Source organism: Xanthomonas sp. NCPPB 1132 (assembly GCF_056629235.1).
This window is the reverse complement of sequence record NZ_CM152819.1, coordinates 4,555,001-4,610,501: the sequence shown is the minus strand read 5'-3', so window position 1 is coordinate 4,610,501 and position 55,501 is coordinate 4,555,001. Positions and strand designations below refer to the sequence as shown.

Genomic DNA, 55,501 nt, shown 5'->3' with positions numbered 1-55,501 from the left:
TGCCGCCAGCAACGACGACGGCGTCTCCCAGGTCAGCACCAGCGACACCTTGCAGGTCGGGCTCAGTAGCTGGCAGCTGGACCTGTTCGGGCAACTGCGCAGCCTCAAGCAGGAAGCGCTGCAGAACTGGCTGTCCAGTGCGGAAAACCAGCGCAACGTGCGCCTGACCCTTGTCGCCCAGGTCGCCGCGGCGTGGCTGACCGTTGGCGCCGACCAGGCACAACTGGCGCTGGCGCAGCAGACCCTGGACAGCCAGGCGCAGACCCTGCAGCTGACCGAACGCCGCCACAGCATCGGCAGCGCGTCCGGGCTGGACCTGGCGCAGCAGCAGACCAGCGTGGAGTCGGCGCGCGTGGCCGTCGCCAGCGCCGCCACCCAACTGGCGCAGGCGCGCGATGCGCTGCAACTGCTGGTCGGCGCGCCGGTGGACGCAGCGCTGCTGCCCACCGCGCAGACGATGCAGGACAGCGTGGCGCTGGCGCCGCTGCCGGCGCACCTGTCCTCGACGGTGTTGCTGCAGCGGCCGGACGTGCTCGCCGCCGAGCACAGCCTGCAGGCGGCCAACGCCGACATCGGCGCCGCGCGCGCGGCGTTCTTCCCGTCGCTGAGCCTCACCGCATCCACCGGGCGCAGCAGCGATGCGTTGTCCACGCTGTTCTCCGCCGGCAGCCGCACCTGGTCGTTCGTGCCCAGCATCACCGCGCCGATCTTCCACGCCGGCGCGCTGAAGGCCTCGCTGGACGCCTCCAAGCTCGGCAAGGACATCGCCGTGGCGCAGTACGAGAAGGCGATCCAGTCGGCCTTCGCCGAAGTGGCCGACGCCCTGGCCACGCGCGACCACCTGCAGGCGCAGCTGACCGCGCAGCAGGCTCTGGTCGACGCCAGCCAGCGCAGCTACACCCTGGCCGACGCGCGCTACCGCGCCGGCCTGGACGGCCACCTGCCGGTGCTGGATGCGCAGCGTTCGCTGTTCGCAGCGCAACAGGCGCTGATCGCACTGCGCCTGCAGGACGCCAGCAACCGCGTCACCCTGTACCAGGTGCTCGGCGGCGGCGCCGACGCCCAGGCCCCGGCTCAGGCCGCTACCGCGCCCTGAACCGTGATCGAGGCCTGCCTGAGGCGAGCCCAGGCAGGCCCGAGCGGCCAGAAGCCCCGCCACGTGCGACGCGCTCCTGTGGGAGGGACTTCAGTCCCGACGCGACGGGCAATCGAACGCCTACCCAACCATCCACCCAGGCAACGCCTCGCGCGCGCCCTCGCCGCACACGACACGACAGCCCTGCGCCACCGTCTCGATAGCTGAACGCGGCGATGCATCTCGGCGGACGTCGTAGACAAATGCCGGACGCCGCCGCGCCGCCGATCGTTCGTCGCACACGCCGCAGGCCGCGCCGGACGCCGCTTCAGCGCGTTGGCGCCACCCTCGACGCCGCGGCGGCGTGCCCGGCACCGCACCAGGCTTGCGCCATAATCGCGGCGACTCACTCCAGGTATGCCGCACCCGATGAAGATTCCCCCGAGCCTGCAGCCGCTGATCGACGATGGCGTCATCGACGGCGTGCTGCGCCCGCTCAAGAGCGGCAAGGAGGCCGCGGTCTACGTGGTCCAGGCCGGCGACGACGTGCTCTGCGCCAAGGTCTACAAGGACATGGCGCAGCGCAGCTTCCAGGCGCGCGTGCAGTACCAGGAAGGGCGCAAGGTGCGCGGCAGCCGCCAGGCGCGGGCGATCGGCAAGGCCAGCAAGTTCGGCCGCCGCGAGCAGGAAGCGGCGTGGAAGGACACCGAGGCCAACACCCTGTACCAGCTGGTGGACGCCGGCGTGCACGTGCCGCAACCGCGCGGCTACTTTCACGGCGTGCTGCTGATGGACCTGGTCACCGACGCCGATGGGCAGAGCGCGCCGCGGCTCAGCGAAGTCGAACTGGAGCCGGCGCAGGCGCAGGCCTTCCACGCGCAACTGGTCGGCGACGTGGTCAGAATGCTGTGCCTGGGCCTGGTGCATGGCGACCTGTCCGAATACAACGTGCTGGTCGGTGCCGACGGCCCGGTGGTGATCGACTTCCCGCAGGTGGTGAGCGCCGCCGGCAACAACGCCGCCCGCAGCATGCTGCTGCGCGACGTGCACAACCTGCGCGACTGCCTGGGCCGCTTCGCGCCCGAACTCAACGCCACCCACTACGGCGAGGAGATGTGGGCGCTGTACGAGAAGGGCACGCTGCGCCCGGACAGCGTGCTCAGCGGCCGCTTCACCTTCGACACCCGTCGCGCCGACGTGCGCGCCGTGCGCGCCTCGATCGAGGACGCGCGGCAGGAGGCCATCATCCGCCAGCAGGGCCGCGAAGCCGACGCGCAGGACGACTGAGCCGCCTTCCGCCACGCAGCGCGCAAGTCCATGCTGCGCCGCAATGTGGCGGCACCGCGTGTGCGCCCGCCGCTAGCGCGTGGCCCAAGCCGTGCAATGCCTCGCCACGCCTGCGTTGCACGCGCATCCGCGCCGCGACGATCGGCCGCCTGTCGCTGATCCGTCGCTAGCGCGCACGGGCGTCCAGGTTCGCTTATTTGCGAAAATGGTTATCGAACATAACAATTTGCCCGACGCCGCTTGCGCAGCCGCCCCGGGAGGGCCACCCATGTATTTCGATCCAGACGTCGTGCGTTTCTTCGCCCAGGCCCAGCAGTCCGGGCAGCCGCCGATGGAGGAACTGCCCTTGCCCCAGGCGCGGGCGATGATGCGTGGCGTCGCCGCGCAGTTCGGCTTCCCGCGCGTGGAGATGGCCGAGGTCCGCGACCTGCAGGCACCGGGCCCGGTCGCCCCGATTCCGCTGCGCCTGTACCGCCCGCACGGCCTCGACACGGGGCCGGCGCCGACCTGCCTCTACGCGCACGGCGGCGGTGGCGTGGTCGGCGACCTCGATTCGCACGACGACGTGTGCCGACAACTGGCCGCACGCGCCGGTTGCCAGGTGCTGGCGGTGGACTACCGGCTGGCGCCCGAACATCCGGCGCCGGCCGGCATCGAGGACGTGATCGCGGTGGTGCACTGGGTGGCCGCGCACCCGGGCGAGGTCGGCGCCGATCCGCAGCGCCTGGCCATCGCCGGCGACAGCATGGGCGGCGCCCTGGCGGCGAGCGCCGCGCTGGCCGCACGCGATGCCGGCATCGCCCTGCGCTGCCAGATCCTGATCTATCCGCTGACCAACCTGCGTGCGGACAATCCCTTCCCCTCGCGCGTGCACAACGCCGGCATCCCGCCGCTGACCGAAGCGGCGATGCGCTTCTTCGACCGTCAGTACCTGCCCGACCCGTCGCTGGGGTCGGACTGGCGCATCTCGCCGGTGGTCGCGCCGGACGTTGCCGGCGTCGCCCCGGCGCTGGTGGTGCTCGCCGACCGCGACGCGCTGCACGACGAAGGCCTGCACTACGCGCAGCGCCTGCGCGAAGCCGGCGTGGAAACCCTGGTGCGCGTCCACCCCGGCATGATCCACGGCTTCATCAACATGGGCAGCGTGATGCGCGTGGCCGGCGAAACCCTGGACCTGGCCGCGCTGCTGCTGCGGCAGCGGCTGCTGCCGGTGGCCGCATAGGACTGAGCCCTACCGCAGCGTGTACCACCTCCCGGCAATCGCCGCCGGTGCTGGCACGCGCTGCCTCGCCTGGAACCATGTGCCAGTCGCGCGGATGCGTCGGCTTCCGTAGCCAAAGCCCCTCTCCCGCCGGGAGAGGGGTTGGGGTGAGGGTCCGGGAGCGCAGCGCCGCCTCCGGACCTTAGTGCACCATCCGTACCCTCATCCGCCCCTTCGAGGCACCTTCTCCCGAGGGGAGAAGGGAAAAACAAAGGAGCGGCTTCAGCCGCGACGGGGCATTGCCGACACGCCCAGGTCGCGGCTGAAGCCGCTCCTACGCGGGCTGGCCACTGGGTGACATCGGCAGCCCGCAGCGCGGATGCCGCTGATTTGCACGGTGACGCGCGGCCGGTCTGCCGCGCCGCACTCAGCGCGGAGTGATGCCCAGCAGTTGCCGGAACGCCTCGTCCAGCTCGCGCTGATCGCCGCTGCCTGCCGGCAGCGGCGGTGCGCTGGCCTCCATCCGCTGCAACTCCGCGTCCAGGAAATCGCTGATCGCCGGAATCCGCGGGCCGTCTTCGACCTCGGCCGATGCCCGCTTCTTGTCCAGCAGGGCGTCGATGGCCTCGCGCGGGGCGCCGGAAGGCACCAGCGCATCCAGCAGCGACGCAAACGCCATCGGCGGCATGCCGTGCCCGCGTTCGATCCATTGGCAGGCCAGCACCGGCCGCAACACGTACAGGTACTTCTTGGTGCGGATGCGCTCGCCGCGCAGATAGCCGCGGTAATTGCCCTTGGCCATGCTGAAGTAATGCCACCAGGTCGCCAGCGGCGAGTAGAAGCGCTCGGCCATCTCCCGCAGCGTCGCCACGGCCGCGGCGTCCTGCCGGTACACCACCGGCGATTGCAGCCACTCCAGCAAAGTCGGGTTGGATTTGGACACCAGGCGCAAGGCCTTGCGCAGATCCCAGCCGCTGACGTCCAGGTCGCTGTCGATCGGCAACTCGATCACGTCGCGCTGCGGTTCGCCCGGCCCGGTCCGTTCGTTGACGGTGAGGTACCAGTCCGGCCGATGCACATAGACGAAGCGCGCGTCGTAGTCGCTGTCGGGCGAGGAAAAGCCCCAGCCGCGGCTGCCGGATTCGCAGGCCAGCAGGATGCGGACGTCGTGGCGCTGTTCGATGTCCTGCAGCGCGGCGAGCACGGCAGCGCGCTTGTCGGCGGCGATCGGATGGATCGCCATGTCGGGCGAGGCGGAGGGCGCGGGCGCTGCAACGTCGATCGAAGGCGCCATCACGCCACCCGACTGCGCCGCGCCCGTTCCAGGTGCACCAGCAGCAGCGAGATCGCCGCCGGGGTCATGCCGGGGATGCGCTGCGCCTGGCCCACGGTCTGCGGGCGTACGCGCTCGAGCTTCTGCTGCACTTCGGCCGACAGCCCGCGCACCTGCGCGTAGTCGAAGGCGGCCGGGATCGGGGTGTCCTCGTGGCGCTGCTGGCGCGCGATCTCCTCGCGCTGGCGGTCCAGGTAGCCGGCGTACTTGATGCCGATCTCCACCTGTTCGGCCACCTGCGCGTCGGCCACGCCCGGACCCAGCGACGGCACCCGCATCAGCGCGGCGTAATCCAGCTCCGGGCGCTTGATCAGGTCCAGCACGGTGGTCTCGCGGCTCACCGCCACGCCCAGCGTCGCCGCGACCTCGCGGCCCAGCGCGTTGCCCGGTGTGGCCCACAGACCGCGCAGGCGCTCGTTCTCGCGCGCCACCGCGTCCTGCTTGGCCTGGAACCGCGCCCAACGCGTTTCGTCGACGATGCCCAGCTCGCGGCCGATGCCGGTCAGGCGCGCGTCGGCGTTGTCCTCGCGCAGCTGCAGCCGGTACTCGGCGCGGCTGGTGAACATGCGGTACGGCTCGCTGGTGCCATGGGTGATCAGGTCGTCGATCAGCACGCCGATGTAGGCCTGGTCGCGGCGCGGCGACCACGGCTCCAGCCCGCGCACCTGACGCGCGGCGTTGAGGCCGGCGATCAGGCCCTGCGCGGCGGCTTCCTCGTAGCCGGTGGTGCCGTTGATCTGCCCGGCGAAGAACAGCCCTGGCATGGCCTTGGTCTCCAGCGAGGCCTTGAGCCCGCGCGGGTCGAAGAAGTCGTATTCGATGGCGTAGCCGGGGCGGGTGATGTGGGCGCGCTCGAAGCCGCGGATCGAGCGCACCAGTTCCAGCTGCACGTCGAACGGCAGCGAGGTGGAGATGCCGTTGGGGTAGATCTCGACCACGTCCAGGCCTTCCGGCTCGACGAAGATCTGGTGGCTGGCCTTCTCGGCGAAGCGCACCACCTTGTCCTCGATCGAGGGGCAGTAGCGCGGGCCGATGCCTTCGATCTGGCCGGTGTACAGCGGCGAGCGGTCCAGCGCGCCGCGGATGATGGCGTGGGTGCGCTCGGTGGTGTGGGTGATCCAGCACGACACCTGGCGCGGATGCTGCGCCACCTCGCCCAGGAACGACATCACCGGCAGCGGATCGTCGCCGGGCTGTTCCTCCATCGCCGCGTAGTCCAGGCTGCGCCCGTCGATGCGCGGCGGGGTGCCGGTCTTGAGCCGGTCCACGCCGAAGCGGCCGTCGCGCAGCGCCTGCGCCAGCGCGGTGGCCGGCGGATCGCCGGCGCGGCCGCCGGCGTACTGGGTCTGGCCGATGTGGATCTTGCCGGCCAGGAAGGTGCCGGCGGTCAGCACCACCGCCGCCGCCTCGAAGCGCAGGCCGGTCTGGGTCAGCACGCCGCGCACGCGCTCGCCGTCCATCACCAGGTCGTCCACCGCGGCCTGGAACACGGTCAGGTTCGGCTGCGCCTCGACCAGGCGCCGGATCGCGCTGCGGTACAGGCTGCGGTCGGCCTGGCAGCGGGTCGCGCGCACTGCCGGGCCCTTGGACGCGTTGAGGGTCCGCCACTGGATGCCGGCCAGGTCCGCGGCGTGGGCCATCGCCCCGCCCAGCGCGTCGATCTCCTTGACCAGGTGGCCCTTGCCGATGCCGCCGATGGCCGGGTTGCAGCTCATCGCCCCCACCGTCTCCACGTTGTGGGTCAGCAGCAGGGTGCGGGCGCCGGCGCGCGCGGACGCCAGTGCCGCCTCGGTGCCGGCATGGCCGCCGCCGATCACGATCACGTCATGGCGGTAGAAAGAGTCGCTCATCGGGGTCTCGTCGGCCGGCGCGGGGCCGGCGGCAGGGGGCGGCACGGCGGGTCGCCCAGGATGTGAACAGGAATTTTAGCGGTTGCATCACAAATTGCAGATCCGGGCCTCAAGTTGGCACGCAATCTGCAGATATTCCCACTGCACCCAACGTGGCAATGCGTCAGGGGCGTACGACTGGAATTGGAACAGGGGCCAGTCACGCGCACGTTGGGGGAGCTGGGGGCCGGTAGTCGGGGGACTACCGGCCCTTTTTTATGCCCGTTTTTCGCCGGTTGCCGGCGCCGCGCCAGCAACGGCAAGGCCCCAACGCGAAAAGCCCCGGCGGACCGGGGCTTTTCGTTGTGAGGCGCCGACGCCCGACAGGGCCGGAACAGGGGGGATCCAGATTTCCCTGTCGGACATCGACATAGACGGTGGGGCCAACCCCTTCGGGTCATAAAGCGACGCAGGCGGTCACCCCGTAGGACGTAGATTGCGTGCTGGGACAGGCGAACGCAAGCCCTTTCTCAGGGTTCGAGTGTGCGACGTGTCCCATTGCTGCGTCCCATATTGCCGGGGCGCGGTGCGGGCGGCCGCTGAACCCCCTCGGGACGCTGCATCGCCGGGCGCGGCGGCTGCATCGACTGCGGCCGCGGCGTCGAATTGAGTGCGTCCGGACGGCGCAGGCGATCCAGGTTGCGCCAGGGCGACGGCACCCGGCCGCCGACACTGGGTGGCGGCGGCGGCGGTGTCGAACCGCCGTCGTCCGGCCGCGGACGCGGCGGCGGGCGGTGGCGCGGGCCGTCGTAGCCGCGATAGTAATAGTACGGCACGCCGTACCCGTAGTAGCCGTAGTAGGCCGGGCCGTAACCGTAGTAGGGCACGGCGCCATACGGCGAGTAATACTCGGAGTAACCGGGCGGATAGCGGTATTCGACCGAGGGCGCGCCACGGTAGTAGCCACCCTCGCCGCCTCCGGCGTAGTCGTAGGTGGCGCAGCCGCCCAGTGCGGCCAGCAGTCCAGCGGCGCAGATCAGGCGCAGTTTCATGGCATTTGCCCTCCAGCAGGCTGGCTGACAGGTTCGGTCCGTTGCATTGAATCCCCCCTTAACTTCCCGCGATGCACTTGAACGCTTAAGTCGCGCGCAACGGCGGCGAACCTGCGCCGGTCGCGGACGCTGCAGTTTGGCGACGATACGCTACCCTTTCGCGCATGGTCTCACGTTTTCTGCCCGAGTTCGGCGACGTCCTGGCGGCCGCCGCACGCATTGCCGCGCACGCGCGGCCGACCCCGGTGCTGCGTTCGCGGGCGCTGGATGCCGCCACCGGCGCGCAGATGTACTTCAAGGCCGAACACCTGCAGCGCGGCGGCGCGTTCAAGTTCCGCGGCGCCTGCAACGCGGTGTGGGCGCTGGACCCGGCCCAGGCGGCCTGTGGGGTGGTCACCCACTCCTCGGGCAACCACGGCGCGGCCCTGGCCCTGGCCGCGCGCACCCGCGGCATCGGCTGCCATGTGGTGGTGCCGGAAGGCGCGGTCGCCGCCAAGCTCGCCAACATCGCCCGCCATGGCGCCACCCTGTGGCGCTGCGCGCCGAGCATCGCCGCACGCGAGGCGCTGTGCGCGCAGGTGCAGCACGACACCGGCGCGACCCTGGTGCATCCCTATGCCGATCCGGCGGTGATCGCCGGGCAGGGCACCGCCGCGCTGGAATTGCTGGACGCCAGCGGCGGGCTGGACCTGCTGGTGGTGCCGGTGGGCGGCGGTGGCCTGGCCGCGGGCAGCCGCCTGGCGCTGTCGGCGATGGCGCCGCAGGCGCAGCTGCTGCTGGCCGAGCCGGCCGGCGCCGCCGACACCGCGCGCTCGCTGGCCGCCGGCGAGCGCCGCGTGGACATGGTCCCGGACACCGTCTGCGACGGCCTGCGCGGCAGCCTGGGCGAGCCGAACTTCGCCCTGCTGCACGGCCAGGCCGAGGTGCTGGTGATCGAGGACGCGGCCACCGTGGCGGCGATGCGGCTGCTGTGGCAGGTGCTCAAGCAGGTGGTGGAGCCGTCCTCGGCGATCGCCCTGGCGGCGGTGCTGGCGCAGCCGGCGCGTTTCGCCGGTCGCCGGGTGGGGGTGATCCTGTCCGGCGGCAACGTCGACCTGGACGCCCTGCCGTGGGGCGCGGCATGAGCGCGCGGCGCGGCTTCCGCTGGCTGCGCTGGCTGGTGCGCCTGGCGGCGCTGCTGGGGCTGTGGTTGCTGGGCGTGGCGATCTACATCGTCTGGGTCGGCGACCGCGACCAGGCGGCGCCGGCGGACGCGATCATCGTGCTCGGCGCGGCGGCCTACGACGCCAAGCCCTCGCCGGTGTTCGAGGAGCGCATCCGCCACGGCCTGGACCTGTACCAGCGCGGCTACGCGCCGACCCTGATCTTCACCGGCGGCTTCGGCAACGGCGCGCGCTTCGCCGAGTCGCAGGTCGCCCGGCGCTATGCGCTGCGCCACGACGTGCCGGCCGACGCGATCCTGATCGAGACGGTGTCGCGCACCACCCGGCAGAACCTGATCGAGGCGCGGCGGCTGATGCGCGAACATGGCCTGCACCGGGTCATCGTGGTCAGCGATCCGCTGCACATGGCGCGGGCGCTGCGGCTGTGCGAAGAGCTGCAGATCGACGCGCTGGCCTCGTCGACGCCGAGCAGCCGCTTCCGCAGCTTCCAGACCCGCTGGCGCTTCCTGCTGCAGGAGCTGTACTTCTTCCATCGCGACCTGCTGGAGCGGGGCGTCGAGCACGGCGGCGAGACCGTATGATGGGCCTTTCCACGGCCGGAGGGCGGCAGCCATGAGCAACCACGAAGTTCCTGCGCAGGACCAGGCCATCGCCCTGGTCCAGGCCTATTACGCCGCGTTCAACCGCGGCGACTGGGACGGCATGCTGGGCATGCTCAGCGACGACGTCGCCCACGATCTCAACCAGGGCGCGCGCGAGACCGGCAAGGACGCGTTCGCCGCCTTCCTGCAGCGCATGAACGCCAGCTACCGCGAGCAGCTGCACGACATCGTGGTGCTGGCCGCGCAGGACGGCCGCCGCGCCGCCGCCGAGTACGTGGTGCATGGCGAATACCACCATACCGATACCGGCCTGCCGGAGGCGCGCGGCCAGCGCTACGTGCTGCCGGGCGGGGCGTTCTTCGACATCCGCGACGGCAGGATCGCCCGGGTCAGCAACTACTACAACCTGGAAGACTGGATCGCGCAGGTCTCCGCCTGAGCCGCGCGCCGGCCTGAGGCCGGCGCGTTCGCGCTGTCGCAAAACTGTCCGCCGGCCGTCATCTGCGGCCGCAGGCGCGGTGACTATGGTCGCCGCGTCGACCGAGAGGATTGCCGATGCGCGCGCTGCTTCGTTCCCCGGCCGTCGCGGTGGCGCTGCTGGCCTGCACGCTCGCGCTGGCCCTGCTCGGCGCCCGCGGCATCTGGGATGCCGACGAGGGCCGTTACTCCAATGTCGCGCTGAACATGCTGCACAGCGGCGACTGGCTCACGCCGCGCCGCAGCGAGGACGTTGCGCACTGGACCAAGCCGCCGCTGACCTACTGGGCGATCGCCGCCAGCGTCGCCGTGTTCGGGCCGTCGCCCTGGGCGGCGCGGTTGCCGTCGGCGCTGTCCTACCTGCTGTGCGTGTTGCTGGTGTGGCGCCTGGCCGCGCGGCTGTTTCCCGAACGGCCCGAGCTGCCGGCGCAGGCGGCGCTGCTGTACGCGACCATGCTGGCGCCGTTCGGCGCGGCGCAATGGATTTCCACCGATTTCCTGCTCGCCGCCTGCGAGACCCTGGCGGTGTGGGCCTTCGTCGAAGCGCGTGCGCATCCGCCCGGCCAGGGTAAGCGCTGGATCGCGGCGATGTGGGCCGGTTTCGCCCTGGCGTTCATGACCAAGGGGCCGCCGGGCCTGCTGCCGCTGCCGGCGCTGCTGCTGTTCAACGCGGTGACGCCGGGGCCGCCGCGACGCGCGCTGCAGCTCTCCGGCATCGCGCTGTTCACGGTGCTGGCGTTGCCCTGGTACCTGGCGGTGATCCACGGCCATCCGGGATTGCTGCAGTACTTCGTCGGCGACGAAGTGGTCAAGCGCGTGGCCAGCGACGCGTTCGGGCGCAACGCGCAGTGGTACGGCTGGGCGGTGGCGTATGCGCCGATCCTGGTCCTGGGCACGCTGCCGTGGACGCCGGCGCTGGCGCGCTGGGCCTGGCAGTTGCCGCGGCAGTTGCGGCAGTGGTGGCTCACGCCGGCGATGCGCCTGCAGCAGGCTGCGCCGCTGCTGCTGACGCTGTGGCTGCTGCTGCCGCTGCTGGTGCTGTGCCTGTCGCGCTCGCGGTTGCCGCTGTACGTGCTGCCGCTGTTCGTGCCGCTGGCGTTGCTGGCGGCGTGGCAGCGCGCGCAGGAGGGGCGCGCGCCGTGGCGCTGGCCGTGGCTGCTGGGCTGGTGCGGCTTGCTGCTGGCGCTCGAACTGGCCGTGGCGCTGCTGCCCACGCACAAGGATGCGGGCGCCTGGGCGCAGGCGATCGCGCAGCGTGTCGGCGCGCCGGTGCGCGAGGTGGTGTTCGTCGAGGACATGGCGCGCTATGGCCTGCGCCTGGAACTGGGCGCGCAGGTGCGCAAGATTCGCCTGGACCCGTTGTCCGACACGCCGCGCTTCGGTCCCGAATACGACGCCGATCTGCTCACGGTGCTGCGGCAACCGCGCGCCGGGCGCGTGTGGGTGTGCAAGCAGGAGGCCTGGCCGCTGGTCGCTGCGCGCATCGCCGCGCAGGGGGCGCAGGCGCAGGCGCTGGGTGCGCCCTACCAGGGCCGGGTGCTGTTCCGGGTGCGGCCCGGCTCAGTCGCCGCGGCGGCGGATCGGGATCGCTGACAGCGGCACCGCGGCGATCTCGCCGCCACCCTCGCGGATCGGTGCGCCCGGCGGTGGCGCCCAGGCGTGCGCGTAGATCACTTCCCAGGTGCTGGGCAGGGTGCCGTCGGCGCCACGCAGCGGCTCGTAGGCGGCAGTGGCGGCGGCGAACCGGCCGCGGCCGGTGAGGGTGTGGCGGCGCGCCTGCAGCGCGTTGGTGGCGCCGATCGCGCGCAGTTCGCGCATCAGCGCGGCAAGGTCCGGATAGGTCAGGTTGAACACGTCGCGGTCCAGCACCGGATCGCGGAAGCCGGACAGCATCAGCGCATCGCCGAACTGCGCGATCGGCGCGAAGCGGCTTACGTGCGGCGTGGTCCGGTCGGCCTGGGCAAAAGCCTCGCGCAGCTCGATCAGGGTGTCCGGGCCGAAGCTGGAGCACAGCAACAGGCCGCCGGGGCGCAGCACACGGCGGAAGCCGGCGAACACCGCCGGCAGGTCCTCGACCCACTGCAGGCAGAGATTGCTGAAGATCACATCCACGCTGTGCTCGGCCAGCGGCAGCGCGCGCGCGTCGGCGCAGACGCGGCCGAACGGCTTCCACCAGCCGGCCTGGCGCTTGGCCTGCTGCAGCATCGGCAGGGCCTGGTCGAGCGCGATCACCTGCGCGCGCGGCCAGCGCTTCTTCATCGCCGCGGCGGCATGCGCCGGACCGCTGCCCACGTCCAGCACCACTTGCGGCACGCGGTCGCCGAGGTAGTCCAGCGATTCCAGCAAGCGCCCCTGCACCTCGCGTTGCAGCGCCGCGGCGGCGTCGTAACTGGCGGCCGCACGCGCGAAGGCGCGGCGGATGTGCTGAGAGTCGAACGCGGAAGGATCCATCCGCGCATTATCGCCGCCGGCGTCGCGCCGCGGCCAGCGGTGGCGCGGATCACCGCGTTGCGCACTTCGCGCCGATCCAGCGGCGCGACCGCCGCTACGTACTCCCGATGCCGAATCCAGCCGGTTCCTGATCGCCGCCTTTCCTTCGCGGCCAGCGTGGTCCGCAGATCATCATGTTCAGCGCCTCGCGCCGACCCAAGCGGCGCGACCGCGGCTTTGCATCCCCACTCCCGAATCCCCAATCCCGGCTCTTCAGAATGTCCCCGGATAGCTGCCGCCATCCAGCAACAGATTCTGCCCGCTCAGGTAGCCGGCCTGCGCGCTGCACAGGAAGGCGCAGGCCGCGCCGAACTCTTCCGCGGTGCCGAAGCGCCCGGCCGGGATCTGCCGACGCTTGCGTTCGGCCAGGTCGGCGGGGTCGATGCCCTCGCGCTGCGCGGCGTGGGCGATGTTGCCGCGCAGGCGGTCGGTGTCGAACTGCCCCGGCAGCAGGTTGTTGATGGTGACGTTGTGCGCCACCGTGCGCCGCGCCAGCCCGGCGACGAAACCCGTGAGGCCCGCCCGCGCACCGTTGGACAGGCCGAGGCTCTCGATCGGCGCCTTCACCGCGGCGGAGGTGATGTTGACGATGCGGCCGAAGCCGCGCGCCTGCATCGCATCGACCGTGGCGCGGATCAATGCGATCGGCGCCAGCATGTTGGCGTCGAGCGCGCGCAGCCAGTCCTCGCGCTCCCATTCGCGGAAATCGCCGGGCGGCGGCCCGCCGGCGTTGTTGATCAGGATGTCGACCTGCGGGCAGGCGGCCAGTGCAGCGGCGCGTCCGGCCTGGGTGGCGATGTCCGCGGCCACGGCGACCACCTCGCCACCGCCGTCGAGCGCGCGCAGCTGCGTCACGGCCGCATCGAGCCCGGCCTGGCCGCGCGCCACGATTGCCACGTGCACGCCTTCGCGGGCCAAGGCCTGCGCGCAACCCAGTCCCAGCCCCTTGCTCGCGGCGCACACCAGCGCCCATTTGCCGGCGATTCCCAGGTCCATGCTTGCACTCCGGTTCGATGGAACCGCGATGATCGAACATCGCCGCGGTGGCGGCCAGCGTCGCATCGCGACGTTGAGGACACGGAGCACGCAAGGCAGGTGCAGGAACGGCTTCGCTGCGCAGCGTTTTGCTGCCATGCGTCGCGACTGAAGTCGCTCCCACAGGGGTGGCCGGCATCCTTGTGGGAGGGACTTCAGTCCCGACGCCGGAGGCTGTCAGTCGGCTTTCGGCGTCGCTTGTCGCGGCGGCACGACAGTTCAGTCCCACGGCGGAGCCGCTTGCGTCTTTCTGACGTTGGTGCGGGTTGCGTGATGCAGTGTGGCAGTCAACTGTCTGCAGCGCGCGACGCGCGAGGTGGTGTGCGCTTTCCGATGGCGCAATGCGTCGGGACTGAAGTCCCTCCCACAATGCACCCGGCGGGCTCGCCGCAAGCGCCTGTAGGAGTCAACTGTCATGCACCTGCGATGACAGGAGGAGCGTACGGGGCCTGATCGCGCGCGATGGCGTTGAGCCAGCGCAGGAACTTGTGCATGCAGGCGACGATGGCGACCTTGGCCGGCTTGCCCGCTGCGCGCAGACGTGCGTAGGTGTTGGCCAAGGGGGATTTGGCGCGGATGCTGGCCCAGGTGGCCATGTACAGCACGCGCCGCACGTCGGCACGTCCGCCTTTGATGCGGCGCTGGCCTTTCCAGCAACCGCTGTCGTGATTGAACGGGGCCAGCCCGACCAGGGCAGCGAGCTTGCGTGGCGGCAGCGTGCCCAGCTCTGGCAGCCGCGCGGCCAGAACCGCGCGCAGGATCGTCCCGAGCCCAGGCACCTTGGGTAGGCTCGAGCAGGTCTTGCCCTGCTGCTCGATCTCCTGCGTCAACGTCTGGATCTGCTGGTTCAGCAGGGCGATCACCTCTCGGCAGCGGTGTTGCACCTTGGCGCTGGTGATGTGCTCCAGGCGCCGCCGATGGGCATCACGCTGGCCCACCAGGGTGGCACGCAGGTCCAGCAGTTCGCGAAGAGACTGCTGGTGCCCGGGCACCACGGGCGTGGGGGTGGTCGGGATGTGCTGGGCGGCGATGGCCAGCAGGCGCGCGTCCAGGGCATCGGTCTTGGCATGCAGGCCCAAGGCCTGGGCGAGCTTGCGCGGACGATCGGCGGGCATCCGCACTGCCGGCAGGTCCGCCTCTCGGAGCACCTGCAGCACGGCATGTTCGTAGCCGCCACTGGCTTCCAGCACGATCCGCTCGCAGCCCAGCTCGGCCAGGCGTTGGGCCAGCGCACGCTGCCCCTGTGGCGTATTGGGTTGGGTCCAGGCCTGCTCGTCCGGCAGGACATGAATGACCAGTTCGGCCTTGGATACATCGATCCCGACATGGCGTCGCATAGACGTTCTCCGCAGTAGACTCATGGACGAGAGCGCTCCTGCCGATGCCCATGCTTGTGGAGTTCGAGCTCGTCACTCGGGCAACTGTTCGGGCTTGTCAGGCAGGAGAACCGGAGTGCGGCGGCGCTGACTCCTACTCGTGCTTGCTGGCACTGCGGCTAAACGGCCTGCCGCACTCCGCTCTCACCTACAACGATAAACCCTTATTTGACACAAGCGGCTTTAGCCGCGACCAGATGCAGCAGGCGTGTCGCGGCTGAAGCCGCTCCTACGACAGCATCGTGGAACGCGCGGCGCGACGCCGCTAGTCCAGCGTTGCCAGGAATCCGCGCAGTGCTTCGGCCACGGTGTCGGCATGACCCAGGAACGGCGCGTGGCCGCCGCCGGCGACGATCAATGCGCGCGCGTTCGGCGCCAGCGCGGCGGCGGCCTCCATGCCCGCGGGCGGAACCAGGCGGTCGCGCTGGCCGCCGATCCACAGGCTGGGCACGCGCAGGCCGGGCAGGGCGCGGCGCAGGTCGGTGCGTTCCAGCAGGGTCAGCCCGTCCTGCAGCACGTGTGGATCAGGCGCGCCACGCGCGTCGAGCGCTTCGCGCAGGGTGCGCAGTTCGGCGCGCGCGTGCGCCGAACCGAGCGTGTCCAGCGCCAGGAAGCGGTCGAGGGTGCCGCGGTAGTCCTCGGCCAGATCGCGGCCGAACTGGGCGAACACCTGCGGCTCCACCGCGTGCGGCCAATCGCTGCCGCGCACGAAGCGCGGCGTCGCCGCGAGCATCGCCAGCCCGCGCACCTGCGGTTGCGTGGCGGCGGCATGCAGCGCGAACAGACCGCCCAGCGACCAGCCCAGCCACACCGCCGGCGGCGTGGCCGCAGCGATCGCGCTGACCACGTGCGGCAGCGCCAGCGGCGTGTCGTCGCCGCGGCTGTGGCCGTGCCCGGGCAGGTCCACCAGATGCAGGCGGTACTGCGCCGAGAGGCGCTCGACCAATGGCGCGAAGATGCCGCCGTTCAACGCCCAGCCGTGCAGCAGGACCAGATCGGGGCCCTGCCCCAGGGTGTCGATATGCATCGTCGTCTATCGTCGCGAAGGAACAGGAAAGGCCGCGTCGGCCATCGCGTCAGTGCGCCGCGCGCTGCGCCAGCACCTGCGGCAGCAGCAGGCGCCACTGTCGGCGCGGATAGTCGCGGGTGCACCAGGCGGATACGCGATGCGCACCGCGACGCTGCTCGATCGCCGCGCTCAGCCAGTCGCCGTCGATGCCCTGCCAGGCGCCGGCCGGCGTCAGCAGGTTCGGCGCCAGCCGCGGATGCACGTCCTCGCGCAGCATTTGCCACAGCGTGTCGGTGGCGAACGGCGAGGCGGCGAGTACCGCGGCGATCTGCGCATGCCGCGCGTCGACCGCATCGTCCAGGTACAGCTCGGCCAGCGCATCCCACACCGCGCGTCGCGCGGCGAGGTCGGTTGCGCTCACGCCGGCACGCCGGGCGGATGCGCGGCCACGCGATCGCGGGCCAGCGCCAGCGCGTCCAGCAGCGCCTGCACCTGCGCCGGGGTGTGCAGCGCCGACAGGGTCACGCGCAGCCGCGACTTGCCTTCCGGCACGGTCGGTGGGCGGATCGCCGAGACCAGGTAGCCGGCCTGTTCCAGCGCCGCCGACCACGCCAGCGCGGTGCGCTCCTCGCCGCACAGCAGCGGCTGGATCGGCGTGTCCGAGGCCATCAGCTCCAGGCCGTGACGGCGGGCGCCGCCGCGGAACAGGGCGATCAGCTCGACCAGCCGCTCGCGCCGCCACTGGTCGCGCCGCGCCAGCTTGACCGCCGCCAGCGACGCCGCGGCCTGCGCCGGCGGCAGCGCGGTGGTGTACAGATACGGCCGCGCGGTTTCGGCCAGGTGCCGGATCAGCGTGGCATCGCCGACCACCGCGGCGCCGTAGCCGCCCAGTGCCTTGCCCAGTGTCACCAGTTGCAGCGGAACGTCGTCGACACCCAGGCCGGCCTCGGCGACGCTGCCGCGCCCCTGTGGGCCGACCACGCCGACGCCGTGCGCGTCGTCCACGTACAGCAGCGCCTGTTGCGTGCGCGCCACCAGCGCCAGCGAGCGCAGCGGGGCGACGTCGCCGTCCATGCTGAACACGCCATCGGTGGCCAGCATCGCCGCACCGTCGGCGGCGTGCTTGAGCTGGCGCATCGCGCCTTCGGCATCCAGGTGCGGATAGCGGCGCAGGCGGCAGCCAGCCAAGCGGCTGGCGTCGAGCAGGCTGGCGTGGTTGAGCCGGTCCTGCACGCACACGTCCTCTTCCTCGCTCAGCAGCGCCTGCTGCACCGCCAGGTTGGCGATGAAGCCGCTGCCGAACAGCAGCGCCTGCGGGTAGCCGAGCCAGTCGGCGATCTCGCGTTCCAGCGCCTCGTGCAGCGCATGGTGGCCGCACACCAAGTGCGAGGCGGTGGCGCCGGCGCCTTCGCGCGCGGCCGCGTCCTGCAGGGCCGCGACCACTTCGAACTGCTGCGCCAGGCCCAGGTAGTCGTTGCTGCAGAAGCCGGTCAGCCAGCGGCCGTCGACTTCCAGGCGCACGCCGTCGCGGCGGCCGACGCTGCGGCGTACGCGCAGGCGCCCCTGCGCTTCGCGCAAGGCGCGCGCGGACTGGATGCGGTCGTGCAGGGCGGGACGGGCCATGGGCGCGGGACGGGCATCTGGCGGGCTAGCGTAGCGCGTCCCCGGCCGCGCCGGACGCCGCCGGCGATGGACGGCCGGATCAGCGGACGGACGCGCGGCGTCAGACCAGGGCGGCGGCGATCGCCGGCGGGGTGGTGATGTCGGCGTGCACGGTGCCGGGATGGTCGTGTGCATCGGCATCGACCATCACCTGCATCGGCCGCAGCCCCAGGCGCGCGAACAGCGCCTGGTCGCGCTCGGTGTCCGGGTTGCCGGTGGTCAGCAGTTTCTCGCCGTAGAAGATCGAGTTGGCGCCGGCGCAGAAGCACAGCGCCTGCAGCTCGTCGCTCATGCTCTCGCGCCCGGCCGACAGCCGCACCATCGCCCGCGGCATCGCGATGCGCGCAACGGCGATCGTGCGCACGAACTCGAACGGATCCAGCTCGACCGTGCCGTGCAGCGGGGTGCCGGCGACCTGCACCAGGCGGTTGATCGGCACCGAATCCGGATGCACCGGCAGGTTGGCCAGCGCCTGCAGCAGGCCGGCGCGCTGGTCGCGCGACTCGCCCATGCCGACGATGCCGCCGCAGCAGGTCTTCAGGCCGGCGTCGCGCACGTGGGTGAGCGTGTCCAGGCGGTCCTGGTACTGGCGGGTGTGGATGATCGAATCGTAGAAATCCGGCGCGGTGTCCAGATTGTGGTTGTAGTAGTCCAGCCCGGCCGCCTTCAGCGCCTGTGCCTGGTTGCCGTCGAGCATGCCCAGGGTGGCGCAGGTCTCCAGGCCCAGCGCCTTCACCTCGCGGATCATCTCCGCCACCTTCGGGATGTCGCGGTCCTTGGGCGAGCGCCAGGCCGCGCCCATGCAGAACCGCGAGGCGCCGGCGGCCTTGGCCTGGCGCGCCTTGTCCAGCACCGCCTCGGTGCTCATCAGCTTCTGCGCCTCCACGCCGGTGGCGTAGCGCTGCGCCTGCGGGCAGTAAGCGCAGTCTTCCGGGCAACCGCCGGTCTTCACCGACAGCAGCGTGGACACCTGCACCTGCGCCGGATCGAAGTGTTCGCGGTGCACGGCGGCGGCGCGGTGCAGCAGTTCCGGGAACGGCAGATCGAACAGGGCGAGCAATTCCTGGCGTTGCCAGTCGTGTCGGACGACAGCGGACATGGGGGTTTCCTGACGGTCAGCGGCTGGGAAAGCGGGCAGTCTGGTGAGCATGCAAAGTCCTGTCAACTTCGTGAGTGGCGGTTTGGTTGACGGCGGCTGGCGCTGGCTGCAGCGCCGCCTGCTGCCGGAACGCTGCCTGGTGTGCGGCGAGCCCGGCGTGCCGGGCCTGGACCTGTGCGCGGCCTGTCGCGATGGCGTGCCCTGGAACGCGGCGGCCTGTTGCCGCTGTGCGCTGCCGCTGCCGGCGCTGGATGCCGAGCAGGTCTGCGGTGCGTGCCAGCGCAGGCCGCCGTTGCTGGAACGGGTCGCCAGCGCCTGCGTATACGCCGCGCCGGTCGATGGTCTGTTGCGCCGCTTCAAGTTCCACCAGGACCTGGCGGCCGGACGCCTGCTCACCGCGCTGCTGCAGACTCGCTGCGCGGCCTTGCCGCGGCCGCAGGCGCTGTTGCCGGTGCCGCTGCATCCGGCCCGGCTGCGCCAGCGCGGCTACGACCAGGCGCTGGAACTGGCGCGGCCACTGGCGCACGCGCTGGCACTGCCGCTGTGCCTGGAATTGCAGCGGGTGCGGGCGACCGCGGCGCAATCCGAACTGGATGCCCGCGCACGCCGGCGCAACCTGCGCGGCGCGTTCGCGGTGCCGGCCACGGCGGCATTGCCTGCACATGTGGCGCTGATCGACGACGTGATGACCACCGGCGCGACCCTGCACGCCGCGGCAACGGCGCTGCGCCGCGCCGGTGTGGAACGGGTCGATGCCTGGGTGGTGGCGCGGGTGCCGTGAGCGTTCGCGCGCGCCCGTCGTCCGCGGACGTGTGCGGATACCCGCCGTCAGGCAATCCGTTTCGACATACGGTAGTTGTGCAGCATCACGCCATTGAAAAAGAACGCGTTGCGGGAGTCGAGCGCGAAGCCGCGGCGTGCGAAGAGACGGCGCGCGCCCTCGCTTGCTTCGACAGACAGTACGGCGATGCCGGTCTTCTGAGCCACCGCCTCCAGTTCGGCGCAGATCGCCGAGCCTATGCCGGTTCCCACCCGCTCCGGGTGACAGTAGAGATGATCGATGTGGCCGTCCGGCTCCAAATCACCATAGCCGACGACCACGCCCTTTGCGTCCACTGCCACCAGGATCGTCCGGTGTGCGGCTCGCCTTAGATAGGTGCCGGGGTCGGGGCGCGACGGACTCCAGGCCGCGACCTGCTCGGCCGAATAATCGCCGATGCCGGCCTGGCGCACGGACGCATGGAACAACGTGGCAAGCGCGTCCGCGTCGGCAGGCGCAAACGCACGGACACGGATCGGCATCGACATCTACGGAGCATAAGGCCGCATGCGATAGCGGGAAAGCGGCGGCAGGCCGGGTTTCGCGCCAGGGCGTTCCACGGAGGACCTGTGCAGGCACAAGGCGTGGAACGGATCGAAATGGCAATGCCGCCGGGTCTGCGCGGCAAGCGGGGATGGCCCAGCTGCGTTATCGGCGGCGCTCGCGCCAACCGCGAGCAGCGACCTGCGATGTCCCCACGCTGTGGGCGCTAGTCGGTGGCCTCAGGGGGATGCCGCGCGCAACGCCAGCGCCGTAGCGATGCCGGCGAAGATCGCCAGGCCGACCCAGTTGTTGTGCAGGAAGGCGCGGAAGCAGGCTGCGCGTTCGCGGTGCCGGGCCATGCGGAACTCGGCGGCGACCAGCAGCGCCGCCGCGCCCAGCCCGGCCCAGTACCACACGCCCAGGTTCGCGCGGTGGCCGACGAAGGCGAGGGCGACGAACATCAGCGCGTACAGCACGCCCTGGATGACCAGGTCCAGTTCGCCGAACAGGATCGCGGTGGACTTGGAGCCGGCGCGCAGGTCGTCCTCGCGATCGACCATCGCATACCAGGTGTCGTAGGCGGTGGCCCACAGAATATTGACCGCGTACAGCAGCCAGCCCAGCGCCGGCACATCGCCGCGCACCGCGGCGAAGGCCATCGGAATGCCCCAGCCGAAGGCCATGCCCAGGTAGACCTGCGGCAGGTAGGTGTAGCGCTTGAGGTACGGATAGCTGGCGGCCAGGAACAGCCCGACCACGCTCAGGCCGATGGTCAGCGCGTTCATCGTCAGCACCAGTGCGAACGCCAGCAGCATCAGCACCGCGAACACCGCCAGCGCTTCGCGGCCGCTGACCGCACCGGTGGCCAGCGGCCGGCTGCGGGTACGCTCGACCTGCGGGTCCAGCCAGCGGTCGGCGTAGTCGTTGATCACGCAGCCGGCCGAGCGGGTCAGCCAGACCCCGGCGGTGAACACGAACAGGGTCCACAGCGGCGGTATCCCGTCGGCAGCCAGCCACAGCGCCCACCAGGTCGGCCACAGCAGCAGCAGCACGCCGATCGGCCGGTCGCCGCGCAGCAGTTTCCAGTACTGGCCCAGGCGCGCGCGCGGCGGCAGCGCGGCAGGCGTTTCGTAGCGTTCGTAACCCATCGCGCAAGGGTAGCAGCCGGGTGGTGTGGGCGGCAGCACGCGGTGTCGTGGGCTTGGCCCGCGCTCCGCGCGCTGGCGGCGGCAGCGCGAGGCGTCGGCGGTGTGCGGACGGCGTTGGTGGCCTGTCAGCGCAAGGCGGACGACGCGCCAGCGCGCCTGCGACGCCCGGCGTTCGATCGGCCCCTGCGTCATCCGCGCACCGCTTGCCCGGACAGCGGCGCAGCCGGATCGGACTGGCCGTGGCGCCGCTGCCGCAGCGAGTTGCGGCCGAGGGAGACGCGGCCGACGAATGTCGTTAGAATGCGCGTCCGTTGCGCCCGTAGCTCAGCCGGATAGAGTAGTGGCTTCCGAAGCCATTGGTCGGGGGTTCGAATCCCTCCGGGCGCGCCATCCCGTTCTGCCCCTGCGTCCTTCGCATCGTCTTTTCCGACGAGCGCGTGCTTGGTCAACAGGCCTGCAGGCGCCGCAGCGCGCATGCCGGCGACGCGGCTATCGTATGCGCATGCCAGCGCCCATCGTCCCCATTCCTGCTCTTGTGCCTACCCATCCTGCCGCCTGTTGCGCCGCAGATGCCGGCATCGTCGGCCCGTGCCTGCGCATCCGGCGCACCGCGCAGACTTGCGCCCGGACATGACCATTCCGCGTACGGTCAGTCCACGCACCGCGTTGCCCAAGCCGGCCGTCCGCCGGCTCGGCGCGGACGACGCGCTGGCCTATCTGCGGCTTGGCGAGGGTGCGCCGGTGCTGCTGGTGCACGGCGCCCTGTGCGACTACCGCTACTGGGCGCCGCAGCTGCGCGGCCTGGCCGACCGCTTCCAGCTCAGCGCGCTGAGCCTGGGCCAGTACTACCCGCGGCTGCCGTCGGCGTCGCGGCATGCGTTCGGTTGGCGCTGGCATGCGCGGCAGCTGGCCGCCTTCATCGCCGAGGAAGCGCGGTCGGTGCATCTGGTCGGCCATTCCCGCGGCGCCGCCGTCGCCTGGCAGGCGGCGCTGCTGCGGCCGGACGCGATTGCCAGCCTGACGTTGTTCGATCCGGGCGGCCCGCAACCGCAGGGCCTGCCGGCCGAGGTGCAGGCGGTCCGCGCGCAGGCGATCGCGTTGCTCCAGGACGGTCAGGTCGAGGCCGGCCTGGAATGCTTCGTCGATTCGGTCAGCCAGCCCGGCGCCTGGGCGCGCAGCAGCGCGAGCTTCCGGCAGATGGTCCGCGACAACGCGCAGACCCTGGTGCCGCAGATCGCCGACTTGCTGCCGGCGTACCGGCCCGAGCAGGCCGCTGCTCTGGCGATGCCGGTGTTGCTGGTCGCCGGCGAACGCAGCCCGGCGCAGTACCGCGACAACGCCGCCGCGCTGGCGACCTGGCTGCCGCAGGCGCGCCATGAGGTGCTGGCCGGCGCGTCGCACGGCATGACCTTCACCCATGCCAGGCGGTGCAATGCCTTGCTTGCCGAGTGGGTGGACGCTGTCAGCGGGTAGGCGTGTATGGCAGGAGATGCGCTCGTCCATCGCGGCCCGGTGCCGAAGAGCGGGACACACTGGCCCGCTGCGGCTTCTTCAACCGACCAGGCGGCGAGCCCCGGGTGACGTCGGACCCACGGCGCTCGCCGTCGGCTCGCCGCGATCCAGTTGCCGATACGCGATGGCCTCGGTCAGGTGCGCGGTGGCAATGGCGTCGCTGGCGTCCAGATCGGCGATGGTGCGGGCCACGCGCAGGATCCGGTGCAGCGAGCGTGCCGACAGCCGCAGGCGCTCGATGGCCTGTTCCAGCAGCGCCTCGTCGCGCGGTCGCAGGCGGCAATCGCGCAGGGTTTCGCTGTGGCCGAGTTGGCCGTTGGGCCGGCCGGCGCGGGCCTGCTGGCGTTGCCGTGCTTGCTCCACGCGTTCGCGCACGGCGGCACTGGACTCGCCTGGCGGCGCATCGGCGCGCAACGCCTGCGGCGGCAGCCGCGGTACGTCCACGTGCAGGTCGATGCGGTCCAGCAGTGGGCCGGAGATGCGTGCGCGATAGCGCCGCACCGCGTCCTCGCTGCAGCGGCAGCGGCCGCTGGGGTCGCCGGTCCAGCCGCAGGGGCAGGGATTCATCGCCGCGACCAACTGGAAGCGCGCAGGGAACTCGGCGCTGCGTGCCGCGCGTGACACGGTCACCTGGCCCGACTCCAGTGGCTCGCGCAGCACTTCCAGCGCATGCCGGTTCCACTCGGGCAGCTCGTCCAGGAACAACACGCCATGGTGCGCGAGCGAGATCTCGCCAGGACGCGGATGGCTGCCGCCACCGACCAGGGACACCGCGCTGGCGGTGTGGTGCGGTGCGCGGTACGGGCGTTGCCGCCAGCGCGCCGGATCCACACCGCGGCCGCTGACCGAGGCGATGGCCGCGCTCTCCAGCGCCTCGGCTTCGCTGGCTTCGGGCAGGATCCCGGGCAGGCGCGAGGCCAGCAGGGTCTTGCCGCAGCCGGGACTGCCGATCAGCAAGAGGTGGTGATGCCCGGCCGCGGCGATCTCCAGGGCGCGACGGGCCTGCGCCTGGCCGCGGACGTCGCTCAGGTCGGGAAAGGGGGCGGCGACCACGGGCGGGGCCGTTGCCGCAGGCAGGGTCTTGCTGCCGTTGAGCAATCCGCAGACCTCCAGCAGGGTACGCGCGGTGAAAGCCTGCACGTGTTGCGCCAGTGCCGCCTCGGCGCCGTTGTCGGCCGGGACGATCAGGGTGCGCCCGGCCTCGGCGGCGGCCAGCGCGGCCGGCAGGACGCCGTCGACCGGGCGCAATTCGCCGGTCAGCGCCAGTTCGCCGAGGAATTCGTACTGGCCGAGCACCTGCGGGTCGAGCTGGCCGGCGGCGGCGAGGATGCCCAGCGCGATCGGCAGATCGAAGCGGCCGCCCTCCTTGGGCAGATCGGCCGGTGCCAGGTTGACGGTGATCCGCCGTGCCGGGAATTCGTATTGCGCGCAGAGCAGGGCGGCGCGGACGCGATCGCGCGATTCGCGTACCGCCGCCTCGGGCAGGCCGACGATCTGGGTGGACGGCAGGCCGCCGGAGAGATGGACTTCGACCCGAACCGGAGGCGCAAGCACCCCCGCGCGGGCACGGCTGTGCACCAGCGCCAGGCTCATGGTGGCGGGTGGATCAGGCGGTGGGGCTGGGCGTGGCCCCGCTGCGCGCCGCTTCCAGCGCGGCGACGCTGCGCTCCAGCGCCTCGAGCTTCTCGCGCGTGCGCAGCAGCACCGCGCGCTGCACTTCGAATTCCTCGCGGGTGACCAGGTCGAGCTTGCCCAGCCCGGCCTGCAGCGCGCTCTTGAAGGTGCTCTGCAGTTCGTCGCGGGATTGGCGCAGGCCCGGCGGCACCAGGTCGCTGAGGCGGCGGGCGAGGTCGTCGAGATGGTTGAGGTCGATCATGGCTGTGCTCCGGCAGGTGGCGTCAGAGTGCGGCACCCGGCAGGTCGGGACCATCGGGATCGGACGCGGCGCGCTGTCGGAAAATTCCGGCGTTGGGGGCGCGCGGCCATTGAACCCGACGGCCGGGAATCGCGCAACCGCGCTATCCTGACGCCATTGTGATTGGAGAACGCCGCATGAAGATGATCATGGCCGTGATCAAGCCGTTCAAGCTCGACGACGTGCGCGAAGCGCTCGCCGCGCAGGGCGTGGCCGGCATCACCGTCACCGAGGTCAAGGGCTTCGGCCGGCAGAAGGGCCACACCGAGCTGTACCGCGGCGCCGAGTACGTGGTCGATTTCCTGCCCAAGGTGAAGCTGGAAGTGGCGGTCAGCGAGGACCAGGTGGAGCGCGTGGTCGAAGCCATCGTCAAGGCTGCCGCCACCGGCAAGATCGGCGACGGCAAGGTCTTCGTCTACGACCTCGGCACGGTGGTGCGGATCCGCACCGGCGAACTGGACGCAGACGCGCTGTAACGCAGTCACGGCGCGCGCATTGGCCTGGCATGGATGGTGGCGTGTAGGAGCGGCTTCAGCCGCGATGGGCGTTCCCGATAGAACCTGTCGCGGCTGAAGCCGCCCCTACAGGCGTGGCGGGCCCGTTGGATAGGCCAGGCACGTTTACGCCAGACACAGGCTCAGACGCCGCCGTAGCCGCGGCCGAGGGTCAGCCAGAACGTCGCCACCACCAGCACCGCCACGATGACCGTGGCGCGGCTGGACGGTAGCGGCAGCGGCGCGCGCGACCGGCGCGACAGCGCAACGACCACCAGGCCGATCGGTGCCAACAGGCCTTCCTGTGCCGCCTCGCGCAATGCCGGCAGCACCGGCCCGGCATGAAACAGCACGCTCACGCAGGCCACCGCGCCGGCAGTGGCGTAGGCCGCCAGCATTGGCCTGCCTTTCGGCAGCCACGGGGCGATGGCGCGCAGCACCTGCACATACAGCCATGCACCGGCCAGTCCCATCCCCAGCCGCCAGGCCCAGACCGGCTGCAGGCCGAGATCGCGCAGGACGAAGGCGAGGTCGCCGTCATCGGTGACCGCGGAGAACAGCAGGTAGCCGGCGCCCCACAGTCCGTTGAAGGCGGCGATCAGCGCGAGCGCCAGGCGCGGCATGTCCGCGCGACGGCGGCGTGCCGCCAGGATGCAGAGTGCGGCCACGCACAGATTCGCCAGCGGCCCGGCAGCATCGACGATCGGTTGGCCGGGCTGGCAGCGGAAGTACACCGACGTGAGCCAGCGGACGGTGCCGCCGCTGCCCAGGCAGGCCAGGCCATGGCCCACCGCTTCGTGGGCGACGCAGGCGACGACGAAGCCGATCGCGGCCAGCGCGCACAGGGTCCACGGCGACGTCGTCTGGGAGCGCATGAGGGCTCGCGGTTTGTGCGATGGAGGCCGGCGCATCGTCGCACGCGCGGGCCATGGCGTGCGGCATCGTTCGGCGTTGGCGGCCGTGCAGCGCGCGCTCGCGGCAACCGGCGAGGCGATGCCATGCGCGATGCAGCGCGCCCATCTATGCGGATGCGCACGCGTTGGGGGCCGGCCTTACCGAGGGCCCCGACAGTGCTCCGCGGCATCGGCGCACGTCATGCGCCGATGCCGAAGGAGGTCTGGGTCTTAGCCGCCCAGCGCCTCGGCCACGAACGGCGGCAGCACCTGGGTGCCGGTGTGCAGGTGCGCGCTGTAGTAACGCGTGGCGAACGGCTTGGCCGCGGCGTCGTCCTGGCGGAAGTCGAAGCCGCCCTGCTTGCGCGCCATGGTCACGCTCCACCAGCCGGTCGGGTAGCACGGCTGCGGGAACGGTACGGTGTGGAAGCTGGCGAAGCCGGCCTTGCCCATTTCCGCGCGCATTTCCTTGATCAGGTCCAGCAGCGCCAGCGGCGATTCGGACTGCTGCACCAGGATGCCGTCGTCCTTCAGCGCCTTGAAGCAGCTCTCGTAGAAGGCCTTGTTGAACAGGCCTTCGGCCGGGCCGACCGGGTCGGTGGAGTCGACGATGACGATGTCCACGCTGCCGGCCGGGCAGTTGGCCATGTAGGCCACGCCGTCGTCGAACAGCAGTTCGGCGCGCGGGTCGTTGTTGGAGTCGCACAGCTCCGGGAAGTACTTCTCGGCCATGCGCGTGACCTGCTCGTCGATGTCGCACTGGGTAGCGCTTTCCACGCCCGGGTGCTTGAGCACTTCGCGCAGGGTGCCGCAGTCGCCGCCGCCGATGATCACCACGCGCTTGGGCGCGGCGTGGGTGAACAGCGCCGGGTGGCTGATCATCTCGTGGTAGAAGAAGTTGTCGCGCGTGGTCAGCATCACCGCGCCGTCGATCACCATCAACTTGCCCCAGTCGGTGGTGTCGTAGATCTCGATCTTCTGGAACGGCGACTGCACCTCGTCCAGCTTGCCGGTGATGCGGTAGCCGATGGCCGAGCCGGTGGGCTGGAAGTGTTCGATGTACCAGTTGTCGTTGGCGCTCATGCAGATGTCCTAGGAAAGCAAAAAGAATGCAGCATTTCCTTCTCCCCCCGGGAGAAGGTGGCGCGAAGCGCCGGATGAGGGTCGGGCGCAGCCTCGTGCAGCCAGGCCGCGCGACGCTGTTACCACACCTCCCCGGATGAGGGTCGGGCGCAGCCTCGTGCAGCCAGGCCACACGACGCTGTTACCACACCTCTCCGGATGAGGGTTGGGCGCAGCCTCGTGCAGCCAGGCCACGCGACGCTGTTACCGTACCTCCCCGGATGAGGGTCGGGCGCAGCCTCGTGCAGCCAGGCCACACGACGCTGTTACCACGTCTCTCCGGATGAGGGTCGAGCGCAGCCTCGCGCATCCAGCCCGCACCACGCGCCCGCGAACCCGGCCCGGCTCCGCCAGGAGCCGAGGGCGTCGGAACGGCGCGGATTGTAACGGACCCCACGCGTAGCAGGGGTTACAATCCACGCCCTTTTTCCGTCAGCCGAGCCGCCACGATGAGCGATTGGTCCCTCGACCAAGCCCGCAAGACCTACTCGATCCCGCACTGGGCCGACGGGTACTTCGACGTGGACGCGGCCGGCCGGGTGGTGGTGCGGCCGCAGGGCGCCGACGGCGTGGCGATCGCGCTGCCGGAGGTGGTGGACGCCGCGCGCGCGGCCGGCGCCAAACTGCCGATGCTGGTGCGCTTCCCCGACATCCTCGGCGAGCGCCTGGGCAAGCTGCAGGCCGCCTTCGCCCAGGCCCAGGCCGATTGGGACTACGCCGGCGGCTACACCGCGGTGTACCCGATCAAGGTCAACCAGCACCGCGGCGTGGCCGGCACCCTGGCCAGCCACCAGGGTGAGGGCTTCGGCCTGGAGGCGGGCAGCAAGCCGGAACTGATGGCGGTGCTGGCGCTGTCGCGGCCGGGCGGGCTGATCGTGTGCAACGGCTACAAGGACCGCGAGTACATCCGCCTGGCGCTGATCGGGCGCAAGCTCGGCCTGCAGACCTTCATCGTCATCGAGAAGCCGTCGGAGCTGAAGCTGGTGCTGGAGGAGGCGCGCGCGCTGGACGTGAAGCCGGGCCTGGGCGTGCGCATGCGCCTGGCCTCGCTGGGCGCGGGCAAGTGGCAGAACAGCGGCGGCGACAAGGCCAAGTTCGGGCTGTCGCCGCGGCAGGTGCTGGACCTGTGGAAGACACTGCGCGACACCGAGTACGCCGACGCGCTGAACCTGCTGCACTTCCACATGGGCTCGCAGATCTCCAACGTGCGCGACATCGCCAACGGCATGCGCGAGGCCACGCGCTACTTCGTCGAGCTGTCCAAGCTGGGCGCGAAGATCAGCCACGTCGACGTCGGCGGCGGCCTGGGCATCGACTACGAAGGTACCCGCTCGCGCAGCTACTGCTCGATCAACTACGGCTTGCACTCCTACGCCAGCAACATCGTGCAGCCGCTGGCCAGCGCCTGCGAGGAGCACGGCCTGCCGCCGCCGCGCATCGTCACCGAGTGCGGGCGCGCGATGACCGCGCACCACGCGGTGCTGATCGCCAACGTGTCCGAGGTGGAGCAGGCGCCGGAGGGCCGCGTGCCCGACGCGCACGACGACGAACCGGCGGCGATCCGCCACCTGCGCGAGATCCATGCCGAACTGGACCAGCGCCCGGCGGTGGAACTGTTCCAGGAGGCGCAGCATTTCCATGCCGAAGGCCTCAGCGGCTACGCCCTGGGCCAGATCGACCTGACCCACCGTGCGCGCATCGACGACCTGTTCTACGCCATCGCCCACGGCGTGCGGGCGCGGCTGAGCCACGAGGAAAAGAGCCACCGCCCGGTGCTGGACGAGCTCAACGAGCGCCTGGTCGACAAGTACTTCGTCAACTTCAGCGTGTTCGAATCGATCCCCGACGTGTGGGCGATCGACCAGGTGTTCCCGATCGTGCCGATCGAACGCCTCAACGAGGCGCCGGCGCGGCGCGGCGTGGTCTGCGACATGACCTGCGATTCGGACGGCATGGTCAAGACCTACGTCGAGAACGAAAGCCTGGATAGCTCGCTGCCGCTGCACGCGCTGCGTCCGGGCGAGAGCTACCGCATCGGCTTCTTCCTGGTCGGCGCCTACCAGGAAATCCTCGGCGACATCCACAACCTGTTCGGCGATACCGACGCGGTGGAAGTGGCGGTGGACGGCGACGGCTATCGCATCGCCCAGCAGCGCCGTGGCGACACCACCGACGTGATGCTGGACTACGTCGGCTACCGCCTGGACGACCTGCGCGCCGCCTACGCCGAACGCGTGGCCGCCGCGCAGTTGCCGGCCGCGCAGGCGACGGAACTGGCCGACGCGCTCGAGGCCGGCCTGACCGGCTACACCTACCTGTCGGACGAACCGCTGGGCTGACAGCGGCGATCCACGCAAGCCCCTCTCCCCCCGGGAGAGGGGTTGGGGTGAGGGTACGCCCGTGCAGACAGCATGGAGGTTAGGCTTAGCCGCCTGGCGCCGCGGCTGCATCTTCCAGGCGCGATCGCTTGGGCGTCGGTAGACGGCCACTGTCGCAACCGGCGATGCAGCCAGTAAGCTGCTCGCTCCTCACCGCCAACCCCTGCGATGCGCTATCCCGGCCTCGACCTGCTGCGCGCCACCGCCATCGTCTGGGTGATGTTGTTCCACTCCTTCGTGGTCGGTGGGCTGGGTCCGGATTGGGAGTGGCTGTCGCGTTATGGCTGGATGGGCGTGGACCTGTTCTTCGTGCTCAGCGGCTTTTTGATCGGCGGCCAGGTACTGGCGCCGCTGGCCCGTGGCGAGCGGCTGCGCTACGGCGAGTTCTACCGCCGCCGCGCCTATCGCATCCTGCCGGCGTACGTGGTGGTGCTGGCGTTGTACCTGGCCTGGCCCGGTTTTCGCGAGGCGCCCGGGATCGCGCCGTGGTGGCTGTTCGCCAGTTTTACCCTCAACCTTGGTATCGACTACGCCAACCAGCAGGCGTTCTCGCATGCCTGGTCGCTGTGCGTGGAAGAGCACTTCTACCTGGTATTTCCGCTGCTGGCGGCGTGGCTGCTGCGGCGGCCGTCCGCGCCGCGCTTCGTGGCGCTGTGCGTGACCGTGGTGCTGGCCGGCATCGCCCTGCGCAGCGCCATCTGGCTGCACGACAGCGCGCTGGATCGCATCGGTGCCGGGCTACAGCGCAACTGGTTCATCGAGGATCTCTACTACCCCACCTGGAACCGCCTGGACGGCCTGCTGGCCGGCGTGGCGCTGGCGGTGCTGAAGACATTCCGGCCGCAGCAGTGGCAGCGCATGCAGCGCCATGCCAGCACCGTCGCGCTTGCCGGGATCGCGGTTTGTGCGCTGGCGATGTGGCTGTTCCGCGACCGCACCGGCCTGCTCGGCAATGCGGTCGGTTGGCCGGTGCTGTCGTTGGGGCTGGCGTTGCTGGTCGGCGCTGGCGCCTCCACGCAGGGATGGCTGGGGCGTTGCCGGGTGCCGGGTGCGGCCTGGCTGGCCGCGGTGTCCTACAGCCTGTACCTCAGCCACAAGGCCGCGTTCCATCTGACCCAGGTGTGGTTCGGCGCGCAACTGGACGGCCGCGGCGTGCTCGCCTTCGCCGCCTATGCCGGCACGGCACTGCTGTTCGCGGCCGTCCTGCACTACGCGGTGGAGCGGCCGTTCCTGCGCCTGCGCGAGAGGCGCAGCGCGCCGGTCGCAGCGGCAGCGCGTGGCTAAGGGGGCTGGCCCGCCCGGGCGGGACACCCCTATGGCGCCGCAACGGATCGTGCTAGCGTGCGCGCCTTCAGGGACGAATAGGGGGAATGAAATGCCGACGATTACACGCCGTGGCTGGGTCCTGTTGCTGAGCTGCGGACTGGCCGCTGCCGGCCAGGGCGCCGCGCAGGTGCGCACCTCGCCGACCGTGGACAACACGCCGAAGATCCGTGAGGTCATGCCGAGCCAGCCGTTTGACAAGCAAGCCGCAGAGGCTGCTCTGGCCAAGGGTCATGCGACCATCACCGGCGTGGCCTGCGCCTATCACGACAACCGCGTGTTTCTGGCCAACAATCGCAAGGTCATGCTGTTTCCGGCGACGCCCTACTACGAGCAGTGGGTTGCCATGCGCAAGAAGGCCGACCCCAGTAAGGAAGCGGTAAAGATGTCCGACCAGGCTTACAACGCGCGCGTGGAGACGGAGACCGACGCCAAGGGTGCGTTTCAGTTCACCGACATGCTGCCCGGCCGTTACATTCTGGCCCTGCAGTTCCAGTTCGATCAGGCCAAGTCACGCGATGTGTATGCGGGCAGCAGCTACGGCGATTCCATGCAGGTGGATCATTACGAGCGTCAGGATTACACGGTCGCGCGCGCCGACGAGCTTTTCAAGGAAGTGGAAATCAAGACCGATGGCGGCACGGTAAAGACCGCGCTTTCCGGAGGCGCCGGCATGCTCAACGGCGGTGGGGGGCTGTGGAGCAAAATGCTGCCGTGCAAGACCAACCTCTGATCGGCATGCGCAGCGCCGGTTCCGGTACGTGATCGGTGTTTCGCTTTGGCGGCGCCCGTGTCGCCGGGTGCGGGCTGGCAGGAGTGGGCGTCAGGTCTCGGCGTTGTCCAGTGGGAAATGACCATCCGCAGGTTTTCGCCGGCAGCCTCGGTTCGATGCCTTGATGGGCTAAACGACCCGGGGCGGCGGAGCAGCGTTCGGTCCTTGTCGCCCGACGGTTTTTCCTGCGTCTGTGCAAACCGTCTGCAGCGCTCGCTGGCGTGTCGCTGGTGGTCTGGATCGCCCTGTCGGAACGCGTTTGGCGTGTGGGCCGGCCGTATGTGGCGCCGCACGTAGCGATCTCATTCCGGATTGCCATACGCTACGCGCGCCTCGTGCAAACGCTGTTGCACGATCTCCGCCAGCCGCGTCACCGCCGGCGGTGGCGTGGCGACCGCGCGGTGCAGGGTCAGTCCCAGTGCCGGCAGCGTCGGCAGGCCGCCGGCGCCGGGCGCCAGCAGGGTCAGTCCGGCCGGCACGCCGGCCGGGGTGCGCAGGGTGATGCCCAATCCGGCGCGGACCGCTGCCCACACCCCGCCAAGGCTGGCGCTGGTGAAGGCGATGCGCCACGGGATGCCGGCGCGGTCCAGGGCGGTGGTCGCGGCGGTGCGCAGCAAACACGGTGCTTCCAGCATCACCAGCGGCAGCGGCGCGTCGCCGCTCCAGGTGGCCGTCGTGGACAGGCTGCTGCGGTCGTCTGCGGCGATCCAGCGCAGCGGCCACGCCGCTTGCGCCTGCCGATACGGCGAGGTGGCGCCGGACTCCCAGGCCAGGGCCAGGTCCAGGTGCCCCGCCTCCACCCGTGCCAGCAGTTCCTGGTGGCGGGCGATGCGCGCTTCGATCCGCACCTGCGGGTGGGCGCGGGCGAAGCGCCCCAGCACGTCCGGCAACATGTGCTCGCCGAAGTCCTCCTGTAGCCCCAGCCGCACCCAGCCCTGCAGCGCCGTGTCCTGCAGGGCCACGACGGCCTCGTCGTTGAGCTCGAGCAGCCGCCGCGCATAGCCCAGCAAGGCTTCGCCGGCCTCGGTCAGGGCCAGGCCGCGGCCCTGGCGGCGCAGCACCGGCTGCCCGGCCTGCTCCTCCAGCTTCTTCAACTGCGCGCTGATCGCCGAGGTGGAGCGCCCGCGGCGGTCGGCTGCCTTGGCGAAGCTGCCCAGTTCCACGCCGGCGACGAAGCTGCGCAGCGCGTCGAGGTCGAAGGTGATCGGGCGCATCGGTCGATCCTGATTTTCCAGATGGTCGTTTCGATATTTTCCGATTTTTCGGAAGGTTGTGCGCGACTAGGCTGTTCCCGTTCCCCCATGCGAGGCCTGCCCGATGTCCGACCCAGCCACCCCGTTTCCTTCTCCCCAGGCCGCGTTCGGCGACATCGCGCCGGCCTTCGCCCGCCTGACCGACGAGGTGCTGTTCGCCGAGGTGTGGCAGCGCCCGGGACTGTCGCCGCGCGAACGCAGCCTGGTCACGGTGGCGGCGCTGGTGGCGCTGTCTCGCCTGGAGCAGCTGCCGTTTCACCTGGCGCGCGCGCTGGACAACGGCCTGGACCGCGACACCCTGGCCGAAGCCATCACCCACCTGGCGTTCTACGCCGGCTGGCCGTGCGCGGCATCGGCGCTGCCGTTGCTGCGCGCCGCCGACGCGGCGAAGCCGGCCACGATGGAGGCGCGCTGATGCCGTACGCCCGCATCTCGCTACTGCGCGGTCATCCGCCTGCCTACCTGCGCGCGCTGTCGGCCAGCCTCTACCAGGCCATGCACGAGGCCTTCGACGTGCCGGCTGGCGACTGCTTCCAGGTCATCCACCAGCACGACCCGGACGAACTGGTGTTCGACCGCCACTACCTGGGCGGGCCGCGCTCGGAGGGCTTCGTGCTGATCGCCATCACCGCCGGCCGCGAACGCAGCGACGCCTGCAAGCAGGCGTTCTACCGGCGGCTGGTCGAATTGCTGGCGATCGCGCCGGGGATCGCCCCGGAGGACGTGATGGTCACCATCGTCACCACCGCGGCGCAGGACTGGTCCTTCGGCGGCGGCCGTGCGGGCATCGTGGCCAGCGGAGCGCCGGCATGATCGCCATGCAGTACAGCATCGCGCTGCCGGCGGACTACGACATGGCGATCATCCGCCGCCGCATCGCCGACAAGGGGCCGTTGCTCGATACGCTGCCGGGGCTGTGGTTCAAGGCTTACCTGGTCGCAGATCGTGGCGATCCGCTCCTGCACGCCCGGCAGAACCTGTATGCGCCGTTCTATCTGTGGCGCGATGCGGCAGCGATGCATGCGTTTCTCGCCGGTCCCGCGTTCGCCGCACTGTGCGAGGCCTTCGGCCGCCCGCCAGTGCAGTCGTGGATGGTCGGCACGGCATGGACGTCCGCGGCGCTGCGCACGGCGCGCTACGCCACCCGCGTACTTCAAGCTCCATCAGCGGACTTGGAGAACGACGCCGACGCTATGCGTGCGCCCGACGAACGCATGCTGGCCACGGTGCACGGTTACGAACCGCAGGGATGGACGCGGCTGCGGTTTCATCTGTGGCGCGACCTGCCGCCGGCGGACGACGATGCGCACTGCTATGCGGTGCATCACCTCAGCGCGCCCGGCGCGATCGACGCAGATGGGTGAACCGGCGGCATTGCGCGCTCAGTACATGTTCTTCTTGTAGTCGGCCTGCAGTCCTTTGCGGACCATGCCGGGCACCGAGACCGCCGCGCGCAGCAGCGTGGCCTGGGCGCCGCGCGCGCCGCTGCGCCTGACGTGGTCGCGGAAGATCGTCGGCGGGTTCAGGTCGTGTGCGATGGCAGTGGGCGGCCAGTGGTCGAAGCGGCGCAGCGCAGGACTGTGGATGTCTTCGAGCACTGCCGGCAGCACCCGCACCGCCAGATGCGGAACGCGTCCATCGACCGCGAGCGCGCTGCGGATCGCTGCATCGGTGCTGGGACGGGCGAGCCCTTCGATGCGCACGCAGCGCGCGCTGCCGGGGCGCAGCGCCAGCAGCGCGATCTGCGGCCGCGCCAGCAGATTGCCCAGGCTGTCGACGCGGCGATTGCCTGGGCGGTCGGCGAACCACCAGGCGTCGCGGTGGGATTGCAGCAAGGCGCCGGCGCGATCGCCGCGCGGGCTGACATCGACGCGGCCTTCGGCATCGGCGGTGGCCAGCACCAGCAGCCGGCAACTTCCCAGAAATCCAGCCGGGGTCTGCGGCGGCGCTTCGTCGGTGGATTCCGCGGCCTGCCACCAGTCGGCGCGGAGCAGGGCCTTGGCGCAGTGCAGATAGCATTCCTCGACGGCAACGAACACGCGCGTGCCATCGTCGCCGGCGATGCGGCCATTGATGCGCAGGGTCTCGCCCAGGCCGCGCACCAGGAACAGCGCGCCGAAGCCGGCGCCGACAGGCGTGTGGGCCGTATCCAGCGCCTGCAGCGGGATCGACAGCAGGTGCGGGGTGTCGCCGCGCGCAAAGCCGGGCGCACCGCTGCCCACGCTCAGCGCCAGGCGCTGAGCCGCGACGCCGGCGAACAGCAGCGGGCTGGCGGCCAGCCAGCGCAGCGCGTGCGCGTCCAGATGGTCGATCACCTTCATGTCGCGTGGACCAGGCAGACGGCCCACGCAATCCTGCAGCTGTGCCGCGTCGGTAATGAAGTCGGTCATCGCCGCGGCCCCCGCGAGGAAAGGCCGGCGCGGTCGAACGGAGAGGGAGAGAGCATCGCAAAGCACTCCGGTGAACGGGCGGGAGGCTTGCGCGAAGGCTGGCGACGCCTGGAAACGTACCACATGCGGCGAGGACGTCGCATCCGACGACTGCGCGGCGATCCTTGCCCAGGCAAACGCCGCTGCCGGGCACTTCTCACCCCGGGACGTGTCCCATCGGCGCGGTTTCTTCAGACGCGATGGTGGCGTTCGCGGTGAAGCCCGTCGCGGCTGAAGCCGCTCCTGCGCAGCACGCTGTGGCGGATGCAGGTGATGCGAGGTGCCCTACAGCCGCAGTTCGAAACCGAGATAGGCGGAACGTCCGGGCGCTGGCGAAAACATCGGCTGGTCGTTGCCGCCCCAGAAGAAGTTGTCGTACCAGACGTAGGCATAGCGCGCGTCGGTGAGGTTCTTCATCTGCAGGTCGAGGCTTGCGCGCGGGCTGAGCTGGTAGCGCACGCTGGCATCGACCACGCGGAAGCCGCCGTACTTGCCCTGCGTGTTGCGTTCGTCGATGTAGTAGTCGCCCTGCGCGCGCGCCTGCACGCCGAACTTCCAGCGCGCGCCGCGTCGGTAGTCGAGGCCGACGTTGCTGATGTAGCGCGGCGTGGAGAACACCTCGCGTCCGCGCAGCGACTCGCCGGTGGCGGTGTAGGCGCTGACCACCTTGGCTTCCTGCAGCGCGTGCGAGATCCACGCCGTCCAGCGTTCGCCCAGTTGTGTGCTCAGTTGCAGGTCCACGCCTTGCCGGCGGGTCTGGCCGAGGCCGACCGTGGTGCCGGTGCTGGGCATGTTCGCCACTTCGTCGGTGGCGTCCTGGCGCCAGACTGCCACGCGCGCCTCGGTGCCGGCCACCGGCTGCAGTTTCAGGCCAAGCTCCTTGCCGGTGTTGATCGAGGGCCGGAACGCCGGCTGGCCCGGGGTGGGATAGGCCGGCGCGGTGGAGCCGGTGAGGATCTGGAAGGTACGGCCCCAATTGGCGTAGACGCTCAGCTGTGGCGTCAGCGCGTAGATCACGCTGAGCTTGGGCTGGTCGATCCAGCCGTAGCGCTGCAGCGGCGCATGGATGCCGCCAGGCAGCGCGGTCTCGCCGGAGAAACGGTCGGCACGGAACGCCGGCACGATCTTCAGCGCATCGGTCGGTTGCAGCACCGCCTGCAGGTACAGGCCGAGATTGTCCAGGCTGTAGCGGTCGTCGTTCTGCACGCGTGCCGGGGCGCGGTCGAAATCGGTCGGCACGCTGTAGGCATAGCGCGCGCGGCGGTAGCGGTTGTCCTGGTGCTCGGCGTTGAGGCCGGCTTCCACGCTGAGCAGGTCGCTGGCCTGCCAGGTGACGGTACTGAGCAGACCCGTCTGGGTTTCGTTCCATTGCCGGCGCTGCCGCGGCGCGTTGCCCACCGGGTAATTGGTGAAGGTGACGCGGCGGTCGTCTTCATAGCGGTTGAAGTACAGCGTATTACGCAGGTGCAGGCCGCCGCCGAGTTTGAAGTCGGCATGCACGCTGGCCTGGCGCATGTCGCGGTCGTCGCCGTCGTTGGCGTTCTTCGGCGGCGACTGTTCGCGGTCCTCGGCCAACTCGGTGGCAGTGAGGAAGCCCGGTTCGTCGGTGTCGTGATGGTAGGCGCGGGCGATCAGGCCGATGCGGGCGGCATCGTCGTCTTCGCCATAGAACCATTTGCCGCCCAGGGTGTACTTGCGCGAGCTGTCGTGCTGGCGATAGCCATGCGCGGCCTGCGCACCGACGAAATAGTTCTGCGCCAGGCCATTGGCCTCATGGCCGACGGCGTACTGCAGTTCGCGGGTGGCGAAGCTGCCATAGCGCAGCCGCAGGTCCTGGTAGTCGCCGCCCTGGCGGGTGGCGATGTTGAAGTTACCGCCGATGTTGTGCAGGCCGTAACGCGGATCGTTGGTGCCGCGCACCACCTCGATGTAGGCGATCTCCAGCGGGAAGATCATGTCGATGAAGCGTTGGTTGCCGCTGTTGACGTTGCTCGGCACGCCGTCGATCAGCACCTTGATGCCGTTGATGTAGCCCTCGCCATTGAAGGCACGGAAGGTGACCTTGCCGGACTCGGCACCCTGGCGGGTTTCGGTGAGCTGCATGCCGGGCATCTGCCCAAGCAGCTCCCAGCTGTTCATGACGGCCTTGTCGCCGATCTGTTCGCTGCCGAGCACGTCGACCGAACTGAGGATATTGCGCGTGGACAGCGAGGCGGCACTGTGGCGCCTCGCTTCCACGGTGCCGAGCGTGGTGGTGGTGTCGGTCGACGTCTGCGCGGCGCCGTCGCCGGCCGCGAGCCCGGCCAGCACGGCGAGGGCATGAGTGTAGGTCTTCATGGTGGCTGTGGACGAAGCGGAGGGGATACTGGCGGCGGTGGACTGCAGGCGAGCCGATGGCGCGTCGCCCGATTTGCGGGCGTGGCTGCATGAAAGATATGTTATATCATTTCGTTAAGGTATTGTCGGAATTGCCATCCGACCGGCGCAGTCGATGCGCGTCGCTCGCGTGGCGGTAGAGGGGCTTCCGCCGCGTGAGCGTGAGAAAAGAAGCGTCATGGCGGGGCCGCGCGTCGCGGCCCCGCGGCCGTTCAGACCGGTTGCCGCGCGACCTGGAAGCCAGCGAAGGACTGCGTCACCGGCATGATTTCCAGCCGATTGATGTTCAGATGCGGCGGCAGCGTCGCCACCCAGAAGATCTGTTCGGCGATGTCCTCGGCGGTCATCGGCTGTGCGCCCTGGTAGAGCGTGTCCGAAGCCTTCTGGTCGCCATGGGTGCGGACCAGGGTGAACTCGGTCTCGGCCATGCCCGGTTCGATCGCGGTCACGCGCACGCCGGTGCCATGCAGGTCCGAGCGCAGGCCCAGCGAGAACTGGCTGACGAAGGCCTTGGTGCCGCCGTAGGTATTGCCGCCGGGGTAGGGATACAGCGCGGCGACCGAACTGATGTTGATGATCGCGCCGCGGCGCTGGATCAGCGTCGGCAGCAGGCGATGGGTCAGCGTCACCAGCGCGGTGACGTTGGTGTCGATCATCGTGCGCCAGTCGTCCAGTTGCGCGGCCTGCGCCGGCGCGGTGCCCTGGGCCAGACCGGCGTTGTTGACCAGCAGGTCGATGCCGCGGAACGCCTCGGGCAGCGCCGCCAGCATCGCGTCCAGCGCGTCGGTGTCGCGGATGTCGAAGGCGGCGATGTGCACGCGTTCGGCGCCGAAGGCGTCCAGCAGCGGCTGCAGGCGATCGGCGCGGCGGCCGGTGGCGATCACGCGCCAGCCCGCGTCGACGAAGCGGCGCACGGCGGCGGCGCCGAAACCGGAAGTGGCACCGGTGATCAGGGCAGTCTGAGTCATTGGAGGGCCGTGAATCGGGAGGGGGGAATCGGGAATGGTAAAAGCAAAACCCGGTCGCGCGCGTCGACAGCGCGTGTGCCCGTGGGGGAAGTCGGCTTCGATGATTGATACGGGCCAGCGCGGCGCGACAGCTCGCGCATCCGAAGCATCTTCAAGCCTCGTCGCGCGGAACGGGACGTGCTCGCGCCCCCCATTCCAGATTCCCTGGCGACTAAGTCTTTTGCGTAGTCGCCGGCAGATCGCCGTCGTGGAACTGCAGCGTCATCTCGGGGCCAGCGCGGCCCAATGTCAGCGGCGACAACGCATCCGCGCACGTACAGGTGAAAACGGCAAGAAAGCCGCTTCTCCCATTCCCGATTCCCGAATCCCGATTCCCAGCCTCACTGCGCCTTGATCGCGATCGCCGACAGCCCGCTGCCGTTCAACTTCTGCTTGGCCTCGGCCAGTTCGCTGGCGGTGCCGTAGGGCCCCATGCGGACGCGGTACACGGTCTTGCCGCTGATCTGCGCCGATTCCACGCGCGCCGACAGGCCCAGCATCGCCAGCTTGGCCTTGGTCGACTCGGCATCGCCGGAGGCGCCGAACGAGCCGGCTTGCAGGATGTAGCGTGCGGTGTCGGGGGCTGCAGTCGCCGCGGCCGCCGCGGCCGCTGCCGGTGCGGTGGTCGCGGCCGGCGTTGCCGCCGCGGTCGCCGGCCTGGAGGCGGCCGGCGTGGCGCTGGCCGCGGTGCTAGGCGTTTCCGGCAGCGGGGTCGGATTGGCGGCCGTCGCGGTCGGCGCAGTGGCGGCCGCGGCTGGGGTGGTGCCGGCGGCCGCCGTGCCTGCGGTGGCCTGCGCCTTGGCCTGGCGAATGGCCTCGGCGCGCGCGCTGGCGGCCAGTTCGGCGTCGGACATCTGCACTTCCTTGCCGGGTAGCAGGGTGTAGAAGTCGTACTGGGTCTGCGCGTCCTTCTTCGCCTCCGGCTTGGTGCTGCCGGCCGCATTGGCGGCGGGTTTGGGCAGATCCGGGGCTGCATCGACGTCGGCATCGGCCACCGGGGCGGGCTGCGCGTCCGGATTGGCGCGCGGGCCGCCCACGCGCAGGAAGTCGCCGTCCTTCTTGAACAGGCCCGGCGCGCCGAGGAACACCACCGCGGCGATCGCCGCGCCGGCGATCAGCCACACCCATCCGGGCGTGCCGTTGCCGGTGTTGCGCCGGGCCTGGGTCTTACCGCGTCGTGCTGCCATTTACCGCTTCTCCACTCACATTTTTTCCGGGGCCGAGACGCCCAGGAGATTCAGACCGTTCGCCAGCACCTGCTGCGCCGCCACCGCCAGGGTCAGCTTGGCGTTGCGCTCGCCGGCGTCGTCCACCAGCACCGGGGTGCCGTGGTACCAGGTGTGGAAGGCCGTGGCCAGTTCGCGCAGGTATTGCGCGATCAGGTGCGGCTCCAGCGCATGTCCCGCATTCTCCACCACTTCCGGGTAGCGCGAGAGTTCCTGCATCAGTTCCAGCGAGGTCGCGTCGCTGAGCCGGTTCAGCTGCGCCTGGCCGTCGGCCTGGTCGTAGTCCAGCTTCTTCTCCTGCGCCTGGCGCAGCAGGCTGCACACGCGGGCATGCGCGTACTGCACGTAGAACACCGGGTTGTCGTTGCTCTGCTGGCGCGCCAGGTCGATGTCGAAGGTGAGCTGCGAATCGGGCTTGCGCGCGATCAGGAACCAGCGCGTGGCATCGCGGCCGGCTTCCTCGATCAGGTCGCGCAGGGTCAGGTAGCTGCCGGCGCGCTTGGACAGCTTCACTTCCTCGCCGCCGCGCATCACCGTGACCATCTGGTGCAGCACGTATTCCGGCCAGCCCTTCGGGATGCCCAGGTCCATCGCCTGCAGGCCGGCGCGCACGCGCGCCAGCGAGCCGTGGTGGTCGGCACCCAGTTCGGTGATGGCGCGCACGTAGCCACGCTGCCACTTGCTCAGGTGGTAGGCCACGTCTGGCACGAAGTAGGTGTAGGTGCCGTCGGACTTGCGCATCACGCGGTCCTTGTCGTCGCCGAAATCGGTGGATTTCAGCCACAGCGCGCCACCGTCCTCGTAGGTGTGGCCGGAGGCGACCAGCTTCTGCACCGCCTCCTCGACCTTGCCGTCGCGGTACAGCGAGCTTTCCAGGAAGTAGATGTCGAAATCCACGCCGAACGCGGCCAGGTCGTGGTTCTGCTCGTTGCGCAGATAGGCCACGGCGAAGCGGCGGATCGCGTCCAGGTCCTGCGGGTCCTTGGCGCCGGTGACCACGTGGCCCTCCAGGTCGACTGCAGCACCGGCCATGTAGGCCTCGGCCACGTCCTGGATGTAGTCGCCGCGGTAGCCTTCTTCCGGCCAGTCCGGGCTGTCCGGGGTCTTGCCCAGGGCGCGCGCCTGCACCGAACGCGCCAGGTTCTCGATCTGGTTGCCGCCGTCGTTGTAGTAGAACTCGCGCTTGGCGTTCCAGCCGTTGGCCTCGAGCAGGCGCGCCAGGCAGTCGCCGATGGCCGCGGCGCGGCCGTGGCCGACGTGCAGCGGCCCGGTCGGGTTGGCCGAGACGTACTCCACGCCCACGGTGCGGCCGTTGCCGACCAGGCTGCGGCCGTAGTCCTCGCCCTGCTTGAGCACCGCCAGCACCTCGCGCTGATAGGCGCCGGGGCCGAGGTGGAAATTGATGAAGCCGGGGCCGGCGATCTCGACCTTGCTGACATCGTCGTTGGCCGGCAACGCGTCCACCAGTTGCTGGGCGAGGGCGCGCGGATTGGTGCGCGCGGCCTTGGCCAGCAGCATTGCCGCGTTGGTGGCGAAGTCGCCGTGCTCGCGGGTCTTGGGGCGCTCGACCACGAAGTCCGGCGGCAGGGTGTCAGCCGGCAGGGTGCCATTGGCGCGCAAGGCTTCGATGCCTTGACCGATCAGGGCGCGGAGTTGGGATTTCACGAGATCTCTGCTTGAAGCGCGGAACCGGCGATTTTACCCGACCCGCCGCCTCCCGGCCCGTCCCGGGTTCAGCCCGACCTCAGCCGTGGCGCCGTGACCGGGCGCAGGCGCCTTGGGCTCGCTGCGCGCCCGCGCGGCCGGGGTCGCCTTGCTGTGCGCGCGCGCCACCCCGGCCCAGCCCGCCACGCGCATCGGTTCAGGCCCAGCCGCGCGAAGCCATCGAGACCGGGACGCCGTCGCCGACGATGAAGTGGTCGAGCAGGCGCACGTCGATCAGGTCCAGCGCCTGTTTCAGCCGCTCGGTGACAGCGCGGTCGGCGGGCGAGGGTTCCGGGTTCCCGGACGGGTGGTTGTGGCCGATGATCACCGCGGCGGCGTTGAGCGTGAGCGCACGCCGCACCACCTCGCGCGGATGCACCTCGGCGCCGTCCACGGTGCCCTGGAACAGTTCCTCGAAGGCCAGCCAGCGGTGCCGGGTGTCCAGGAACAAGGCGGCGAAGACCTCGTACGGCCGCGCCCGCAGGCGTTGCGCGAAGTAACGGCCGGCGGTGACCGGGTTGCTGAGGGTGTCGCCGCGCTGCAGTTCCGCGGCCAGGTGGCGCTGGCCCAGTTCCAGCGCCGCCGACAGCTGGCAGGCCCGCGCCGGCCCCAGCCCGGGCAGGCGCACCAGGTCGCCGGGCGACCGGTCCAGCAGCGTGCGCAACGGCCCGTGCCGGTGCAGCAGGTCGCGCGAGGTGCGTACCGCGTCGCTGCCGGGCAGGCCGGAGCCGAGAAAGATCGCCAGCAGTTCGGCGTCGGAAAGGGCCCGGGGACCGCGCGCCAGCAGCTTTTCCCGGGGACGTTCTTCGCAGGGCCAGTCGGAGATGTGCATATCGCCAGGGTGCCGGCCGACATGGCGCAACGGTATCAGGCCGCCAAAAGCCATCGGGTAAGCTAATCGTCCTTGTATGGGTAGGACATTCCCGACGTGACCGCGATTTTCGAGAGGCCCCTGCCGGGGCGACGTGTGCTGTTGTGCGTCGGCGGGGGAATCGCCGCCTACAAGGCGCTGGAACTGGTGCGGCGGCTGCGCGATGCCGGTGCCGAGGTCCAGGTGGCGATGACCGCCGGTGCGCAGCAGTTCGTCACCCCGCTGAGCTTCCAGGCGCTGTCCGGCCATCTCACCCGCACCACGCTGTGGGACAGCGGCGCGGAGCAGGCGATGGGCCATCTGGAACTGGCCCGCTGGGCCGAACACATCGTGGTGGCGCCGGCCACCGCCGACCTGCTGGCGCGCCTGGCGCACGGGCTGGCCGACGACCTGGTCGGCACGCTGTGCCTGGCCAGCACCGCCCCGCTGACCGTGTGCCCGGCGATGAACCACCGCATGTGGCTGCACCCGGCCACCCAGGCCAACATCGCCACCCTGCGCCAGCGCGGCGCACAGGTGGTCGGCCCCAACGACGGCCCGCTGGCCGAAGGCGAGTCCGGCCCCGGCCGCCTGGCCGAGCCCGGGCAGATCGTCGCGGCGCTCGCCGGGCGCACGGACCAGGGCGCCGCGTCGGCCACGCCGGCCGCCGCCACCGCCGTCCCGTCGCGTTCCGGCACTGGCGCCACCGGCGCCCTGCGCGGCCTGCGCCTGCTGATCAGCGCCGGTCCCACCTACGAAGACCTGGATCCGGTGCGCTACCTGGGCAATCGCAGCAGCGGCAAGATGGGCTACGCGCTGGCCGCGGCCGCGGCCCGGCAGGGCGCCGAGGTGGTGCTGGTCAGCGGTCCGGTGCATTTGTCTACGCCCGATGGCGTACAGCGCATCGACGTGCGCTCGGCCGCGCAGATGCGCGAGGCGGTGCTGGGCGCACTGCCGGCGGACATCTACATCGGCACTGCCGCGGTCGCCGATTACACGCCAAAACACGTGGCGGCGCAGAAGATCAAGAAGAGCGGCGAGACCCTGACCCTGGAGCTGACCCGGACCCCGGACATCCTGGCCGAGGTCGCCGCGCAGACCCAGGCGCTGAAGCTGGTGGTCGGTTTCGCCGCCGAGACCCACGACATCGAGCGCTATGCCCGTGGCAAACTCGCCGACAAGCACCTGGACCTGATCGTGGCCAACCGGGTGGGGGTGGCAGGCAACGGCTTCGAGAGCGACCAGAACGCGGCCACCGCCTATTGGCAGGACGGCGAACGCGACTTCCCGGCGGTCTCCAAGACGCAGCTGGCCGAACAACTGCTGGACCTGATCGCGCAGAGGCTGCACGCATGAGCACTCCCACGCCCCATCCGCTGCAGGTGAAGCTGCTGGATCCGCGCTTCGGCGACAGCTGGCCGCTGCCCGACTACGCCACCGAAGCCAGCGCCGGGCTCGACCTGCGCGCGGCCACCGAGGCGCCGCTGACCCTGGCCCCGGGCGACACCGCGCTGATCCCCAGCGGCCTGTCCATCTACATCGCCGATCCGCAGCTGTGCGCGGTGGTGCTGCCGCGTTCGGGCCTGGGCCACCGCCACGGCATCGTGCTCGGCAACGGCACCGGCCTGATCGATGCCGACTACCAGGGACCGCTGCTGATCAGCGTCTGGAACCGCGGCCGCGAGGACTTCACCATCGCCCCCGGCGACCGCATCGCGCAACTGGTGGTGATGCCGGTCGTGCGTGTTGCCCTGCAGGTGGTGGATACTTTCGCCGACAGCGCCAGGGGAACGGGTGGATTCGGCCATACCGGAGTGCGCTGACAGGGGATCGTCTGCATGAGCGAGGCAACACAAGCGCGGCCGGTGCCGCAGGGTCTGCGCAAGGTGGCGCCTCTGCTGACGGTGCTGCTGGTGCTGATGGTCGTCTGGTTCGGCTGGAGCGGGGTCGAGCAATGGCGCGCCGAACAGGCCGCCACCACCCTGGAGCAGGCGCGCGATGCCGCGGTGACGCAGACCCAGCAGGCGCTGGCGGGCGTGGGCAAACGCCTGTCCGAGCGCTTGCAGCAGCCGGCCGTGCAGGCGGCCCTGAGCCGCGGCGACGCCGCGGCCGCGGCCCAGGCGCTGCGCGCGGACTGGGCGCAGGCCGAGGACGCGCAGGTGCTGCCGGCCGACCTGGAACCGGGCTATACCGATGCGGCGCGCTTCGGCTACGGCCGCCTGGCGCTGCTGGAAAAGACCCTGCTGAGCGACAAGATCGCCAGTGCGGTGATTCGCGACGGCGGCGGCCCGCGGCTCGGGCTGGCCGCGCCGGTATCGCTGGGCGGCACCCCCGCGGTGGCCTACCTGCGCCTGCCCCTGGCGCTGTTGACCGACCCGGTCGCGCAGGCGCCGGTGCCGGGCAGCGGCTATCTGGCGCTGCGCCAGGGCAACTACGACGTGATTGCCGCCGGCAACAATGCGCTGCACGACCGTGCCGACGCGCTGTCGCGCCCGGTCGGCGACAGCGGCCTGCGCATGGTCGCCTCGCTGCCGGATAGCGAAGCCGGCCCGCTGGGGCTGGGGGCGATGCCCTGCCTGCTGGTCGCCGGCCTCTGCCTGGTGCTGGGCGCACTGCTGTTGCTGGCCGCGCGCGGGCGCCTGCCGCAGCCGCGGGTACGCCGCGCCGACGCAGCGGCCACCGAAGAACACACCCTGCAGCAGAGCCTGCAGCGCCAGGAGCCGCCCCCGCCGCCGCCCTCGGCCGCCGAGGAGGCCGCGCCGGCCAAGCCGGTGCCGGCGTTCGCGGTGGCACCGGAGATCTTCCGCGCCTACGACATCCGCGGCGTGGTCGGCCGCGACCTCAGCCCGCAGGTCGCGGCGCTGATCGGCCAGGCGATCGGCGCGGTGATGCAGGAGCAGGGACTCAACGAGGTGGTGGTCGGCCGCGATGGCCGCCTGTCCGGTCCGGAACTGTCGGCCGCGCTGATCGAAGGCCTGCGCCGCGCCGGTTGCCATGTCACCGACATCGGCCTGGCGCCGACCCCGGTGGTCTACTTCGCTGCCTATCACCTGCGCGCCGGCAGCTGCGTGGCGGTCACCGGCAGCCACAACCCGGCCGACTACAACGGTTTCAAGATCGTGGTCGGTGGCGAGACGCTGTCCGGCGCGGCCATCGCCGACCTGTACGCGCGGATCAGCGCCGGCCGCCTGCCCACGGCCGAGGAGCCGGGCCGGCTGCAGCAGCGCGACGTCGGCGACGACTACATCCAGCGCATTGCCGACGACGTGCAGCTGGACCGCCCGCTCAAGGTCGTGGCCGATGCCGGCAACGGCGTCGGCGGCGAATTGGCGCCGCGGCTGCTGGAAGCGATCGGCGCCGAGGTGGTGCCGTTGTACTGCGACGTCGACGGCACCTTCCCCAACCACCATCCCGATCCCAGCGAGCCGCACAACCTCGAGGACCTGGTGCAGACGGTGCGGCGCTTCGACGCCGACCTGGGCGTGGCCTTCGACGGCGACGCCGACCGCCTCGGCGTGGTCACCAAGGAAGGCACGGTGATCTACCCGGACCGCCTGCTGATGCTGTTCGCCGCCGACGTGCTGCAACGCAACCCCGGCGCGCTGGTGATCTACGACGTCAAGTGCACCGGCAAGCTGTCCGACTACGTGCTGCGCAACGGCGGCAGCCCGCTGGTGTGGAAGACTGGGCATTCGCTGATCAAGGCGAAGATGCGCGAGACCGACGCCGAACTGGCCGGCGAGATGAGCGGCCATTTCTTCTTCAAGGAGCGCTGGTACGGCTTCGACGACGGCCTGTACGCGGCGGCGCGGCTGCTGGAGATCCTGGCCCAGCGCGAGGAATCGCCGTCGGAGGTGCTGGCCGAACTGCCCGACAGCGTGGCCACGCCGGAGATCAAGCTGCCGGTGGACGGGCAGGATGCGCACGCGCTGGTCGCCGACCTGGTCGCCCAGGCACAGCAGGACGGCTCGCCGTTCGCCGGCGCGCGGCTGCTGACCATCGACGGCCTGCGCGTCGACTTCCCGGATGGCTGGGGGCTGGTGCGCGCGTCCAACACCACGCCGGTGCTGGTGCTGCGCTTCGAGGCCGACAACGCGGCGGCGCTGGAGCGGATCAAGGCGCTGTTCCGGGCCCAGGTGCAGGCGGTGCTGCCAGGCCTGGCGCCGACCTTCTGAGCCAGCGGCACGCGCCCGGCTAGGTCCGGGCGCCGAGCCACGCTGCGGCTCAGCCGCCGGCGGTGGTCGCGGTCGCTGCCGGGCCGCCGCCGCGGGCCGCGCGATAACGCTGCAGCACGTCCTCGATTTCCTGGTCCAGGCCGAGTCGCTGCTGTTCGAAGTTCTTCTGCATGCGCAGTTGCCACAGCAGGGCGCGGTGCCGTTGCTGCACGTCGTCGGCGATCTTGGCCGGCACGCTCTGCCCGGCCAGTTCGCGCGCGCCGGCGCCGGACAGCAGGCCGATCAGACCCTGGCGCAGGCTGTCGACGTTGTAGCGGGCGGTGTTGATGTTGTTGTCGACGATGCCGATGCGCTCGGCGAACACCCGGCGCAGTTCGTCCTCGGTCTGGTACGACAGCAGCATCGCCTGGTCGGTGCGCTTGCGCGTCTCCAGCGCGGCCTGGTCGGCGCGCTGCTGCGCGGCATCGGCCGCGGCCGCGGCGCGTTCGTCGGCGTTGAGCGCACGCCCGACCTCGGCGCTGCGCATGCCGCTGGTGGCGTTGAACTCGTCGCGCGCCTGGTTCACCGCTTCCGGCGGCAGCGCGTCGCTGCAGGTGCGTTGGCCGCCCTGGTTCCAGCAATACAGCTTCTTGGACGGTGCCGACGCCTGTTGCGCGGCGGCCGGCAAGGCCAGCAGCGCCAGCATGGCCGGCAGGACGCGGGTGCGTGGTCGGATCGGCATCGTGGCAGCCCCCTGCTGTCAGCCAGACGAAGCGCAACCGTAGCGGGCCCGGTAGGCCAGCAGCGGTTCGCGGAAGCCGACAAGGTCTGCGTTTCCGTCGATGAATGCAAGCAGGTCGCCCAGATGCGCGACCGACACCACAGGAACGCCGGCTTCGGCGGCCACCGCCTGCGCCGCCGAGCGGCGGTCGTCCTCGGCGGCGATCTCCTGGCGGTCCAGCGCGACCAGGATCGCGGCCGGCTCGCCACCGGCGGCACGGATGATGCCCAGCGCCTCGCGGATCGCGGTGCCGGCGGTGATCACATCGTCCACGATCAGCACCCGGCGGCCGGCCAGGGGCGCGCCGATCAGGCTGCCGCCTTCGCCGTGCGCCTTGGCTTCCTTGCGGTTGAACGCCAGCGGCAGGTCGCGCCCGCGCCGCGCGTATTCGCAGGCCACCGCCGTCGCCAGCGGGATGCCCTTGTAGGCCGGGCCGAACAGCAGGTCGAAGTCGAGCCCGGCCGCGTCGGCCGCATCGGCGTAGCAGGCCGCCAGCCGCGCCATGCTGGCACCGGAGTCGAAGCGCCCGGCGTTGAAGAAATAAGGGCTGAGGCGCCCGGACTTCAGCGTGAACTCGCCGAAGCGCAGCGCCTCCGCGTCCAGGGCCAGTTGCAGGAAACGGTGCCGGTAGTCGGTCATTGGGGGGCCGGGAATGGAGAAACGGGAATAGGGAATCGATAAAGCGTACCCCAGCAGGACCGCGAAGACGGAACAACCGCTATGCTTTTCACCATTCCCTATTCCCCTTTCCCCATTCCCGGCTCCTCAATGCGCATCATCAGCTTCAACGCCAACGGCCTGCGGTCGGCCGCCACCAAGGGCTTTTTCGAGTGGTTCGCCACCCAGCAGGCGGATGTGCTGGGCGTGCAGGAGACCAAGGCGCAGGAGCATCAGCTGGCCGGGCCGGCGTTCCTGCCGGACGGCTACCGGGTCTGGTTCCGCGACGCCAGCACCAAGAAGGGCTACAGCGGCGTGGCCATCTACAGCAAGCGTGAACCCGACGAGGTGCGCACCGCGCTGGGCTGGCCGGAGTTCGACGAGGAAGGCCGCTACATCGAGGCCCGCTTCGGCAACCTGAGCGTGGTGTCCTTCTACATTCCCTCCGGTTCCTCCGGCGAGCTGCGCCAGGGCTACAAGTTCCAGGTCATGGACTGGCTGCGGCCGATCCTGGTGGAGTGGCTGTACAGCGGCCGCGACTACGTGCTGTGCGGCGACTGGAACATCGTGCGCTCGGCGCTGGACATCAAGAACTGGAAGTCGAACCAGAAGAACTCCGGCTGCCTGCCGGCCGAGCGCGACTGGCTCAACGGCCTGTGCGCCGACCGTGCCGACGAGGCCGACCCGGCCAGCGGCCGCGGCTGGGTGGATGCGTACCGCGCGCTGCATCCGGACGGCCAGGACTACACCTGGTGGAGCAACCGCGGCGCGGCGCGCGCCAACGACGTCGGTTGGCGCATCGACTACCAGTTCGTCACCCCGACCCTGCGCGAGCGCCTGCAAGGCTGTTCCATCTATACCGCGCAGCGCTTCTCCGACCATGCGCCGTTCACGGTGGACTACCGCGAATGAGCGGCGGCACCTCCGCGGCGCCGGTGTCCTACAAGGGCTGGGCCGGGATCAAGCGCGCCTTCGCCACGCCGTCGGCGGCGACGATGGCGCTGCTGGGCTTCGGCAGCGGCCTGCCGTTCCTGCTGATCGCCTCGCAGACCCTGTCCACGCGCCTGCGCGACGTCGGCCTGGACCTGGGCAGCATCGGCCTGATCAGCCTGGCCAGCTTCTTCTACCTGCTCAAGTTCCTGTGGGCGCCGCTGCTGGACCGTTACCGCTTCCCGCTGTTCGGCTTCCTCGGCCGGCGCCGTTCGTGGCTGCTGGTCGCGCAGCTGGGCGTGGCCATCGGCCTGGTGGCGCTGGCCTTCACCCGCCCGGAGCTGAGCGTGGGCGCGCTGGTGCTGTGGGTGCTGATCGCCTCCTTCGCCGGCGCCACCCAGGACTCGGTGGTGGACGCCTACCGCATCGAGATCGCGCCGTCCTCGGCGCAGGCCGCGCTCGCCGCGACCTACACCTTCGGCTATCGCATCGGCCTGATCCTGTCCGGCGCCGGCGCGCTGTATCTGGCGCAGTTCGGCAACTGGACCTTGGCCTATCTGGTCATGGCCGGGCTGATGCTGCTGCCGATCGTCACCACCCTGGTGTGCCGCGAGCCGGAAGTGCCGGTGTCGACCGTGGTGCGCAGGATCGACGTGGTCGGTGCGTTCTGGCAGCCGATCTCCAGCTTCTTCTCCAGCAACGGCCTGGCGCTGGGCCTGGCCCTGCTGCTGTTCGTGGGCCTGTTCAAGTTCCCCGACCAGGTGATCGGGGTGATGTCCGGCCCGTTCTACCTGGACTCGGGCTTCGACAAGGCCGACATCGCCACCGTCTCCAAGCTGTTCGGGGTCTGGATGGGGATTGCCGGCGCCTTCGCCGGCGGCCTGGCGGTGGCGGCCTTCGGCTTCCGACGCATGCTGCTCGTCGCCGCGCTGGGCGTGGCGCTGTCCAACCTGGCGTTCCTGCTGATGGCGCACAACCCTGGCCAGCTCTGGTCGTTCTACGCCGCGCTCAGCGCCGACAACCTGTTCCAGGGCTTCGCCGGCACCGTGCTGGTCGCCTTCATGTCCTCGCTGACCGACCGCAACTTCACCGCCACCCAGTACGCGCTGCTGGTGTCGCTGGCCAACCTGCCGGGCAAGTTCGTCGGCGGCGTCTCCGGCTACATCGTCGAAGCCACCTCCTACAGCACCTTCTTCGTGCTCAGCGCCTTCACCGTGATCCCGACCCTGTTGCTGCTGGCCTGGCTGTGGCCGCGGATCCGCGAACAGACGCCACAGGCGGCCGCCTCCAGCGATTGAAAGGCGGTCCCCGGGCAGGGATGATGGGCAGCGGCGCATGCGTGCGCCGCCGTCCGGGAGTCCGCATGAGCGACCTTGTGTTGCGCGATATCGACCCGTTCCTGCTCGAACGCATCCGCCGCATCGCCGTCGCGCGCGGCTGGACCCAGCGCCAGGCGGTGCTGGCGCTGATCGAGCAGGGCCTGTTCTCCAGCGAGTACGACGTACGCAGCGGCTTCGAGCACCGCGAAGTGGATGCGCTGTCGGAGGCGATCGCAGCGTTGCGCGCGCTGCCCGCCGGCAGCGGTTTCTGAATCCCGACGCCGTGCTTACGCGGGGTGGATCGCGCCAAGGATGCGCGGCCCGCGCGCGCCGCTGACCGACGGCAGGTTGCCTGGCAACCCGGCCAGGGTCTGCCGCGCCAGCCAGGCGAAGCCCATCGCTTCGATGTAGTCCGGGTCCAGGCCCTGTGCCTGGGTCGACTGCACCCGCATCCCCGGCAAGCGCGCCTGCAACCGCGCCAGCAGCAGCGGGTTGTGCACGCCGCCGCCGCACACCAGCAACTGCCGGGTCGCCGGTTGCTGCGCCAGCAATGCATCGGCGACGGTGGCCGCGGTCAGTTCCAGCAGCGTCGCCTGCACGCTGGCCGGCGCGGGCGCCGGGGTATCCAGGCAGGCCTCCAGCCAGCGCAGGTGGAACTGCTCGCGCCCGGTGCTCTTGGGCGGCGGCAGCGCGAACCACGGATCGGCCAGCAGGCGCTGCAGCAGGTCGGCGTCGACCGCGCCGCTGGCGGCGAAGGCGCCGCCCGCATCGTAGGGCTGGCCGCGATGGCGCTGGCACCAGGCATCGAGCAGTGCGTTGGCCGGGCCGGTGTCGAACCCGCGCACGGCACCGTGCGCCGGCAGCAGGGTCAGGTTGCCGATGCCACCGAGGTTGAGCACCGCCCGGTCCTCGTGCGCCGCGCCCAGCATCGCCGCGTGGAAGGCCGGCATCAGCGGCGCGCCATGGCCGCCAGCGGCGACATCGCGGCGGCGGAAATCGCAGACCGTGGCGATGCCGGTCAGTTCGGCGATGCGGTTGCCGTCGCCGAGCTGCCAGGTGAAGGCGGGGTTCGCCAGCGGGCGATGGCGCACGGTCTGTCCGTGCGACCCGATCGCGCGCACCGCGGCCGGCGCGACCCCGGCATCGTCGAGCAAGCGCAGCGCCGCCTCGGCGAAGGCGATCGCAACCTCGGCATCGAGTTGCCCCAGCGCGTCCAGCGAGGCGATGTCGCCGCCTTCGCCCAGCGCGATCAGCGCCGCGCGCTGCTGCGGTGCCCAGGCATAGGTGCGGCCCAACTGCAGCTGCGGGTTGCCGTCGTGGCCGAAACGCACCAGCGCGGCATCGATGCCGTCGGCGCTGGTGCCGGACATCAGGCCCAGGAACAGGGCGTCGTCGGGAACGGAAGGCGAGGACATGCTGGGCACCAGGCGGCGGTCGGCGCCGCAGCGTGTGCCAGGCGCCGCCGCCCGTCAATGCGCGGCGCGGCGGAAGCGGACGCCAGGGCTCAGCCGGCGTCGTGCGAGGCGGCGGCCTTGGACGAGGCGACGACCTTCTTCTTCTTCGCCCCCGGCTCGTCGGCATCGGCGTAGATCAGCTTTTCCACGCGCTGGATGCGCGCCAGCGCCGGCGAGGTCTGTGCGCGGAACGCGGCCAGTTCGGCCCCGGCCAGCGGGGTCGGCGGCGGCATCGTCACCGAGGCCGGATTGCGCTGCACGCCGTCCACGCGGAATTCGTAATGCAGGTGCGGACCGGTGGCCATGCCGGTCATGCCGACGTAGCCGATCACCGTGCCCTGGTTGATGCGCTGGCCGGCCTTGATCCCGCCGAAGCGCGACATGTGCCCGTACAGCGTGCTGTAGCCCTTGCCGTGATCCAGGATGACGACGTTGCCGTAGCCGCGCTGGGTGCCGACGAACTGCACCCGCGCATCGCCGGCGGCCATGATCGGGGTGCCGGTCGGCGCCGCGTAGTCGATGCCCTTGTGCATGCGCATGGTGCCCAGCACCGGGTGCTTGCGCGCGCCGAAGGTGGAGCTGATGCGGCTGTAGGACACCGGCATGCGGATGAAGCTCTTCTTCAGCGGCCGCCCGGTCACGTCGAAGTACTCGGCCGGCTTGCCGCCGCGCTCGAAGCGGAAGCCGCTGTAGGTCTTGCCGCGGGTGGTGAAGGTCGCCGCCAGGATCTTGCTGGTGTCGATGCGCTCGCCTTCGCGCCAGGTCTCGTCCATGACCACGCTGAAGCGGTCGCCCGGCTGTAGGTCCTTGTCGAAGTCGATGTCGTACTTGAAGATCTCGTCGGTCATCGTCGCGATCGCCGACGGCGACAGCCCGGCCTTGCGTGCGGCCACGTACAGCGAGCTGGTGATCTCGCCGCTGGTGACCACGGTGCGCGTGCTGGTCTCGCGCTCGATCACCTTTTCCTTGATGTCGTCGCCCAACAGCGACAGCTCCACCCGGTGGGTGGCATCGCGGTCGAAGCGCAGGGCGCGCAGGTCGCCGGTCGTTGCCAGGTCGAAGCCGATCTCGGCGCCCGGGCGCAGCTTGGTCAGCGCGTCGTGGGTGCCCGGATGGTCCAGCACCCGCTGCATCACCGTGGCGGGGATGCCGAGCTTCTCGAACACCGAGCCCAGGGTCTGTCCGGACTCGATCTGCACCACCTGCCAGTTGTCGGTGATCGCCGCCTGCTGTTGCTGCGCCAGCGAGATCGGCGGCAACGGCAGCGCCAGCGTCGCCTGCGTGGTCTGCAGCGGCACGTCGATGGCGTTGGAGAAGCCCGGGACGATGGTGGCGACCATCGCACCGATGGTGGCGAACAGGCTGGCGTGGATCCAGTGGCGGCGCGTCCAGCGGCCGGCGGGAAGATGTTCCTTCAACTTGCGATGCAGCGCAGTGTCGTGGAGAACGTGAAGGCGTTGCTGGAACCGCTGCCGGCGCGCGCGTTCCTGATCACTGTTGGGCATCAAGGCTTCCTCACGAGCCCGAAGCGCGAGCTCAAAACTCGGCTACCATAAACATCGTTCCACAGCGCGTCAAACCATTGAGCCGGCTCGAATTTTCACCTGGCTGCACGGTTAACTCGCTCTTAACGCCATTCACGTTTGTTGACGCCATTCGCCGGAGTTCCTGTTTTGTCCACGATCGAAGAGTCCCTTGCCCTGATCGGCCGCGGTGCCGACGAAATCCTCAAGCGTGAAGAACTGGAGGCCCGCCTGCGCAGCGGCCGCCCGCTGCGGATCAAGGCCGGCTTCGATCCCACCGCGCCGGACCTGCACATCGGTCACACCGTGCTGTTGAACAAGATGCGCCAGTTCCAGGACCTGGGGCACCAGGTGATCTTCCTGATCGGCGACTTCACCGGCATGATCGGCGACCCGACCGGCAAGAACGTCACCCGCAAGCCGCTGACCCGCGAGGACGTGCTGGCCAACGCCCGCACCTACGAGGAGCAGGTGTTCAAGGTGCTGGACCGGGAGCGCACCGAGGTCCGCTTCAACTCCGAATGGTTCGGGCAGATGAGCGCGGCCGACATGATCCGCCTGGCCGGCCAGCACACCGTGGCGCGCATGCTCGAGCGCGACGACTTCGCCAAGCGTTACGCGGCGCAGCAGTCCATCGCCATCCACGAGTTCCTGTACCCGCTGGTGCAGGGCTACGACTCGGTGGCGCTGAAGGCCGACGTCGAACTGGGCGGCACCGACCAGAAGTTCAACCTGCTGATGGGCCGCGGCCTGCAGGAGCATTACGGGCAGCCGGCGCAGATCGTGCTGACGATGCCGCTGCTGGAGGGGCTGGACGGGGTCAACAAGATGTCCAAGTCGCTGGGCAACTACATCGGCATCAGCGAACCGGCGATCGACATCGTCACCAAGACCATGAAGATCGGCGACGAGCTGATGTGGCGCTGGATCGAACTGCTGTCCTTCGATATCGGCGTGAACGAAGCGCAGGCGCTGCGCCAGCAGGTGCAGGCCGGCAGCCTGCATCCGCGCGAGGTGAAGCTGCGCCTGGCACGCGAATTGACCACCCGCTTCCACGATGCCGCCGCCGCCGAGCAGGCCATCGTCGGCTGGCACGCCGTGGTGACCGGGCAGGGCGACACCAGCGCCTTGCCGTTGCAACAAGTCGCCGTGCCGGCGGAAGGCCTGCGGATCGCCGCGCTGCTGACCGCTGCGGGGCTGACCGCCAGCAACTCCGAGGCAAGCCGCAAGCTGAAGGAGCGGGCGGTGCGCGTGACTGGCGAAGTGGTGGAGGATCCGCAGCAGAGCTTCGCGCCGGGCTTCGAAGGCGTGCTGCAGGTCGGCAAGCGGACGTTCGCCCGGGTGCAACTGATCGCCGGGTAAGGCCGCGCCTCGCCACTGCGGCTGGTCCGCAGTGGCGGGAGGTCAAGGGCATGCGTGCGGCGCATGCTCTCTATATAGATAGCGGTCGATCTACAGTCGGTCTGCCTATCGACAGAGACGTCGGCTACTTCCAGGTATTGATGGCCCCAGCGGGGCCTGACGACCTGCCAGCAGGCTTGCCGCGACGGGAGAGTGAAAAAATTTTTCACACCCTCTTCCCAAGTGGGCGATTTGGGGCCATACTTTCCCTCCCCTGACGCAACGCCTTCACGGCAACGCGGCAAGGGCGTCAAAACCTCTTCAAAAAGGTGTTGACGAAGTGAAAAAGTCGGCTAATATGGCCGGCTAGCTTCGAGGAAAAGCCTACGGGTTTGGACGAAGAAGCGGCGTCAACCACCTGATCAAAAGGTGTTGACGGCAAGAAAAAAGCCGCTATGATGGGCGGCTCGGTTCGACGAAAAGCCTTCGGGTTTGAAGACGAACCGGCGTCAACCGCCTCGAAATGAGGTGTTGACGGAAACAAAAAGCCCGCTATAATGGGCGGCTCACTCGGACGGAAACGTCGGGGCGAAAAAGGGAAAGGCGCTGAGGCCGGCCCCGAGGTTCTTTGACAGTGTGCGCAGGTAACTTGTGAGGACGCCTGCAGATGGAAGTATGTCCATCTTGCAGACGTTCGAATCAAGAGCAACAAATCAATTGCTTTGCAAGCGATACGTAGCTTGGTTTGAACTCTGCATATCAAAGCTTTTGCCTTCGGGCATGTAGTTTTAAGTGAAGAGTTTGATCCTGGCTCAGAGTGAACGCTGGCGGCAGGCCTAACACATGCAAGTCGAACGGCAGCACAGGAGAGCTTGCTCTCTGGGTGGCGAGTGGCGGACGGGTGAGGAATACATCGGAATCTACCTTTTCGTGGGGGATAACGTAGG

Annotated in this window: 50 protein-coding genes, 1 tRNA gene and 1 rRNA gene (2 of these 52 cut by a window edge); 25 read left to right on the top strand and 27 right to left on the bottom strand. The window is 70.2% G+C overall.

Features of this window, described 5'->3' with window-relative positions; translation table 11 throughout:
- The 3 genes from AC1G9L_RS19785 to AC1G9L_RS19775 all read left to right on the top strand — a co-directional run.
- Positions 1–1,096: the 3' portion of an efflux transporter outer membrane subunit gene (locus AC1G9L_RS19785; protein WP_481069782.1), read on the top strand. Its footprint begins 353 nt before the window's first position; the window shows 1,096 of its 1,449 coding nt (coding positions 354–1,449); the start codon falls outside the window, past its left edge; it ends in the stop codon at positions 1,094–1,096.
- 408 nt (positions 1,097–1,504) lie between these two features.
- Positions 1,505–2,362, top strand: coding sequence for a PA4780 family RIO1-like protein kinase (locus AC1G9L_RS19780; RefSeq protein ID WP_481069781.1), 858 nt, complete (start codon positions 1,505–1,507; stop codon positions 2,360–2,362).
- A 268-nt stretch (positions 2,363–2,630) separates the two neighbouring features.
- Complete coding sequence (locus AC1G9L_RS19775) at positions 2,631–3,584, top strand: alpha/beta hydrolase (RefSeq protein ID WP_481069780.1); 954 nt, start codon at positions 2,631–2,633, stop codon at positions 3,582–3,584.
- A 406-nt stretch (positions 3,585–3,990) separates the two neighbouring features.
- Here AC1G9L_RS19775 and AC1G9L_RS19770 read toward each other — a convergent pair whose 3' ends face one another.
- From AC1G9L_RS19770 to AC1G9L_RS19760, 3 genes are all read right to left on the bottom strand, one after another.
- Entirely contained in the window at positions 3,991–4,857 is an 867-nt protein-coding gene (locus AC1G9L_RS19770; RefSeq protein ID WP_481069779.1) for a nucleotidyltransferase domain-containing protein, read from the bottom strand.
- Positions 4,857–6,746: a tRNA uridine-5-carboxymethylaminomethyl(34) synthesis enzyme MnmG gene (mnmG, locus tag AC1G9L_RS19765; protein ID WP_481069778.1), complete on the bottom strand. Its 1,890-nt coding sequence runs from the start codon at positions 6,744–6,746 to the stop codon at positions 4,857–4,859. The genes AC1G9L_RS19770 and mnmG overlap by 1 nt, the downstream gene beginning before the upstream one ends.
- Positions 6,747–7,255: 509 nt before the next feature.
- A complete protein-coding gene (locus AC1G9L_RS19760; protein WP_481069777.1) occupies positions 7,256–7,777 on the bottom strand; it encodes a hypothetical protein in 522 nt (173 codons plus the stop codon).
- 164 nt (positions 7,778–7,941) lie between these two features.
- On the opposite strand from AC1G9L_RS19760, the gene AC1G9L_RS19755 reads away from it, so the two are divergent.
- The 4 genes from AC1G9L_RS19755 to AC1G9L_RS19740 all read left to right on the top strand — a co-directional run bounded on the left by AC1G9L_RS19755 (position 7,942) and on the right by AC1G9L_RS19740 (position 11,612).
- The gene (locus AC1G9L_RS19755) at positions 7,942–8,901 is read left to right on the top strand and encodes a pyridoxal-phosphate dependent enzyme (protein ID WP_481069776.1); all 960 of its coding nucleotides are present in this window, start codon (positions 7,942–7,944) and stop codon (positions 8,899–8,901) included.
- A complete protein-coding gene (locus AC1G9L_RS19750) occupies positions 8,886–9,521 on the top strand; it encodes a YdcF family protein (protein ID WP_481069775.1) in 636 nt (211 codons plus the stop codon). The genes AC1G9L_RS19755 and AC1G9L_RS19750 overlap by 16 nt, the downstream gene beginning before the upstream one ends.
- Before the next feature lie 31 nt (positions 9,522–9,552).
- The gene (locus AC1G9L_RS19745; RefSeq protein WP_019800449.1) at positions 9,553–9,981 is read left to right on the top strand and encodes a ketosteroid isomerase-related protein; all 429 of its coding nucleotides are present in this window, start codon (positions 9,553–9,555) and stop codon (positions 9,979–9,981) included.
- A gap of 116 nt (positions 9,982–10,097) precedes the next feature.
- On the top strand, positions 10,098–11,612 hold the full coding sequence (locus AC1G9L_RS19740; RefSeq protein ID WP_481069774.1) for an ArnT family glycosyltransferase: 1,515 nt from the start codon (positions 10,098–10,100) through the stop codon (positions 11,610–11,612).
- Here the strand turns inward: AC1G9L_RS19740 and bioC are convergent.
- The 7 genes from bioC to bioB all read right to left on the bottom strand — a co-directional run bounded on the left by bioC (position 11,580) and on the right by bioB (position 18,690).
- Positions 11,580–12,470, bottom strand: coding sequence for a malonyl-ACP O-methyltransferase BioC (bioC, locus tag AC1G9L_RS19735; protein ID WP_420008714.1), 891 nt, complete (start codon positions 12,468–12,470; stop codon positions 11,580–11,582). The two genes, AC1G9L_RS19740 and bioC, sit on opposite strands and share 33 nt — an antisense overlap.
- A gap of 252 nt (positions 12,471–12,722) precedes the next feature.
- Positions 12,723–13,505, bottom strand: coding sequence for an SDR family oxidoreductase (locus AC1G9L_RS19730; RefSeq protein ID WP_481069773.1), 783 nt, complete (start codon positions 13,503–13,505; stop codon positions 12,723–12,725).
- A gap of 452 nt (positions 13,506–13,957) precedes the next feature.
- Complete coding sequence (locus AC1G9L_RS19725; RefSeq protein ID WP_481069772.1) at positions 13,958–14,881, bottom strand: IS110 family RNA-guided transposase; 924 nt, start codon at positions 14,879–14,881, stop codon at positions 13,958–13,960.
- A 304-nt stretch (positions 14,882–15,185) separates the two neighbouring features.
- The gene (bioH, locus tag AC1G9L_RS19720) at positions 15,186–15,947 is read right to left on the bottom strand and encodes a pimeloyl-ACP methyl ester esterase BioH (protein WP_481069771.1); all 762 of its coding nucleotides are present in this window, start codon (positions 15,945–15,947) and stop codon (positions 15,186–15,188) included.
- A 49-nt stretch (positions 15,948–15,996) separates the two neighbouring features.
- Complete coding sequence (locus AC1G9L_RS19715) at positions 15,997–16,350, bottom strand: DUF7079 family protein (protein WP_019802201.1); 354 nt, start codon at positions 16,348–16,350, stop codon at positions 15,997–15,999.
- On the bottom strand, positions 16,347–17,552 hold the full coding sequence (bioF, locus tag AC1G9L_RS19710; protein ID WP_481069770.1) for an 8-amino-7-oxononanoate synthase: 1,206 nt from the start codon (positions 17,550–17,552) through the stop codon (positions 16,347–16,349). Before bioF ends, AC1G9L_RS19715 begins: the two co-directional genes overlap by 4 nt.
- A gap of 100 nt (positions 17,553–17,652) precedes the next feature.
- Positions 17,653–18,690: a biotin synthase BioB gene (gene bioB / locus AC1G9L_RS19705; RefSeq protein WP_010341865.1), complete on the bottom strand. Its 1,038-nt coding sequence runs from the start codon at positions 18,688–18,690 to the stop codon at positions 17,653–17,655.
- Positions 18,691–18,739: 49 nt separating this feature from the next.
- Between bioB and AC1G9L_RS19700 the strand changes: the two genes are divergently transcribed.
- Complete coding sequence (locus tag AC1G9L_RS19700; RefSeq protein ID WP_481069769.1) at positions 18,740–19,471, top strand: ComF family protein; 732 nt, start codon at positions 18,740–18,742, stop codon at positions 19,469–19,471.
- A gap of 47 nt (positions 19,472–19,518) precedes the next feature.
- Here the strand turns inward: AC1G9L_RS19700 and AC1G9L_RS19695 are convergent, their stop codons facing one another.
- Positions 19,519–19,998, bottom strand: coding sequence for a GNAT family N-acetyltransferase (locus tag AC1G9L_RS19695; protein WP_019799949.1), 480 nt, complete (start codon positions 19,996–19,998; stop codon positions 19,519–19,521).
- A gap of 234 nt (positions 19,999–20,232) precedes the next feature.
- Entirely contained in the window at positions 20,233–21,141 is a 909-nt protein-coding gene (ubiA, locus tag AC1G9L_RS19690) for a 4-hydroxybenzoate octaprenyltransferase (RefSeq protein ID WP_019799950.1), read from the bottom strand.
- A 313-nt stretch (positions 21,142–21,454) separates the two neighbouring features.
- Here ubiA and AC1G9L_RS19685 point away from each other — a divergent pair.
- Together AC1G9L_RS19685 and AC1G9L_RS19680 are read left to right on the top strand one after the other, a co-directional pair.
- Positions 21,455–21,531 (top strand) — tRNA-Arg (locus AC1G9L_RS19685).
- A 240-nt stretch (positions 21,532–21,771) separates the two neighbouring features.
- Positions 21,772–22,614, top strand: a complete 843-nt coding sequence (locus AC1G9L_RS19680; protein WP_481069768.1) for an alpha/beta fold hydrolase — start codon at positions 21,772–21,774, stop codon at positions 22,612–22,614.
- A gap of 78 nt (positions 22,615–22,692) precedes the next feature.
- On the opposite strand, the gene AC1G9L_RS19675 is transcribed toward AC1G9L_RS19680, so the two are convergent.
- Together AC1G9L_RS19675 and ubiK are read right to left on the bottom strand one after the other, a co-directional pair.
- Entirely contained in the window at positions 22,693–24,246 is a 1,554-nt protein-coding gene (locus AC1G9L_RS19675) for a YifB family Mg chelatase-like AAA ATPase (RefSeq protein WP_019799952.1), read from the bottom strand.
- Positions 24,247–24,259: 13 nt separating this feature from the next.
- Positions 24,260–24,529, bottom strand: a complete 270-nt coding sequence (gene ubiK, locus AC1G9L_RS19670) for a ubiquinone biosynthesis accessory factor UbiK (RefSeq protein WP_019799953.1) — start codon at positions 24,527–24,529, stop codon at positions 24,260–24,262.
- Positions 24,530–24,705: 176 nt separating this feature from the next.
- Between ubiK and AC1G9L_RS19665 the strand changes: the two genes are divergently transcribed.
- Positions 24,706–25,044 (top strand): P-II family nitrogen regulator, encoded by a 339-nt coding sequence (locus AC1G9L_RS19665; protein WP_010341856.1) that lies wholly within the window; start codon positions 24,706–24,708, stop codon positions 25,042–25,044.
- A 161-nt stretch (positions 25,045–25,205) separates the two neighbouring features.
- Here the strand turns inward: AC1G9L_RS19665 and AC1G9L_RS19660 are convergent, their stop codons facing one another.
- Together AC1G9L_RS19660 and speE are read right to left on the bottom strand one after the other, a co-directional pair.
- Positions 25,206–25,937 carry a hypothetical protein gene (locus AC1G9L_RS19660; RefSeq protein ID WP_019799954.1) on the bottom strand — a complete coding sequence of 244 codons (732 nt, stop codon included), beginning with the start codon at positions 25,935–25,937 and terminating at the stop codon, positions 25,206–25,208.
- A gap of 249 nt (positions 25,938–26,186) precedes the next feature.
- The gene (speE, locus tag AC1G9L_RS19655; RefSeq protein WP_017916998.1) at positions 26,187–27,038 is read right to left on the bottom strand and encodes a polyamine aminopropyltransferase; all 852 of its coding nucleotides are present in this window, start codon (positions 27,036–27,038) and stop codon (positions 26,187–26,189) included.
- Positions 27,039–27,526: 488 nt separating this feature from the next.
- On the opposite strand from speE, the gene speA reads away from it, so the two are divergent.
- From speA to AC1G9L_RS19640, 3 genes are all read left to right on the top strand, one after another.
- On the top strand, positions 27,527–29,416 hold the full coding sequence (gene speA / locus AC1G9L_RS19650; RefSeq protein WP_019801331.1) for an arginine decarboxylase: 1,890 nt from the start codon (positions 27,527–27,529) through the stop codon (positions 29,414–29,416).
- Between the two features lie 207 nt (positions 29,417–29,623).
- Positions 29,624–30,739, top strand: coding sequence for an acyltransferase family protein (locus tag AC1G9L_RS19645; protein WP_019801121.1), 1,116 nt, complete (start codon positions 29,624–29,626; stop codon positions 30,737–30,739).
- A 91-nt stretch (positions 30,740–30,830) separates the two neighbouring features.
- The gene (locus AC1G9L_RS19640) at positions 30,831–31,511 is read left to right on the top strand and encodes a carboxypeptidase-like regulatory domain-containing protein (protein WP_481069767.1); all 681 of its coding nucleotides are present in this window, start codon (positions 30,831–30,833) and stop codon (positions 31,509–31,511) included.
- 341 nt (positions 31,512–31,852) lie between these two features.
- Here AC1G9L_RS19640 and AC1G9L_RS19635 read toward each other — a convergent pair whose 3' ends face one another.
- Positions 31,853–32,764, bottom strand: coding sequence for a LysR substrate-binding domain-containing protein (locus AC1G9L_RS19635; protein ID WP_481069766.1), 912 nt, complete (start codon positions 32,762–32,764; stop codon positions 31,853–31,855).
- Positions 32,765–32,867: 103 nt separating this feature from the next.
- Between AC1G9L_RS19635 and AC1G9L_RS19630 the strand changes: the two genes are divergently transcribed.
- From AC1G9L_RS19630 to AC1G9L_RS19620, 3 genes are read left to right on the top strand one after another with little or no spacing between them, the layout of a single operon-like run.
- A complete protein-coding gene (locus AC1G9L_RS19630) occupies positions 32,868–33,218 on the top strand; it encodes a carboxymuconolactone decarboxylase family protein (protein WP_019801223.1) in 351 nt (116 codons plus the stop codon).
- Positions 33,218–33,616, top strand: coding sequence for a tautomerase family protein (locus AC1G9L_RS19625; protein WP_019801224.1), 399 nt, complete (start codon positions 33,218–33,220; stop codon positions 33,614–33,616). The genes AC1G9L_RS19630 and AC1G9L_RS19625 overlap by 1 nt, the downstream gene beginning before the upstream one ends.
- Positions 33,613–34,167: a DUF4865 family protein gene (locus tag AC1G9L_RS19620; protein WP_019801225.1), complete on the top strand. Its 555-nt coding sequence runs from the start codon at positions 33,613–33,615 to the stop codon at positions 34,165–34,167. Before AC1G9L_RS19625 ends, AC1G9L_RS19620 begins: the two co-directional genes overlap by 4 nt.
- Before the next feature lie 18 nt (positions 34,168–34,185).
- On the opposite strand, the gene AC1G9L_RS19615 is transcribed toward AC1G9L_RS19620, so the two are convergent.
- The 6 genes from AC1G9L_RS19615 to radC all read right to left on the bottom strand — a co-directional run bounded on the left by AC1G9L_RS19615 (position 34,186) and on the right by radC (position 42,377).
- On the bottom strand, positions 34,186–35,193 hold the full coding sequence (locus AC1G9L_RS19615; protein ID WP_019801226.1) for a pyridoxamine 5'-phosphate oxidase family protein: 1,008 nt from the start codon (positions 35,191–35,193) through the stop codon (positions 34,186–34,188).
- A gap of 324 nt (positions 35,194–35,517) precedes the next feature.
- Complete coding sequence (locus AC1G9L_RS19610) at positions 35,518–37,569, bottom strand: TonB-dependent receptor domain-containing protein (RefSeq protein WP_019801227.1); 2,052 nt, start codon at positions 37,567–37,569, stop codon at positions 35,518–35,520.
- A gap of 251 nt (positions 37,570–37,820) precedes the next feature.
- A complete protein-coding gene (locus AC1G9L_RS19605; protein ID WP_019801228.1) occupies positions 37,821–38,576 on the bottom strand; it encodes an SDR family NAD(P)-dependent oxidoreductase in 756 nt (251 codons plus the stop codon).
- A gap of 380 nt (positions 38,577–38,956) precedes the next feature.
- Positions 38,957–39,802, bottom strand: a complete 846-nt coding sequence (locus AC1G9L_RS19600) for an SPOR domain-containing protein (RefSeq protein ID WP_481069765.1) — start codon at positions 39,800–39,802, stop codon at positions 38,957–38,959.
- 15 nt (positions 39,803–39,817) lie between these two features.
- Positions 39,818–41,506 (bottom strand): arginine--tRNA ligase, encoded by a 1,689-nt coding sequence (gene argS, locus AC1G9L_RS19595; protein ID WP_019800498.1) that lies wholly within the window; start codon positions 41,504–41,506, stop codon positions 39,818–39,820.
- Between the two features lie 196 nt (positions 41,507–41,702).
- Complete coding sequence (gene radC, locus AC1G9L_RS19590) at positions 41,703–42,377, bottom strand: RadC family protein (protein WP_481069764.1); 675 nt, start codon at positions 42,375–42,377, stop codon at positions 41,703–41,705.
- Positions 42,378–42,473: 96 nt separating this feature from the next.
- Here radC and coaBC point away from each other — a divergent pair, with 96 nt between their 5' ends.
- Genes coaBC through AC1G9L_RS19575 form a run of 3 tightly spaced genes read left to right on the top strand, consistent with a single transcriptional unit; the run spans position 42,474 to position 46,570 of the window.
- On the top strand, positions 42,474–43,751 hold the full coding sequence (gene coaBC / locus AC1G9L_RS19585; protein ID WP_481069763.1) for a bifunctional phosphopantothenoylcysteine decarboxylase/phosphopantothenate--cysteine ligase CoaBC: 1,278 nt from the start codon (positions 42,474–42,476) through the stop codon (positions 43,749–43,751).
- Positions 43,748–44,218: a dUTP diphosphatase gene (gene dut, locus AC1G9L_RS19580; RefSeq protein WP_010342059.1), complete on the top strand. Its 471-nt coding sequence runs from the start codon at positions 43,748–43,750 to the stop codon at positions 44,216–44,218. The genes coaBC and dut overlap by 4 nt, the downstream gene beginning before the upstream one ends.
- Positions 44,219–44,233: 15 nt before the next feature.
- Positions 44,234–46,570, top strand: a complete 2,337-nt coding sequence (locus AC1G9L_RS19575) for a phosphomannomutase/phosphoglucomutase (protein WP_481069762.1) — start codon at positions 44,234–44,236, stop codon at positions 46,568–46,570.
- 49 nt (positions 46,571–46,619) lie between these two features.
- On the opposite strand, the gene AC1G9L_RS19570 is transcribed toward AC1G9L_RS19575, so the two are convergent.
- A complete protein-coding gene (locus AC1G9L_RS19570; protein WP_481069761.1) occupies positions 46,620–47,291 on the bottom strand; it encodes a hypothetical protein in 672 nt (223 codons plus the stop codon).
- 18 nt (positions 47,292–47,309) lie between these two features.
- Positions 47,310–47,969: an orotate phosphoribosyltransferase gene (gene pyrE / locus AC1G9L_RS19565; protein ID WP_019802407.1), complete on the bottom strand. Its 660-nt coding sequence runs from the start codon at positions 47,967–47,969 to the stop codon at positions 47,310–47,312.
- A 129-nt stretch (positions 47,970–48,098) separates the two neighbouring features.
- Between pyrE and AC1G9L_RS19560 the strand changes: the two genes are divergently transcribed.
- The 3 genes from AC1G9L_RS19560 (at position 48,099) to AC1G9L_RS19550 (ending at position 50,508) form a co-directional block, all read left to right on the top strand.
- Positions 48,099–48,899, top strand: a complete 801-nt coding sequence (locus tag AC1G9L_RS19560; RefSeq protein WP_019802408.1) for an exodeoxyribonuclease III — start codon at positions 48,099–48,101, stop codon at positions 48,897–48,899.
- Complete coding sequence (locus AC1G9L_RS19555; RefSeq protein ID WP_019802409.1) at positions 48,896–50,215, top strand: AmpG family muropeptide MFS transporter; 1,320 nt, start codon at positions 48,896–48,898, stop codon at positions 50,213–50,215. Before AC1G9L_RS19560 ends, AC1G9L_RS19555 begins: the two co-directional genes overlap by 4 nt.
- 65 nt (positions 50,216–50,280) lie before the next feature.
- The gene (locus AC1G9L_RS19550) at positions 50,281–50,508 is read left to right on the top strand and encodes a hypothetical protein (RefSeq protein ID WP_010342053.1); all 228 of its coding nucleotides are present in this window, start codon (positions 50,281–50,283) and stop codon (positions 50,506–50,508) included.
- 15 nt (positions 50,509–50,523) lie between these two features.
- Here the strand turns inward: AC1G9L_RS19550 and AC1G9L_RS19545 are convergent, their stop codons facing one another.
- On the bottom strand, positions 50,524–51,651 hold the full coding sequence (locus AC1G9L_RS19545) for an anhydro-N-acetylmuramic acid kinase (RefSeq protein WP_481069760.1): 1,128 nt from the start codon (positions 51,649–51,651) through the stop codon (positions 50,524–50,526).
- A gap of 89 nt (positions 51,652–51,740) precedes the next feature.
- Positions 51,741–53,195, bottom strand: a complete 1,455-nt coding sequence (locus tag AC1G9L_RS19540; protein ID WP_481069759.1) for a peptidoglycan DD-metalloendopeptidase family protein — start codon at positions 53,193–53,195, stop codon at positions 51,741–51,743.
- A gap of 168 nt (positions 53,196–53,363) precedes the next feature.
- Between AC1G9L_RS19540 and tyrS the strand changes: the two genes are divergently transcribed.
- Positions 53,364–54,575: a tyrosine--tRNA ligase gene (gene tyrS / locus AC1G9L_RS19535; RefSeq protein ID WP_019800848.1), complete on the top strand. Its 1,212-nt coding sequence runs from the start codon at positions 53,364–53,366 to the stop codon at positions 54,573–54,575.
- A gap of 768 nt (positions 54,576–55,343) precedes the next feature.
- Positions 55,344–55,501, top strand: a 16S ribosomal RNA gene (locus AC1G9L_RS19530) (it continues 1,387 nt past the right edge of the window).

Bases quoted from the DNA above. Each gene is read 5' to 3' on its own strand.
- AC1G9L_RS19780 (WP_481069781.1), top strand. From the start codon at position 1,505: ATGAAGATTCCCCCGAGCCTGCAGCCGCTGATCGACGATGGCGTCATC.
- AC1G9L_RS19775 (WP_481069780.1), top strand. From the start codon at position 2,631: ATGTATTTCGATCCAGACGTCGTGCGTTTCTTCGCCCAGGCCCAGCAG.
- AC1G9L_RS19770 (WP_481069779.1), bottom strand. From the start codon at position 4,857: ATGGCGCCTTCGATCGACGTTGCAGCGCCCGCGCCCTCCGCCTCGCCC.
- mnmG (WP_481069778.1), bottom strand. From the start codon at position 6,746: ATGAGCGACTCTTTCTACCGCCATGACGTGATCGTGATCGGCGGCGGC.
- AC1G9L_RS19760 (WP_481069777.1), bottom strand. From the start codon at position 7,777: ATGAAACTGCGCCTGATCTGCGCCGCTGGACTGCTGGCCGCACTGGGC.
- AC1G9L_RS19755 (WP_481069776.1), top strand. From the start codon at position 7,942: ATGGTCTCACGTTTTCTGCCCGAGTTCGGCGACGTCCTGGCGGCCGCC.
- AC1G9L_RS19745 (WP_019800449.1), top strand. From the start codon at position 9,553: ATGAGCAACCACGAAGTTCCTGCGCAGGACCAGGCCATCGCCCTGGTC.
- AC1G9L_RS19740 (WP_481069774.1), top strand. From the start codon at position 10,098: ATGCGCGCGCTGCTTCGTTCCCCGGCCGTCGCGGTGGCGCTGCTGGCC.
- bioC (WP_420008714.1), bottom strand. From the start codon at position 12,470: ATGGATCCTTCCGCGTTCGACTCTCAGCACATCCGCCGCGCCTTCGCG.
- AC1G9L_RS19730 (WP_481069773.1), bottom strand. From the start codon at position 13,505: ATGGACCTGGGAATCGCCGGCAAATGGGCGCTGGTGTGCGCCGCGAGC.
- AC1G9L_RS19725 (WP_481069772.1), bottom strand. From the start codon at position 14,881: ATGCGACGCCATGTCGGGATCGATGTATCCAAGGCCGAACTGGTCATT.
- bioH (WP_481069771.1), bottom strand. From the start codon at position 15,947: ATGCATATCGACACCCTGGGGCAGGGCCCCGATCTGGTCCTGCTGCAC.
- bioF (WP_481069770.1), bottom strand. From the start codon at position 17,552: ATGGCCCGTCCCGCCCTGCACGACCGCATCCAGTCCGCGCGCGCCTTG.
- bioB (WP_010341865.1), bottom strand. From the start codon at position 18,690: ATGTCCGCTGTCGTCCGACACGACTGGCAACGCCAGGAATTGCTCGCC.
- AC1G9L_RS19700 (WP_481069769.1), top strand. From the start codon at position 18,740: ATGCAAAGTCCTGTCAACTTCGTGAGTGGCGGTTTGGTTGACGGCGGC.
- AC1G9L_RS19695 (WP_019799949.1), bottom strand. From the start codon at position 19,998: ATGTCGATGCCGATCCGTGTCCGTGCGTTTGCGCCTGCCGACGCGGAC.
- ubiA (WP_019799950.1), bottom strand. From the start codon at position 21,141: ATGGGTTACGAACGCTACGAAACGCCTGCCGCGCTGCCGCCGCGCGCG.
- AC1G9L_RS19680 (WP_481069768.1), top strand. From the start codon at position 21,772: ATGACCATTCCGCGTACGGTCAGTCCACGCACCGCGTTGCCCAAGCCG.
- AC1G9L_RS19675 (WP_019799952.1), bottom strand. From the start codon at position 24,246: ATGAGCCTGGCGCTGGTGCACAGCCGTGCCCGCGCGGGGGTGCTTGCG.
- ubiK (WP_019799953.1), bottom strand. From the start codon at position 24,529: ATGATCGACCTCAACCATCTCGACGACCTCGCCCGCCGCCTCAGCGAC.
- AC1G9L_RS19665 (WP_010341856.1), top strand. From the start codon at position 24,706: ATGAAGATGATCATGGCCGTGATCAAGCCGTTCAAGCTCGACGACGTG.
- AC1G9L_RS19660 (WP_019799954.1), bottom strand. From the start codon at position 25,937: ATGCGCTCCCAGACGACGTCGCCGTGGACCCTGTGCGCGCTGGCCGCG.
- speE (WP_017916998.1), bottom strand. From the start codon at position 27,038: ATGAGCGCCAACGACAACTGGTACATCGAACACTTCCAGCCCACCGGC.
- speA (WP_019801331.1), top strand. From the start codon at position 27,527: ATGAGCGATTGGTCCCTCGACCAAGCCCGCAAGACCTACTCGATCCCG.
- AC1G9L_RS19645 (WP_019801121.1), top strand. From the start codon at position 29,624: ATGCGCTATCCCGGCCTCGACCTGCTGCGCGCCACCGCCATCGTCTGG.
- AC1G9L_RS19640 (WP_481069767.1), top strand. From the start codon at position 30,831: ATGCCGACGATTACACGCCGTGGCTGGGTCCTGTTGCTGAGCTGCGGA.
- AC1G9L_RS19635 (WP_481069766.1), bottom strand. From the start codon at position 32,764: ATGCGCCCGATCACCTTCGACCTCGACGCGCTGCGCAGCTTCGTCGCC.
- AC1G9L_RS19630 (WP_019801223.1), top strand. From the start codon at position 32,868: ATGTCCGACCCAGCCACCCCGTTTCCTTCTCCCCAGGCCGCGTTCGGC.
- AC1G9L_RS19625 (WP_019801224.1), top strand. From the start codon at position 33,218: ATGCCGTACGCCCGCATCTCGCTACTGCGCGGTCATCCGCCTGCCTAC.
- AC1G9L_RS19620 (WP_019801225.1), top strand. From the start codon at position 33,613: ATGATCGCCATGCAGTACAGCATCGCGCTGCCGGCGGACTACGACATG.
- AC1G9L_RS19615 (WP_019801226.1), bottom strand. From the start codon at position 35,193: ATGACCGACTTCATTACCGACGCGGCACAGCTGCAGGATTGCGTGGGC.
- AC1G9L_RS19610 (WP_019801227.1), bottom strand. From the start codon at position 37,569: ATGAAGACCTACACTCATGCCCTCGCCGTGCTGGCCGGGCTCGCGGCC.
- AC1G9L_RS19605 (WP_019801228.1), bottom strand. From the start codon at position 38,576: ATGACTCAGACTGCCCTGATCACCGGTGCCACTTCCGGTTTCGGCGCC.
- AC1G9L_RS19600 (WP_481069765.1), bottom strand. From the start codon at position 39,802: ATGGCAGCACGACGCGGTAAGACCCAGGCCCGGCGCAACACCGGCAAC.
- radC (WP_481069764.1), bottom strand. From the start codon at position 42,377: ATGCACATCTCCGACTGGCCCTGCGAAGAACGTCCCCGGGAAAAGCTG.
- dut (WP_010342059.1), top strand. From the start codon at position 43,748: ATGAGCACTCCCACGCCCCATCCGCTGCAGGTGAAGCTGCTGGATCCG.
- AC1G9L_RS19575 (WP_481069762.1), top strand. From the start codon at position 44,234: ATGAGCGAGGCAACACAAGCGCGGCCGGTGCCGCAGGGTCTGCGCAAG.
- AC1G9L_RS19570 (WP_481069761.1), bottom strand. From the start codon at position 47,291: ATGCCGATCCGACCACGCACCCGCGTCCTGCCGGCCATGCTGGCGCTG.
- pyrE (WP_019802407.1), bottom strand. From the start codon at position 47,969: ATGACCGACTACCGGCACCGTTTCCTGCAACTGGCCCTGGACGCGGAG.
- AC1G9L_RS19560 (WP_019802408.1), top strand. From the start codon at position 48,099: ATGCGCATCATCAGCTTCAACGCCAACGGCCTGCGGTCGGCCGCCACC.
- AC1G9L_RS19555 (WP_019802409.1), top strand. From the start codon at position 48,896: ATGAGCGGCGGCACCTCCGCGGCGCCGGTGTCCTACAAGGGCTGGGCC.
- AC1G9L_RS19550 (WP_010342053.1), top strand. From the start codon at position 50,281: ATGAGCGACCTTGTGTTGCGCGATATCGACCCGTTCCTGCTCGAACGC.
- AC1G9L_RS19545 (WP_481069760.1), bottom strand. From the start codon at position 51,651: ATGTCCTCGCCTTCCGTTCCCGACGACGCCCTGTTCCTGGGCCTGATG.
- AC1G9L_RS19540 (WP_481069759.1), bottom strand. From the start codon at position 53,195: ATGCCCAACAGTGATCAGGAACGCGCGCGCCGGCAGCGGTTCCAGCAA.